This is a genomic window from Corynebacterium sp. 22-2729, from assembly GCF_053479475.1.
In genome coordinates, this window is record NZ_JBRBCA010000005.1 from 56,982 (window position 1) to 114,652 (window position 57,671).

General features: G+C 59.9%; 48 protein-coding genes and 1 tRNA gene (2 of these 49 cut by a window edge). 34 read left to right on the plus strand and 15 right to left on the minus strand.

The annotated features are described in order from the left end of the window. The 6 genes from ACUY2T_RS04870 to ACUY2T_RS04895 form a co-directional block, all read left to right on the plus strand. Window positions 1-271 carry the final stretch of a hypothetical protein gene (locus tag ACUY2T_RS04870; RefSeq protein ID WP_448307772.1) on the plus strand. Its footprint begins 896 nt before the window's first position, so only the last 271 of its 1,167 coding nucleotides appear in the window; the start codon falls outside the window, past its left edge; it ends in the stop codon at window positions 269-271. Between the two features lie 23 nt (window positions 272-294). Beyond that, on the plus strand, window positions 295-1,500 hold the full coding sequence (locus tag ACUY2T_RS04875; protein WP_448307773.1) for a TadA family conjugal transfer-associated ATPase: 1,206 nt from the start codon (window positions 295-297) through the stop codon (window positions 1,498-1,500). After that, window positions 1,487-2,626 carry a type II secretion system F family protein gene (locus ACUY2T_RS04880; RefSeq protein ID WP_448307774.1) on the plus strand — a complete coding sequence of 380 codons (1,140 nt, stop codon included), beginning with the start codon at window positions 1,487-1,489 and terminating at the stop codon, window positions 2,624-2,626. The genes ACUY2T_RS04875 and ACUY2T_RS04880 overlap by 14 nt, the downstream gene beginning before the upstream one ends. Window positions 2,627-2,722: 96 nt before the next feature. Further along, entirely contained in the window at window positions 2,723-3,088 is a 366-nt protein-coding gene (locus tag ACUY2T_RS04885) for a DUF4244 domain-containing protein (protein WP_448307775.1), read from the plus strand. Window positions 3,089-3,217: 129 nt separating this feature from the next. Further along, the gene (locus ACUY2T_RS04890; protein ID WP_293790862.1) at window positions 3,218-3,526 is read left to right on the plus strand and encodes a hypothetical protein; all 309 of its coding nucleotides are present in this window, start codon (window positions 3,218-3,220) and stop codon (window positions 3,524-3,526) included. 21 nt (window positions 3,527-3,547) lie between these two features. Next, window positions 3,548-3,871 (plus strand): Rv3654c family TadE-like protein, encoded by a 324-nt coding sequence (locus tag ACUY2T_RS04895; RefSeq protein WP_293790861.1) that lies wholly within the window; start codon window positions 3,548-3,550, stop codon window positions 3,869-3,871. Between the two features lie 8 nt (window positions 3,872-3,879). On the opposite strand, the gene ACUY2T_RS04900 is transcribed toward ACUY2T_RS04895, so the two are convergent. Both ACUY2T_RS04900 and ACUY2T_RS04905 read right to left on the minus strand, forming a co-directional pair. Continuing rightward, window positions 3,880-5,220: an alpha/beta hydrolase family protein gene (locus ACUY2T_RS04900; RefSeq protein WP_448307776.1), complete on the minus strand. Its 1,341-nt coding sequence runs from the start codon at window positions 5,218-5,220 to the stop codon at window positions 3,880-3,882. Between the two features lie 57 nt (window positions 5,221-5,277). Next, window positions 5,278-7,677 (minus strand): DEAD/DEAH box helicase, encoded by a 2,400-nt coding sequence (locus ACUY2T_RS04905; RefSeq protein ID WP_448307777.1) that lies wholly within the window; start codon window positions 7,675-7,677, stop codon window positions 5,278-5,280. 266 nt (window positions 7,678-7,943) lie between these two features. On the opposite strand from ACUY2T_RS04905, the gene cspE reads away from it, so the two are divergent. The 3 genes from cspE to ACUY2T_RS04920 all read left to right on the plus strand — a co-directional run bounded on the left by cspE (window position 7,944) and on the right by ACUY2T_RS04920 (window position 12,305). Continuing rightward, the gene (cspE, locus tag ACUY2T_RS04910) at window positions 7,944-8,147 is read left to right on the plus strand and encodes a transcription antiterminator/RNA stability regulator CspE (RefSeq protein WP_293790858.1); all 204 of its coding nucleotides are present in this window, start codon (window positions 7,944-7,946) and stop codon (window positions 8,145-8,147) included. Window positions 8,148-8,357: 210 nt separating this feature from the next. After that, window positions 8,358-11,363, plus strand: a complete 3,006-nt coding sequence (gene topA / locus ACUY2T_RS04915; protein ID WP_448307778.1) for a type I DNA topoisomerase — start codon at window positions 8,358-8,360, stop codon at window positions 11,361-11,363. 42 nt (window positions 11,364-11,405) lie between these two features. Further along, window positions 11,406-12,305, plus strand: coding sequence for a CoA transferase (locus ACUY2T_RS04920; protein WP_448307779.1), 900 nt, complete (start codon window positions 11,406-11,408; stop codon window positions 12,303-12,305). A gap of 39 nt (window positions 12,306-12,344) precedes the next feature. On the opposite strand, the gene ACUY2T_RS04925 is transcribed toward ACUY2T_RS04920, so the two are convergent. After that, window positions 12,345-13,877: an adenylate/guanylate cyclase domain-containing protein gene (locus ACUY2T_RS04925; RefSeq protein WP_434825179.1), complete on the minus strand. Its 1,533-nt coding sequence runs from the start codon at window positions 13,875-13,877 to the stop codon at window positions 12,345-12,347. Window positions 13,878-13,989: 112 nt separating this feature from the next. On the opposite strand from ACUY2T_RS04925, the gene ACUY2T_RS04930 reads away from it, so the two are divergent. From ACUY2T_RS04930 to ACUY2T_RS04940, 3 genes are all read left to right on the plus strand, one after another. Next, window positions 13,990-15,213, plus strand: a complete 1,224-nt coding sequence (locus tag ACUY2T_RS04930) for a DNA polymerase III subunit delta' (RefSeq protein ID WP_434825203.1) — start codon at window positions 13,990-13,992, stop codon at window positions 15,211-15,213. An 84-nt stretch (window positions 15,214-15,297) separates the two neighbouring features. After that, window positions 15,298-15,373 (plus strand) — tRNA-Thr (locus tag ACUY2T_RS04935). A 209-nt stretch (window positions 15,374-15,582) separates the two neighbouring features. Further along, window positions 15,583-15,867, plus strand: coding sequence for a hypothetical protein (locus ACUY2T_RS04940; protein ID WP_434825177.1), 285 nt, complete (start codon window positions 15,583-15,585; stop codon window positions 15,865-15,867). A 118-nt stretch (window positions 15,868-15,985) separates the two neighbouring features. Here the strand turns inward: ACUY2T_RS04940 and ACUY2T_RS04945 are convergent, their stop codons facing one another. Both ACUY2T_RS04945 and ACUY2T_RS04950 read right to left on the minus strand, forming a co-directional pair. Beyond that, complete coding sequence (locus tag ACUY2T_RS04945) at window positions 15,986-17,332, minus strand: amino acid permease (RefSeq protein ID WP_434825202.1); 1,347 nt, start codon at window positions 17,330-17,332, stop codon at window positions 15,986-15,988. 162 nt (window positions 17,333-17,494) lie between these two features. Next, window positions 17,495-19,669, minus strand: a complete 2,175-nt coding sequence (locus ACUY2T_RS04950) for an acyl-CoA dehydrogenase family protein (RefSeq protein WP_448307780.1) — start codon at window positions 19,667-19,669, stop codon at window positions 17,495-17,497. Window positions 19,670-19,806: 137 nt separating this feature from the next. On the opposite strand from ACUY2T_RS04950, the gene ACUY2T_RS04955 reads away from it, so the two are divergent. Further along, window positions 19,807-21,144 (plus strand): MFS transporter, encoded by a 1,338-nt coding sequence (locus ACUY2T_RS04955; protein ID WP_448307781.1) that lies wholly within the window; start codon window positions 19,807-19,809, stop codon window positions 21,142-21,144. Here ACUY2T_RS04955 and ACUY2T_RS04960 read toward each other — a convergent pair. The 3 genes from ACUY2T_RS04960 to ACUY2T_RS04970 form a co-directional block, all read right to left on the minus strand. Then, on the minus strand, window positions 21,141-22,358 hold the full coding sequence (locus tag ACUY2T_RS04960; RefSeq protein ID WP_434825174.1) for a hypothetical protein: 1,218 nt from the start codon (window positions 22,356-22,358) through the stop codon (window positions 21,141-21,143). The genes ACUY2T_RS04955 and ACUY2T_RS04960 overlap by 4 nt on opposite strands. A 26-nt stretch (window positions 22,359-22,384) precedes the next feature. Beyond that, window positions 22,385-23,965: a M1 family aminopeptidase gene (locus ACUY2T_RS04965; protein WP_434825173.1), complete on the minus strand. Its 1,581-nt coding sequence runs from the start codon at window positions 23,963-23,965 to the stop codon at window positions 22,385-22,387. A gap of 100 nt (window positions 23,966-24,065) precedes the next feature. Further along, window positions 24,066-25,295, minus strand: coding sequence for an alpha/beta hydrolase-fold protein (locus tag ACUY2T_RS04970; protein WP_434825172.1), 1,230 nt, complete (start codon window positions 25,293-25,295; stop codon window positions 24,066-24,068). A 311-nt stretch (window positions 25,296-25,606) separates the two neighbouring features. Here ACUY2T_RS04970 and lpdA point away from each other — a divergent pair, with 311 nt between their 5' ends. Further along, window positions 25,607-27,037 (plus strand): dihydrolipoyl dehydrogenase, encoded by a 1,431-nt coding sequence (gene lpdA, locus ACUY2T_RS04975; RefSeq protein ID WP_434825171.1) that lies wholly within the window; start codon window positions 25,607-25,609, stop codon window positions 27,035-27,037. Window positions 27,038-27,128: 91 nt separating this feature from the next. After that, window positions 27,129-28,232, plus strand: a complete 1,104-nt coding sequence (locus tag ACUY2T_RS04980; protein ID WP_434825170.1) for a hypothetical protein — start codon at window positions 27,129-27,131, stop codon at window positions 28,230-28,232. 17 nt (window positions 28,233-28,249) lie between these two features. On the opposite strand, the gene ramB is transcribed toward ACUY2T_RS04980, so the two are convergent. Both ramB and aceA read right to left on the minus strand, forming a co-directional pair. Continuing rightward, window positions 28,250-29,779, minus strand: coding sequence for an acetate metabolism transcriptional regulator RamB (ramB, locus tag ACUY2T_RS04985; RefSeq protein WP_293790844.1), 1,530 nt, complete (start codon window positions 29,777-29,779; stop codon window positions 28,250-28,252). 180 nt (window positions 29,780-29,959) lie between these two features. After that, window positions 29,960-31,255, minus strand: coding sequence for an isocitrate lyase (gene aceA, locus ACUY2T_RS04990; RefSeq protein ID WP_434825169.1), 1,296 nt, complete (start codon window positions 31,253-31,255; stop codon window positions 29,960-29,962). 497 nt (window positions 31,256-31,752) lie between these two features. Between aceA and ACUY2T_RS04995 the strand changes: the two genes are divergently transcribed. The 10 genes from ACUY2T_RS04995 to deoC all read left to right on the plus strand — a co-directional run bounded on the left by ACUY2T_RS04995 (window position 31,753) and on the right by deoC (window position 44,690). Then, complete coding sequence (locus tag ACUY2T_RS04995) at window positions 31,753-33,948, plus strand: malate synthase G (protein ID WP_448307782.1); 2,196 nt, start codon at window positions 31,753-31,755, stop codon at window positions 33,946-33,948. 154 nt (window positions 33,949-34,102) lie between these two features. After that, the gene (locus tag ACUY2T_RS05000; protein WP_448307783.1) at window positions 34,103-34,861 is read left to right on the plus strand and encodes an HAD family hydrolase; all 759 of its coding nucleotides are present in this window, start codon (window positions 34,103-34,105) and stop codon (window positions 34,859-34,861) included. 66 nt (window positions 34,862-34,927) lie between these two features. Further along, the gene (locus ACUY2T_RS05005; protein ID WP_448307784.1) at window positions 34,928-37,570 is read left to right on the plus strand and encodes a glycoside hydrolase family 65 protein; all 2,643 of its coding nucleotides are present in this window, start codon (window positions 34,928-34,930) and stop codon (window positions 37,568-37,570) included. 332 nt (window positions 37,571-37,902) lie between these two features. Further along, window positions 37,903-38,688 (plus strand): succinate dehydrogenase cytochrome b subunit, encoded by a 786-nt coding sequence (locus ACUY2T_RS05010; RefSeq protein ID WP_293790840.1) that lies wholly within the window; start codon window positions 37,903-37,905, stop codon window positions 38,686-38,688. Between the two features lie 33 nt (window positions 38,689-38,721). Continuing rightward, window positions 38,722-40,755, plus strand: coding sequence for a fumarate reductase/succinate dehydrogenase flavoprotein subunit (locus ACUY2T_RS05015; RefSeq protein WP_448307785.1), 2,034 nt, complete (start codon window positions 38,722-38,724; stop codon window positions 40,753-40,755). Beyond that, window positions 40,755-41,504, plus strand: a complete 750-nt coding sequence (locus ACUY2T_RS05020) for a succinate dehydrogenase/fumarate reductase iron-sulfur subunit (protein ID WP_293790838.1) — start codon at window positions 40,755-40,757, stop codon at window positions 41,502-41,504. The genes ACUY2T_RS05015 and ACUY2T_RS05020 overlap by 1 nt, the downstream gene beginning before the upstream one ends. 41 nt (window positions 41,505-41,545) lie before the next feature. Then, the gene (locus ACUY2T_RS05025; protein WP_448307786.1) at window positions 41,546-41,866 is read left to right on the plus strand and encodes a hypothetical protein; all 321 of its coding nucleotides are present in this window, start codon (window positions 41,546-41,548) and stop codon (window positions 41,864-41,866) included. A gap of 348 nt (window positions 41,867-42,214) precedes the next feature. Continuing rightward, complete coding sequence (locus tag ACUY2T_RS05030) at window positions 42,215-43,642, plus strand: DUF445 domain-containing protein (RefSeq protein WP_448307787.1); 1,428 nt, start codon at window positions 42,215-42,217, stop codon at window positions 43,640-43,642. A gap of 5 nt (window positions 43,643-43,647) precedes the next feature. Next, window positions 43,648-43,962 carry a DUF2516 family protein gene (locus ACUY2T_RS05035; protein ID WP_448307788.1) on the plus strand — a complete coding sequence of 105 codons (315 nt, stop codon included), beginning with the start codon at window positions 43,648-43,650 and terminating at the stop codon, window positions 43,960-43,962. After that, entirely contained in the window at window positions 43,959-44,690 is a 732-nt protein-coding gene (gene deoC / locus ACUY2T_RS05040; RefSeq protein WP_448307789.1) for a deoxyribose-phosphate aldolase, read from the plus strand. Before ACUY2T_RS05035 ends, deoC begins: the two co-directional genes overlap by 4 nt. Before the next feature lie 20 nt (window positions 44,691-44,710). Here deoC and ACUY2T_RS05045 read toward each other — a convergent pair whose 3' ends face one another. The 3 genes from ACUY2T_RS05045 to ACUY2T_RS05055 form a co-directional block, all read right to left on the minus strand. After that, on the minus strand, window positions 44,711-45,916 hold the full coding sequence (locus ACUY2T_RS05045) for an LmeA family phospholipid-binding protein (protein WP_448307790.1): 1,206 nt from the start codon (window positions 45,914-45,916) through the stop codon (window positions 44,711-44,713). Window positions 45,917-45,995: 79 nt separating this feature from the next. After that, window positions 45,996-46,847, minus strand: coding sequence for a class I SAM-dependent methyltransferase (locus tag ACUY2T_RS05050; protein WP_448307791.1), 852 nt, complete (start codon window positions 46,845-46,847; stop codon window positions 45,996-45,998). An 88-nt stretch (window positions 46,848-46,935) separates the two neighbouring features. After that, window positions 46,936-47,433 (minus strand): DUF2505 domain-containing protein, encoded by a 498-nt coding sequence (locus ACUY2T_RS05055; RefSeq protein WP_448307792.1) that lies wholly within the window; start codon window positions 47,431-47,433, stop codon window positions 46,936-46,938. A 23-nt stretch (window positions 47,434-47,456) separates the two neighbouring features. Between ACUY2T_RS05055 and ACUY2T_RS05060 the strand changes: the two genes are divergently transcribed. Both ACUY2T_RS05060 and ACUY2T_RS05065 read left to right on the plus strand, forming a co-directional pair. Further along, window positions 47,457-48,746, plus strand: coding sequence for a UDP-N-acetylmuramate dehydrogenase (locus ACUY2T_RS05060; protein WP_448307793.1), 1,290 nt, complete (start codon window positions 47,457-47,459; stop codon window positions 48,744-48,746). A gap of 234 nt (window positions 48,747-48,980) precedes the next feature. Continuing rightward, window positions 48,981-49,268 (plus strand): YdeI/OmpD-associated family protein, encoded by a 288-nt coding sequence (locus ACUY2T_RS05065; protein WP_448307794.1) that lies wholly within the window; start codon window positions 48,981-48,983, stop codon window positions 49,266-49,268. A gap of 29 nt (window positions 49,269-49,297) precedes the next feature. Here the strand turns inward: ACUY2T_RS05065 and ACUY2T_RS05070 are convergent, their stop codons facing one another. After that, a complete protein-coding gene (locus ACUY2T_RS05070; RefSeq protein ID WP_293790825.1) occupies window positions 49,298-51,031 on the minus strand; it encodes a long-chain-fatty-acid--CoA ligase in 1,734 nt (577 codons plus the stop codon). A 157-nt stretch (window positions 51,032-51,188) separates the two neighbouring features. Between ACUY2T_RS05070 and mshA the strand changes: the two genes are divergently transcribed. From mshA to ACUY2T_RS05105, 7 genes are all read left to right on the plus strand, one after another. Further along, complete coding sequence (gene mshA, locus ACUY2T_RS05075; RefSeq protein WP_448307795.1) at window positions 51,189-52,448, plus strand: D-inositol-3-phosphate glycosyltransferase; 1,260 nt, start codon at window positions 51,189-51,191, stop codon at window positions 52,446-52,448. Window positions 52,449-52,559: 111 nt separating this feature from the next. Then, window positions 52,560-53,024: a hypothetical protein gene (locus tag ACUY2T_RS05080; RefSeq protein ID WP_448307796.1), complete on the plus strand. Its 465-nt coding sequence runs from the start codon at window positions 52,560-52,562 to the stop codon at window positions 53,022-53,024. Window positions 53,025-53,097: 73 nt separating this feature from the next. After that, window positions 53,098-53,277, plus strand: coding sequence for a hypothetical protein (locus ACUY2T_RS05085; protein WP_296215380.1), 180 nt, complete (start codon window positions 53,098-53,100; stop codon window positions 53,275-53,277). A 62-nt stretch (window positions 53,278-53,339) separates the two neighbouring features. Continuing rightward, entirely contained in the window at window positions 53,340-53,954 is a 615-nt protein-coding gene (locus tag ACUY2T_RS05090) for a YbjN domain-containing protein (protein ID WP_448307797.1), read from the plus strand. 56 nt (window positions 53,955-54,010) lie between these two features. Next, window positions 54,011-54,775: a phosphoglyceromutase gene (locus ACUY2T_RS05095; protein WP_448307798.1), complete on the plus strand. Its 765-nt coding sequence runs from the start codon at window positions 54,011-54,013 to the stop codon at window positions 54,773-54,775. A gap of 5 nt (window positions 54,776-54,780) precedes the next feature. Continuing rightward, the gene (locus ACUY2T_RS05100) at window positions 54,781-56,085 is read left to right on the plus strand and encodes a sensor histidine kinase (protein ID WP_448307799.1); all 1,305 of its coding nucleotides are present in this window, start codon (window positions 54,781-54,783) and stop codon (window positions 56,083-56,085) included. Window positions 56,086-56,216: 131 nt separating this feature from the next. Beyond that, window positions 56,217-56,909, plus strand: a complete 693-nt coding sequence (locus ACUY2T_RS05105) for a response regulator transcription factor (protein WP_293790818.1) — start codon at window positions 56,217-56,219, stop codon at window positions 56,907-56,909. Here the strand turns inward: ACUY2T_RS05105 and ACUY2T_RS05110 are convergent. Then, window positions 56,906-57,671, minus strand: the 3' portion of a protein-coding gene (locus ACUY2T_RS05110; RefSeq protein ID WP_448307856.1) for a hypothetical protein. It continues 107 nt past the right edge of the window; 766 of the gene's 873 nt are visible here — the last part of the coding sequence; the start codon falls outside the window, past its right edge — the gene reads right to left on this strand; the stop codon is at window positions 56,906-56,908. The two genes, ACUY2T_RS05105 and ACUY2T_RS05110, sit on opposite strands and share 4 nt — an antisense overlap.

Genomic DNA, 57,671 nt, shown 5'->3' on the forward strand with positions numbered 1-57,671 from the left:
GCTCGAAAACGACCGGGCGCAACCACTGATAGTCCTCCGTGAGATCCCTGGTGCATCGACCTCTGTGGCCGTCGCCGCGATGATGCTGGATGAGGTTCCCGTGGCTGTTATTCGGCACGATACTCACTGCACGCCGGCGTTGGATAGGGGAGAGGCTGAGTACTGGATCGAAAGCTCTTTGAAGAACGACCGGGTTCGTGGGCCGGTGCGTGAGGTATGGGAGAAGATCCTGCGCATCGTTGGCGAATGTGCACTGCCGCTAGCCAGTTAGTGGTCTCAAAGAAAGGGGGAGACGTGGGGGCGTCACGAAGAAAGAACACTGAGCTGAAGAAGCTTAAGAAACAGCAACAGCGAGAATCCGCGCGTAGTCTCCTCGCGATTGTGCGAGATGACCTGGCAGAACAAGGAATTAGCAGGCCGGACGAGCGAGACCTTTCGCAGAGTTTGCACTTGATCGGCAAAGCGAGCGTGGAGAATGTACGCACACTCCAGCGCGAGTTCAGTGGGCTGGGACCCCTGGCAGAGCCGCTGCAAGATCCGTTGGTGACGGACGTGGTGCTAAACGGTGATGGCAGCGTGTGGGCAGATCGTGGCGAGGGAATGCAGCGAGTTGACGGGGTGAACATCGGAGTAGAAGCAGCACGTGAACTGGCTGTTCGAATGGCAACAATGTGCGGGGAGAGACTGGATGAGGCAAGACCATTTGCAGACGGGGTGCTGCGCGAGCTGCCGCCGGACGTGGCTGCTCAGACGATCCGTATACATACCTTGCTGGCTCCTCCGGCAGCGGGAGGGAGCTGCATTAGCTTGCGTGCGATCACCGGGCAGAAGAACAAGTTGGATGCGCTGGTTGCAAATGGACTGACGAGTCCGGATATGGCAGATGTGCTGCGGCGAATTGTGCGGGCGCGACGCAACATCCTGATTAGCGGCGGGACGGGTGCGGGAAAGACCACCCTGTTGGCGGCGTTGTTGGCGGAGGTGGCGCGCGATCAGCGGTTGATCGTGGTGGAGGATACCCCGGAGCTGCTGATCGACCATCCACATGTGGTGGCGCTAACCACCCGTGAGGGCAATGCGGAGGGTGCGGGTGCGATCTCCATGACTGCATTGGTGAAGCAGAGTCTGCGGATGCGGCCGGATCGCATCGTGGTGGGGGAGATTCGTGGCCCGGAGGTGGCAGATTTGCTGGTGGCGCTCAATACCGGGCATGCGGGCAGTGCAGGAACCATCCATGCTAACGATCCGGCGAGCGTTCCCGGACGGTTGGAAGCGTTGGGTGCGATGGCTGGCCTGGATCGGATGGCTCTTTCGCGCCAGGCGATCGACGGGATTGATGTGGTGCTGCACGTTTCCCGCACGGAGAAGGGCCGGCGACTAACGCACATCGCGCGATTGGTCGGGGATGAACGGGCACGCATCGAAGTGCTGTGGCAGCGGCGGGGTGGGCAAGAATGTGTGCCGGAGGGTTTTAAGGAGTTCTGCGATGAACTGGGCTGAGGGAACGCTCATGATCTCCGTTTTGGCGGTCGTTGCGGCAGCGCTGATGGTCGCTTTTACGTTGAAGATCGTGATCGGGCGTGTGCTGAAAACCCGCCGACACATGAAGACTTTGGCCGAGGTACGTGACGCCGTGGATGCCATTGCTCGCGAGGTGATGGCCGGCGGGCGACCATTGGATGCGGTTGAGCACGCCACGTCGGGGCTGAAGTCTGAGACTCTGCGTCGCGAGTTGGATGTTGCCTGTGTGAAGGTGCGCTTGGGAGCCGTGCCGGGCCCGGACATTGCGGGAGCAGAGGTGAAGGAGAGCGACGCCTCCAGTTTCTTCGCCCACCTTTTCAATATTTGGGGAATTTCCCACCGTCACGGTGTGGGGCTGGCTGGACTGGCACAGTCGCATGTTACCGACATAGATGCACAACTAGCCCACATTTCTAAGTCCACGTCCGCGACAGCGGGAGCACGACTGACGGTAACGGTGCTATTGGCATTACCGATCGGCGCGGTGGGATTGGGGCAAAGTAGCGGGCTCGGCACTCTGAGCTTCCTGCTGACCAATGTGCTGGGGGTGCTGCTCTTTCTCACTGGGATTGGTCTGGTGTGCGCGGGCACTTTGTGGACGGAGCATCTCAGCGAATCACTGACTACATCACCGCTGGGAGGAGTGGGTGTGCGGGCTGGACCGTCTAGCTCGACACCCATGGGGCCACTGGATGCTGCTCGCGCCCTCGATGTCACAGCCGCAGCACTACACGCCGGAAAGGCGCTGCTACCTGCGTGGACGTTAGGGGTGGGGCCGCTTGCCCAACAGGACGAAGGAACGCTCAGGCACGCTATGGCTCTCCTGCATCTCGGTGGAGGAGCCCAGGCGTGGCTCACTCTGGCTGACCATCCCCTGCTTGGGGCCATTGCCCGCCAAGCTGCACAGCAGACTCGCGCCGGAACATCACTGGCCGATGGAATGCACCAGCAGGCCGAACATCTCCGGCGCATTGCCGCAGACAAGGCAACTGCCGGAGCTGAAAAGGTCTTGATAGCTTTGGCGGCCCCGTTGACCCTCTGCTTCCTCCCAGCCTTCGTTTTTGTCGGCCTCATACCACTGGCCATTGGCATGGCTTCGTTATGAGGCTTTGGGAGGGGAGATAGAGGTGTTCCTTAAATGACTACACCGACAACCGAAAAAGGGTGCGCGGACACTGCGACCCGGGAAGGAAAACTGACCATGACTACTTCGACTCTGACCACACCGACTCTGACCACATCAAACATTGAACACACCGCTTTCGAGCCGTGTGCCCATGTGCTCGCCAACGATCAGCTCAAGGCCGCGCCCGTAAAGACGGACCCCGCTTCGGGCGTAAACTGCGAATTCTCTGAACAAGTCAACCCACTCAGCAGTTGGTGGAACCAGATTATTGGTGCAATCTACTCTCGCTACACAGATGAAAAAGGAATGTCCACTATTGAGTACGCCCTTGGATGCGTTGCGGCGGCCGCTCTTGGCGCTCTCCTCTACACGGTCGTCACCTCGGACACCGTAGAGCAGGCACTCAGTGGAATCTTCGAGAAGGCGCTGAACACGAAGTAACCGAAGGGCTTAGGAACTGCCCACTTTCCGTCGTGCCCCCTTCGCGCGAGTCTGATCCGAATGGATCGGGCACGCAAGAGGGGTGACACCAAAACATAAATCAACATCCAAGAATATCCAGGAACACTGATGAACACAGTTGAAGGCGCCATCGTCTTGTCTGCCATGACTCTTGTCGCCGGAGGAGCCGCTGCGGGCTTGACCACCATGTCACAGGCGGCTACGGCACAATCACTCGCGCGGACAGTCGCCCGGGTCGAAGCGCGCGGCGGAGATGGGGTTGCTCTGGCTCGGCAGCTCGACGCCAACGCGAGCGTCTCTACTACTCGCGAAGGTAGTGCGGACTCGTCGCTTGTGAGGGTAAAGGTCTCCAAAGACGGGGCATTGTTCGACGTCCATGGTGAAGCCGTCACGATGGTGGAGCCTGACGAGGGATAAGGGGAGGCAGGGAACCAGTCCATGAGTACCGTGTACGGGGCGCTGATTACCCTCGGCATTCTTTCGATCGTTTCGCTTCTTGCCCTCGGTGCGGCGATGCTGGGGCATAAGGAACAGGCGAGCACCGCTGCCGATATGGCTGCACTATCGGCGGCCATGGCTATTCAAGCTGGTGAGAATTCGCCGTGCGATACTGCCCGGAGCATTGCCGATGCAAATGGGGCGAACATGGAGAACTGCGAGGTCAAAGGAGAGTTTGTGACGGTGGAAGTTGTCACCCGCCCAGGCTCGAACTCCCGTATCCTTCCACAGAAAGCGCAGGCCATGGCCGGGCCAGTGGAATAGGGAGTGGCCTAGGCCTTGCGGAAAAGATCGGCTAGGAACGGGGTGGAGTGCTGCTGCGATACGGGCACTGTCCCGCCATGGTCGGTGGGGTACCAGTGAACCTCGACACGCTTATTCCGGCTGCGCATGTCGCCGATAAATTGGTGGATCCACATGTCCGAGTTCAGCATGATGCCGATGGGAGTGGGAACGTCCTTATCCATGAGGCCATGGCCTAAGAAAACAGGTTTGTCGTAGCCAGTGGCGGGAGTCTGCATGAACGCTCGTAACGCAGGCTCCAAACCCGGCACCTCGCGCAGTGGCTTCGAGAATGCGCGAGCCACATTTGTGCCCTTTAAGGCGGACGATAGCTCGTGGTAACAGGATCCCTCGGCGGCCTTTACCATCCGCTTGCCCTCCGGGGTGAGCGCCGAATCGACATCGATGTTTGGGTTTGCCTCGCGGAAAGCGGCGAGAATGTACATCGCATAAGTGTTCAAGCCAGCTGGTAGAGGAACAGGTGGGAAGGTTGGACTACCTGCCAACACAATCTCCTCGACATAGGCCGGGGCGCCTGTCGCGACTGTGCCTACAAAGTTCAGATTCGCCTCCTTGCTACGGCCCGTCGCGCGCAACGCAACATGGAGAGCCGCGCCGCCGCCCTGAGACTGGCCAATAACTGCCCAATTGCGCGAAAGCTTCTGCTTTCGCTGCTTCACCACAGGTAGCCCCTGGGCGGCGATGACGGAATCCACAACGTTAGCTGCAGTGGACTTACCGTTGAGGTAGCTCATGAGACCATCGGTGCTCATCCCGGCATAGTCGCTGGCTACGATGGCATAGCCCTGGTTCAGCCAGTGATTCAGATAATCCGTATCCCGCGCAGACCGCGGATTTATGGATGGGGTGCACTGATCTGCCAACCCCACGGTCCCGTGAGCCCAGGCCAGCACGGGCCAGCCGCCAGCCGGAGGCTTGCCCTTAGGGAAGAACATCGCACCTGTGGAAGGGGCGACCGTGCCGTGCTGATTGGTTGTGGAATAGCTAAACCGGAATTGCTGCCCCGCCGCCGACAGCCCAACATTCGGGTCGAGGCGAACAGTGTTCATAAGCATTCCCGGTTTGGCGGGTACCTTGCCGATTTTCAGACCACTGTCGAAAGTAGCGCCTGCATAGGGGGCGGGAGTTCGCATGGCTTCCCCACGGTTGACCAACGAAGCGGCGCTGGAATGCACCCCAGACGGTGCTAATGGCTGCGCTGCAGCAAGGTTAGTTGAACCGAAAGATACCGCTAGAGCTGTAACTCCGGCGATGGTTGCTGCGGCTCCTTTGCGCAAGCCAGAATGATTTTTCCCGACAAATAACTTCATGGGGGAAAGTATATGGTTAAAGCAACCTCCCCGTGTGGCGTCATAAAAATCAGCGAACTAACCCGCGGCATTGGCCAGTGCCCGCAGCAACGACACCGCACCTGCCTTAAACAGTGGATCGTTACCATTACCGCACTTCGGCGATTGCACGCAGGAAGGGCAGCCGGACTCGCACTCGCAAGTCTCCACGGTCTCGGCGGTGGCGGCCATCCACTCGGCAAAGCGAGCGAAGCCTTGCTCCGCAAAACCTGCGCCACCGGCATAACCGTCATAGACGAACACCGTTGGCAGCCCCGTATCTGCATGCAGGGCAGTGGACACCCCACCGATATCCCAACGGTCGCACGTCGCGATCAAAGGTAACAGGCCAATCGCCGCATGCTCTGCGGCGTGCAAAGTGCCCGGCCAGGTCGGCTCCGGCAGGCCCAGATCCAGTAGTAGATCTGGTTCCACTGTGTAAGCCACCGCGCGGGTACGCAAGGATTCCGGCGGCACATCCAGCGGCACGGTTTCTAGGATTTCGCCACCCGGCAAACGCTTCCGGTAGCCACTGACGGTGTGGGAAACCTCCACATCCACATCTGCCAGCCACACCCCATCGCAGATCTTGTGCGTGCCTCGAGTACGCCGCACCGTGATGTCCGTATCGCGGATCACCTGCGTGGTGTACTCAGGAAACTCGGGGCGCACCCATGCTACGGATTCCTCTAAATTCAACAGCTGCACCACGAATGTCTCGCCCTGGTGCATATACACCGCCCCGGTGTGCACATCCGACGTTGCCCGCGGCTCATCGACAGTGCCCAGCAGGCGCCCGGAATCGGCCTCCACGATCGCCACCTGCTTCGCCGCGCCCCCGCGGATAGAGACCTGCGCATGCACCTGCTCGGCAGCCTGCAAGTCCGCAAAAATGCCCCGTGGTCTGCGCTTCAATACACCCCGGCGCAAAAGGTGCTCCACCACGCGCTCGGCACCCCAGCGGGTAACCTCCGCCTCCGACAGCGGCTTTTCCGCGGCTGCGCACACTACGTGGTCAGCCAGCACATAGGGGTTGCCCGGGTCGAAGACCGTGTTTTCCACGGGGCGATCCAGTAGAGCCTCTGGATGGTGCAGTAAATACGTATCCATCGGATCATCCGCGCCCACCAGCACCACCAGCGCGCCCTGGCCGCGCCTACCCGCACGCCCTGCCTGCTGCCGGAAACTCGCAATCGTGCCAGGGAAGCCGCTGGTCACCACAACATCCAACCCGCCAACATCGATGCCCAGCTCGAGTGCATTCGTCGAGGCGATTCCCAACAGCTCACCATTATCAAAACGCCGCTCTAGTTCACGGCGATCCTCCGGGGTGTAGCCCGCCCGGTATGCTGCCACCCGCACCGCATCCGCACTGCGGCCCATCGCCCCCAGTTTCTCTGCAGCGGCGACGGACACCACCTCCGCACCGCGCCGGGAACGTACGAATGTCAGCGTCCGCGCACCCTGGGCGATCGCCAGCGCCATTACATCTGCGGCCTCGGAGTTCGCGGCTCGTCGCACCGGCGCACCATTTTCTCCCTCAACTTCCGGCAGAAAACCCGGTTCCCATAGTGCGATGGTCCGCTCGCCAGTGGGTGCGCCGTCTTGCGTCACCGCCACTATGTCCTCGCGACCCGTCAGTCGGCGGGCATGTGCTGCCGGATCCACGCTGGTCGCGGAAGCTAGCACAATCGTCGGCGCCGTTCCGCATAGTCGCAGCAGGCGCCGTAGAACCATCGCTACATGTGCACCGAACACACCGCGGTAGACGTGGCACTCGTCGATCACCACATAACGCAAGGTGCGCTGCAGTCGGCTCCACGACTGCGGATTCCCCAACATCGAGGCGTGCAGCATGTCCGGGTTCGTCACGATCACCCGTGCCTGGTCGCGGATCACCCTACGTGTCTCCGGCGGGGTATCGCCGTCGTACGTGGCTACCATGATGTCGTTTAAGTTCGCTGTGCCCGCACACATCTTGGCCAGCGCCGCCCGCTGATCCTGCGCCAGCGCCTTCGTTGGTGCGAGGTATAGAGCCGTCGCGGTGCTCGCTGTTGCCAGGTCGCTCAAAACGGCCAGCTGGTAGCCAAGGCTTTTTCCTGACGCCGTGCCGGTCGAAACCACCACATCCTGGCCCGCATGGGCGTGGGTAGCGGTCTCTACCTGGTGCGACCAGGGCGCGAAAATTCCCTGCTCGTGCAGGTATTCCACTAATGATTCGTCGGCCCATTCCGGCCACTTGGCTGTCTGCGATGGACGGGCGGGGATGGTGCGTGTGTGGGTGACCGTGGAGCGTGGAAACTCCGGCGTCAGGTCGGCCAGTAATTCCTCACCGAACGACGGCGCAGAGCTGGTGGCGTTGCTAGACCCAGAGCTGGGCGCAGTGCCGGACGAGGAATCGACGGCGGAACCAGAGGTAGGGGGCGTGAGCTCGGACATTAACGATAGTTCTAGACCCCATTAGGGGGTGGATACAAGTCAATTGTCTCCCGGATTCCGCACTCGTCTGATCGTTTGCTCCGTGGACATGGCAAACTGGCCAATGGTTTTTAAAATCCTCGGTACTTTTCCGCTCGCCTCGGCGTGAGGTGGGGTCTCGTTGGGTTTTAGCCGATTGGGTTGGAAACGAAGTATCTTCCGACCTCGGCGTTTGGTGGTCTCAGCAGACTTGCGCCGGACAGATTCAACAAGATAGGTAGAAATTCATGGCACAGGGAACCGTCAAGTGGTTCAACGCGGAGAAGGGCTTTGGCTTCATCGCCCCGGACGACGGATCTTCCGACGTCTTCGTCCACTACTCTGAGATCCAGGGCAGCGGCTTCCGCACCCTCGAGGAGAACCAGAAGGTTGAGTTCGAGGTTGGCGAGGGCGCTAAGGGGCCGCAGGCTCAGAACGTCACGGCTCTATAAGACCCACAGGGTTGAGCAAGCCCTCGCCTCGGCGCCTCGCGCGCCTGGCGGGGGCTTTGCCTTATCCATGCTCCCACCCCGGTTGCAATGGAATTGCGGAAACCGCGTAGTGTCACTTAGAAATGCGTAAGTGGCACCATTGAAATAAATCTGTAGAACAATGGCACCCGGCAAACCCATAGATTCTTGAAGGATGTGTGAATTCAACCGATGGGAAACGATGGCGTCAAACGTCTAGTGATCGTTGAGTCGGCGACGAAGGCGAAGAAGATCGCACCGATCCTGGGAGCGAATTACATCGTCGAGGCTTCCGTCGGGCACATTCGCGACCTTCCTCGGGGCGCCGCAGACGTTCCGGCGAAGTATAAGAAGGAACCATGGGCACGGCTGGGCGTCAACGTCGATAAGGACTTCGAGGCGCTCTACGTTGTTAGCCCGGACAAGAAAAAGAAGGTCGCTGACCTCAAGGCAAAGCTCAAGCAGGTAGACGAGCTCTACCTCGCGACAGACCCCGACCGCGAGGGTGAGGCAATTGCCTGGCACCTGCTGGAGGTTCTGAAGCCAAAGGTGCCGGTGCGCCGCATGGTCTTCCACGAGATCACGAAGAATGCCATCCTGGAGGCAGCGCAGAACACCCGCGAACTCGACTACGACCTGGTGGATGCTCAGGAATCCCGCCGTGTACTGGATCGCCTCTATGGATATGAGGTCTCGCCGGTGCTGTGGAAGAAGGTCATGCCGCGCCTGTCGGCGGGTCGCGTACAGTCCGTCGCCACTCGCGTGATCGTCGAGCGCGAGCGCGAGCGTATGAAGTTTGTCCCCGCCGAGTACTGGGACTTGAGCGCTACGTTCGGCCTGGTCGATGCGCTTTCTTCGTCTCTTGATGACGCCGCCCCGGATTCCTTCGAAGCACGGCTGACTGCGGTCGCGGGCAAGCGCGTGGCGCAAGGGCGTGACTTTAGCGATGACGGCACGCTCAAAGCCAGCGCAAAGGATACTTTTGTGCTGGATGGGGCGAAAGCAAAGTCCCTGGCTGAGGGGTTGCAGGGGCAGGAGTTCGCTGTGACTGCGGTGGAGGAAAAGCCCTACACTCGCCGCCCGTACCCGCCGTTTATGACGTCTACCTTGCAGCAGGAGGCGGGTCGTAAGCTCCGTTTTACCTCGGAGCGCACGATGCGCATTGCGCAGCGTCTGTACGAAAACGGTCATATCACCTATATGCGTACCGACTCGACGACCTTGTCGACTGCCGGTATTGAGGCCGCACGTAAGCAGGCGAAGGAGCTATACGGTGCGAAGTTCGTTGCCGATGGCCCGCGCCAGTACACCCGCAAGGTGAAGAACTCGCAGGAGGCTCACGAGGCGATTCGCCCGGCAGGCGAGACTTTCCAGACCCCTGGCCAGTTGAGCGGTCAGCTGGATGCCGAGGAGTTCAAGCTCTACGAGCTGATTTGGCAGCGCACTGTCGCCTCCCAGATGGCCGATGCAAAGGGCCAGTCGATGAAGGTCACCGTCGCAGGTGATGCGAAATCGGGTGAGAGCTGCGAATTCAGCGCTACGGGCCGTACCCTGACCTTCCCAGGCTTCCTCAAGGCCTACGTGGAGGTCAGCCGCACCGCCGATGGTCGTGATGTGGCCGACAATGCGGAAAAGCGCCTGCCGCAGTTGACCGAGGGGGACGAGCTGAACGCCCGGGACGTGGAAGCCGACGGGCACTCGACGAACCCGCCAGCCCGCTACACCGAGGCTTCACTGGTCAAGAAGATGGAAGAGATGGGCATTGGTCGCCCGTCGACTTACGCTTCCATCATCCGCACCATCCAGGATCGTGGCTACGTGCTGCCGCGCGGTAATGCGCTGGTGCCTTCATGGGTGGCGTTTGCCGTGGTGGGTCTTTTGGAACAGAGCTTCGGCGCGCTGGTGGACTATGATTTCACTTCCGCCATGGAAGACGAACTGGATGCCATCGCAGCGGGCGACGAGGATCGTGTGAACTGGCTTAAGGGCTTCTACTTTGGGGATAGCTCTCGCCCGGAGGCTCCGGGCGCCGTTGTCCCACGCCTGGGCGGCTTGAAGCACATTGTGGGCGACAATCTGGAGCAGATCGACGCCCGCCGGGTGAACTCCCTGCACATTTTCGACGACGAAAACGGTGTGCCGATTGTCGTTCGCGTTGGCCGCTATGGCCCCTACCTGGAGCGCATCAAGCCGCTGCCGGAGGACGCCCCTGAGGGCACGGAACCCGAGGTACAGCGCGCGAACCTGCCGGAATCCATGACCCCGGATGGTCTGACGCTGGAGGTCGCCGAGAAGCTCTTCGCCACCCCGCAGGGCGGTAGGGAACTGGGCATCAACCCCGACAATGGGCGCACCATCGTTGCCCGAGAGGGACGCTATGGCCCTTATGTCACCGAGGTGCTGGGCGAGGACGAGGAAGCCCGCGTGGCCGAGGAGGCCGTGAAGACGTGGGAGGCTGAACGCGACGAACAGGATCGCGCTCGCGAAGCCGAGGGCAAGAAGCCTCTGAGCCGCGAGACAAAGACTGCCCAGTCGCAGAAGGAAAAGCGCGTCAAGCAGATCGTCGAGGAGACGCTGAAGCCTAAGACCGCCAGCTTGTTCAGCGACATGGAGCCCTCCAGCGTGACACTGGAGGAAGCCCTGAAGCTTATGAGCCTGCCGCGCGAGGTGGGCGTGGATCCCAGCGATAACGAGCTGATCACCGCCCAAAACGGTCGCTATGGCCCGTACCTGAAGAAGGGCAACGATTCCCGCTCGCTGGCCAATGAGGAACAGATCTTTAACATCACCCTCGACGAAGCTCGCCGCATCTACGCCGAGCCGAAGCGCCGGGGTCGCGCTGCCGCCCAGCCGCCACTGAAGCAGCTGGGTGATAACGATGTTTCTGGCAAGCCCATGTCCGTCAAGGACGGCCGTTTCGGCGCCTATGTCACCGACGGAGTCACCAATGCATCGTTGCGCAAGGGTGATACCCCGGAGACTATTACTGACGCCCGCGCGAATGAGTTGCTCTCCGAACGCCGCGCCAAGCAGGCTGCAGAGGGCACGGCACCTGCAAAGTCGAGCCGGAAGGCCACCAAGAAGTCGAGCAAGAAGTCCACTAAGAAGGCCGCCAAGAAGTCGACCAAGAAAACCACCAAGAAGACGGCTAAGAAGCCGCCGACGCTAACGAAGCGCACGGTGAAGAAGTCCCACTAAAAACGGCCATACTTTTGGGTGGGAACTGATAAGTTCGGGAGCATGAATCAGCTCCCGAGCTTTAGCGTCGTTACCCTTGCCCCGAACCTTCCCGGACCCGTCGCTGCAAAGCGTCTGCAGGAATTGGGTGGCACCGTCATCAAGGTCGAAGGCCCCGGCAAAGCCGCTGACCCCATGCGCCTGTACTGCGAGCCGTACTACCAACACTTGGTAGACGGGCAGGATGTGCGCCATATCGACCTCAAGGCGGAGCCTGGCCTCCAGGAGCTGCATGAGTTCCTGGAGGGGGCAGACCTACTGCTTACGAGTTCCCGACCGGCCTCGCTGGAACGCCTCGGATTGGGGTGGGAGGATCTGCACGCTCGTTTCCCCGTACTGTCGCAGGTGGCGATTGTCGGCCACTCCGGTGAGCACGTTGACGTAGCCGGGCACGACCTCACATACGAGGCGCACGCCGGCACGCTCTCCTTCCACGGAGATACCCCCGCCATGCCGGTAGTTCCCATCGCTGATCTGGCGGGTGCAGAGCGTGCAGTCTCCCAGGCTCTGGCCGCTCTGTGGCAGACTGCGGCCACCGGGCAGGGAAGCTACCACGAGGTGGCGCTGGCGGACATGGCCACTGAATTTGCCACTCCGGCCCGCTTCCGGCTCACCGGTCCCGACACACTGCTCGGTGGTCTGTTGCCGGGGTATGGACTCTACCAAGCTCAATGCGGTGGTTGGGTGGCGATCGCAGCGCTGGAACCGCACTTCTTTGCAGGCCTGATCGAAGCCTTGCATGTGGAAGGGCTGCTACCTACGCAGGCCACTGTCGCCCAGCTGCAGTCGGAGGGGATCACCGCAGAGCAGCTGGCGGCAGCGGTGGGGCAGAAGACGGCAGCGTGGTGGGACGGGATGGCGTCGGAAAGGAACCTCCCTATCGCATCCGTGCGGCGAGGTTAGCAGTGTCGCCTTGTGGCAGTGTCGCCATAGGGCAAGCGCTTAGGACGTGGATCGATCGGCGAGAGTGGCGCGAATAGGACGGGCGATCTGGGTCATCTCACGGCGACCGCGCAGTTCCACGGACTTCATCATGGTCCAACGAGCCTGCTCAGCTTCATTGGCTGCGCGCAGGGTCGCTGCGCTGGTGAGAACCTGACCGGGGGTCTTCTTCGCCAGATCCGTCAGGCGGGCGGCCTGGTTCACAGCATCGCCGATGACGGTGTATTCAAAGCGATCCTTCGCGCCGATGTGACCCGCAACAACGGAGCCAGCGGCAACTCCAATCCCGGCGACGAACTCCAGCCCTTGCAGCTTGGCCTTCAATTCGCGGGCGGCAGCCAGAGCGTGTCCGGCCACATCGTCCAAAGGCAGAGGGGCGCCGAACACGGCCAGGGCCGCATCGCCTTCAAACTTGTTGATGATGCCCTTGTTCGCGTGCACAACCTCCACCACTCGGTCGAAGAACTCGTTGAGGGCTTTCACCACGTGCTCTGGTTCCTTCTCAGTAGCGAAGCCGGTGGAGCCAATCACATCGACGAAGAGCACTGCCACGTGCCGAGCCTCGCCACCCAGCTCCGGTTTTTCCTCCAGCGCCCGGCGTGCGACCTCAGTGCCGACGTAACGCCCAAAAAGATCCGATACGCGCTGGCGCTCTTGCAACCCGCGCATCATCTCGTTAAAGCCAGCTTGCAGCACTCCGATCTCGGAGGAATCGTAGATCCGCACGGTCGTATTCACCTCACCGCGGCGGACGCGGTTGATGGCGTACTGCAACTCACGGATCGGGTCGGCCACGGCCATGGAGAACAAGGTGGTGCCCATGAAACCGGTCAGCAGGGTGGTCAGCGCCAGCGCCAGCATCGCTGGGATGATGCCGCGGGAGTTCTCGGGGTAGAAGTCGGTAGCTGCCGCGAATAGCAGCAGCACCATGCCCAGCACCGGCACGGCGGAGGTCAGCGCCCAGGTCGTCATCAGCCGGTGAGAAAGCGGGGACAGGCGCGAATGATCCGGGGCACCCTTGGCTAGAGCCTTTGCGGCGACGGGACGCACCAGGCGTTCGGCCTCCATATAAGTCATTAGGCTCACCATCATGCCGCCCAACGTGGCCGTCACAGCGACGGTGATGCCCCATTCCGTACTGTGCCGACAGGCCACGACAGTAAACAGCACCACACCTATTGCCCACAGCACGATGCCCGTGATGGTCTGCAACAGGGGGATGCGCAGCACCAGGTCGCGCACCATATTCGGATCATAGGCTTTTGGTGTGCGCTGCCACCTCAGCACGGGCGCGAAGAAGTACAAGGTCATTGCAATGCCAGCCAAGACGGCCACACCGAAATAGATGATGTACAGCGTGGCAATAGTGGTGTCCGGACTTGTTAGTTCGCGCGCGGCAGGCAGAGGGATGAGGAAACGCAGGAACGTGGCCACTGCAGTGGCGCCGATGACATTGGTGGCTAACACGGTTGCTGCGTACAGGGGCCAGGAGGTTCCCCAGGCCCAGGACAGGTAGCGCAGCAGTTGTTTCATGCCATTCAGACTATCGCACCGGCACCCCCGCCGGGTGCGTCTACCTATGCCCTACCTATGCCGAGGACACGCGGAGGGTGGTCGGGGCGAATAGCTAGACTAAGTAACCATGATGGAAACCACGGCGCCAGCCACACCGGGGCACGCAGCGGGAGTCTTTGGGCGGATCACTGCGGAATCTGTCCGCCGTCCCCTGCAGCGGGCCGTGGAGGATCCGCAGGCGATGACTCACTCGTGGTTGTTCACCGGCCCTCCCGGCTCCGGGCGTTCTATCGCGGCGAAGGTTTTCGCCACGGCTCTGGTGTGCCCGCACGGCGGTTGTGGGCAATGCGATCAGTGCCGTAGCGCTGCTGCGGGAACCCACCCGGACATCCTGTGGGTGTCCACTACTGGTGTGGTTCTTTCGGTCGACGAGATCCGCGGGGCCATCCACGAAGCCGCGAACATGCCCACTGTTGCGCGCTGGCGTGTGGTGGTTGTGGAGGATGCTGACCGGCTCAATGACGCTGCCGCCAACGCTTTGCTCAAGTCGGTCGAGGAGCCCCCAGCCCGCACCGTCTTTCTGCTGTGCGCGCCGTCAACAGATCCATCGGATATTGCAATCACGCTGCGGTCGCGCTGCCGTCATGTTTATGTGCCTACTCCTTCTCCGGCGGCGGTGAAAGGGGTCTTGCTTAGTGACGCCACCCTCGGACTCAGCGAAAGCCAAGCCCAATGGGCCGCCGATGTGTCAGCCGGCCATATTGGTAGAGCGAGACACTTGGCCAGCGACGAGGCCGCCCGAAACAAACGCGCCACTGCCCTTAAACTGCCGAAGCTGGTGTACGAGCCCAATGCGCTGTACCGTTTCACGTCCGAGCTGGTAGCCAAGGCAGCTGAAGAGGCCGCCAGCGAGTTGGAGAAATTGGATCAGCGGGAACGCGAAGATTTGGAGAGCAGCCTTGGCGTAGGCGCGAAAGGTAAGGGTGCTGCAAAGGCCCAGCGGGGGGCGTCGGGAAGAATGAAAGAGCTAGAAAAAGAGCAGAAGAACAGGCGCACAAGAAGGACCCGTGACTCGTTAGACCTGGCGCTGATCGACATCGCCGGGCTGTACCGCGACGCGATGCTTCAGGCCGCGGGTGCAGTGGACGACGAAGGTGTGCCGGTAGGTGGACACCAGCATCCAGACATGGCAGCGACGTCGAAGGAACTGGCGCGGCGCAACAGTGCGTCTGCGTTGGTGAGCTGCATCGATGCGGTGATGGAGTGCCGCGAGGTGCTGGGCTATAACGTGCGGCCAGAGGTGGCGCTGGATGCGATGGCGGGGCGCCTACAGCAGTGCTGCGGGGTGGCTTAACGAAGGTTCCGGGCTGGGTACTAAGTGTGTTTTGGTGCTCAGGGTTTGCGTCGGCTAGGATAACGCTTCGTACTTAATGTACGCGCCGCTTTAGCTCAGTCGGCAGAGCGTTTCACTCGTAATGAAAAGGTCGCGAGTTCGATTCTCGCAAGCGGCTCCATGTGATGTCCCACAGCATTCTTGACAGTTTGCTGTGGGACATTTTGATTGCTAGCGACTGCTAACGTTTCGCCACCCATAAGCGTTTGGCTAAACAAAGCACTTCCAAGCTCGCGAGTTTGCGTCCAATCATTCATGGAACCGCACCCGGGGGCAAAGAAGGTTTTTGCACATCTCTACCCGAACTCCTTCAGAAAGGATTTTTCCCCAATGAAGATTCGCAAGTCGCTCATCGCTGGCGTTACCGCCGCAACCGTCACCGCGTGTCTCGCCGCACCTGCCCAGGCCGAAACCCACACCCCCACCACTCAAGTACAGGCTGCAGAAACTCCGAACACTAAGTCCCCGCTCGGCTCAGTGAACACCATCTGGGAAAACACCCCGGCTTGGCTGCGCCTCCCCCTCTTTGCACCGCTGGCACTCATCTGGGCCGTTATTTACAACCTAGTTGGCCTTCAGAACTCCACAGGGCCATCCGGCAGTCTTTCTCTCTAAGGCGACAGCGCCAGCCCTAGTAGCTAAATGGATACAGCACGGCTAACCGGCACCTCAGTTGTTCTTTGTTCTGGGGTGCCGGTTAGCCGTGCTGTTGGTGCATTCGCGGCGAGCTTTATTAGAGGGAGGAAGGCAGGGGCAGCTTCTCGAAGGGGCTCAACCCACGGATGGCGGAATTGGCGAAGCTGGCCACCACCAGGATCGTAAACATTACGGTCGCCGACAATAGCTGCACTCGGGAACCCGGATCCGTCAACATGAGGACGGCCAGGCTGGCGAGCACTGCGAGCGTGATGATGGTCAGAACAGGGAAAGCCCACATGCGGATTGGCAGCGTTCCACCGGCATGCCGCTCTAGTCGACGGCGCAGACGCAGTTCGGAGACGGCGATGAACGTCCACACGATCAACAATGAGGCACCTGCAGAGTTCAACATGAAGGTCAGCAGCCAGCCCGTGTCCAGGTAATTCAGCACCACCATCACGATGGAAAGCGCGACGGAAAGGATAATCGCGTTGACTGGTACGCCTCGGCGGTCAACGCGGGTGAAGATCTTTGGTGCCTCGTGGCGCTTAGCCAGGGAGAACATCATGCGGCTGGAGGCGTAAATCTGCGCATTGAAGGCTGACAAGAGCGCCAGAACGATGATGGCTTCCATAAAACCGACGACGCCCGGAATACCCGCCAGGTTCAGTACTCGGGTGAAGGGACTATCGGCCGCGCTTTCTGCCTGCCCCAGTGAAGAGTGGGGGAGCAGGAAGGTAATCACCAGTACCGAGCCCAGGTAGAACAGCGAGATGCGGGTGATGGTGGAACGCACAGCATTGATCAGCGACTGCTGCGGGTTTTCGGACTCCGCAGCGGCGATAGCAACCACCTCGATACCGCCGAAGGCGAAGGCTACGGCCAGGATCGCCGTAGCTACACCGCCTACGCCGTTGGGCATGAATCCATCGGCGGTGAAGACCTCCGTACCGATGAATGTGTGTCCCGGTAGCAGGCCGAATATCAATAGGAAACCGATAACCAGGAATGCCACCAGTACGGCCACCTTGATGAACGCAAACCAGAACTCGAACTCGCCGAAGGCTCGGATCTGCAGCAGATTCACCACACCGAAGAAAAGCACGCAGATAGCGGCGGGGATCCAGGCGTCAATACCGAACCACGCACCCATAAAGCTCGCCGCACCAGTAATTTCGGCGCCGAGTACCGCGACGGTGGCAAGCCAGTAAATCCATCCTTGCGTGAAACCAGCCCAGCGTCCAATGCCGTGCTCGGCGTACTCGGAAAAGGAACCCGAGGCAGGGATGACGGTGCCCATCTCCCCCAGCATCTGCATGACAAGAATGGCGATGAGTCCCGCGACGATATAAGCCAGCAGCACGGCCGGCCCAGCCGCTTCGATCCCCACGCCGGTGCCCAGGAACAGCCCGGCGCCGATGGTGGACCCCAGACCCATCATCGTGAGGTGACGGACTTTCAGACCATTGCCGAGCTTCGCATCGCCGGAACGGGAGTCCGGGTGCGAGCTGGCGCTATTTGGGGAGGTGGAGGGGGTGGAGGTCATTCTCTAAGAATACGATGTGGGGTTCGCGCTAGAGAATGCAGGTGTTGGAAAGCCCGCCTACCCCTCCTGTCCGGCGGCGGGGTCGGACTCGTACTTCGGCACCATCGCGTCGTAGTCCTCCATCAGCTTCAGCTCTGTGATGTGGTCCGGGATGCCGAAAGCATCTACCAGCGTCTGCGACCACGGCCCCAGGGAATCCACCAGGTCGTTCAGAGCGGCACGTGCAGCCTTGGTGCGGGTACCTGTAAGCAGGTTCTGCTCGAGGTACCAGCTTGCGTTGTCCACGATGCAGCTGAGGAAGTACACGTCGCGAACCTGCTCCAGCACGCGCTGGGCGTCCTCCGACTCCAGCTTGGACTCGGCCTCCACGAAGGCCTCGAAAACAATGCGATCCACGTGGGCCCAGCCGACGGCCAACAGGTGATCTTGTGAGCGATCCACGAGCTGGGCTGCTTCAACCACTTCCATCTTGCGGGCCGGGCGAAGGCGCCGGGCGAGCGAGCGCATTAGACGATCCTCCCGCTCGGTGAGCAGGTTGATTTGGTAGGCCGGGTCGAATAGCGAGGTCTCCTCGGAATCGCTGAACGTATCCACCAGGTTCTGGATCAGCGCATCTGCGGCGGTTCGGCGGCGCAGCAACGTGCCGAAGCTATCCAGCCCGAAGCGCACCATTTCCATCGGGTTCAGTCCGCCGAGTTCCTTGGCGAAGCCGGTCATCAGTTCCTTGGCGGCAAGTTGCATCATCACGACGTTGTCGCCCTCGAAGGTGGTGAACACATCCGAGTCGGCCTTCAACGTAGTTAGCAGGTTTTCCGCCATGTACCCGGCGCCTCCGCAAGCTTCGCGGACTTCCTGGATCGTGTCGGTGGCGTGGGCGGTGTTGGCGGCCTTCAGCGCTGCAGCGTGCGCCTCAACCTCGCGTTGGTCGGCCTGCTGTTCCTTGGTGTGCTGTGTGGGATCCAACCCGAGCTGATCCAGCTCGTGCACGCGCGCGATCAGCTTGTTCGTAGCGAACTGCAGGCCGTAGGCGCGCGCTACACGTGGGATGAGGCGCAGGCGGTGCCATCGGTGTTCGATCAAGCGGTTTTCTGGTAGCGAATCGTCGGGAGCGAATTGACGCCGCAGGTTCGCGTACGTCACACCGATGTCTAGCGCGGTGCGGGCGGCCGCGCCGGCGGCAGCTCCCACAGTCACGCGGCCGCGCACCAGGGCTCCAAGCATTGTGAAGAAGCGTCGGTTTGGGTTTTCGATAGGGGAGCTGTAGTTACCTTCTTCATCAACGTCGGCAAAGCGGTTCAGCAGCGCTTCGCGTGGCACGCGGTAGTTATCGAAGCTGATAGTGCCATTGTCTACGCCTTTCAGCCCGCCCTTGTAGCCGTGGTCGCCGATGCGTACTCCGGCGATGGCAGAACCATCGTCCTCGCGGATGCGCACCAGGAGGCAGTGCACACCCTGGGAATCGGACGGGGATTCTTCCTGTCCTTCGGCATTGTCGTTGTTGGGAACGATGAGCTGCGCAAACACAGCAGCCCAGCGACCATCGCGTGCGGCGTTACCGATGTACCACTTTTCGGCAGAGGCGGTGGGGGAGTTGATGATGAACTCCTGCGTCGCCGGGTCATAGGTTGCCGTGGTCTCCAACTGCTGCACATCGGAGCCGTGGCCGCGCTCTGTCATGGCAAAGCAGCCAAGCGCGTCGAGATTCATTAGCTGCGTCACCATCTCCTGGTGGCGTTCAGTGCCCAGGTTGCCCACGGCACCGCCAAATAGACCCCATTGCACGCCGGACTTCACCATCAGGGAAAGGTCTGCATGGCCCAGCATCTCAATTGAGGTCAGGCAGTGGCCCGTGTTTCCCGTGCCGCCTTGGTCTTTGCGGAAGGCATCCTTTGGCGTTCCGGATTCGCGAACTTGCTGAAGTTGTTCGGTAGTGCGGGCGCGAGACTGTTCGAGGTCAAGATCCGCACGCGGGAGAATGTCGGGATTCGCCAACACCTGGCGGGTCGCTGCGCGCGCGGTGGGGAAGTCACCGTCGAGAACAAGCTTTAGCTCTTTTGCTATCGACGCCTGCTCTTCAGCGTTGGGAGCGCTGGCCAAAGTCTTGGGCGCCGACGTCGATCGGCGGAGTGCAAAGCCCGAATTGTCGGAAATTCCATCAACTTTCTTTGATGTGACCGAGTTATCAGTCGGGGTGGTGCTTTCGGTAGCGTTTTTGGACTGGTTTGGTGACATAGCCTCAAGGGTACGTAAAAATGTGATCTGCGACTCAAAAAATTAGCAATAAAATTATGTCTAAATTGGCTAGCTTGGAGACTTCGACTTCGATAGTGCGTTGGTAGTCCCCAATGAGGGGGGCTAGGCTCTTCCCTATGACCGAGGACACATTCGACGAAGCACAGCAGGAAGTGAAGCAACCCGCGCAAGGCCAATCCATGCAGCGTGAAGCTATGCGTAGCCACAAAGTCAACCCCTCCACTCGCGGAGCGGCAAGCCGTGCCCAGAAACGGTATTGGCTGCTCGTGGCCTGTGGCGTGCTGGCGGTGGCCTACGCCGGTAATGAGTTCACTCCAATGATGGTTTTCTACCGTGGGGAAAACGTATTCGGCTCGGTCTTCGTCGATGCTCTGTTGGCCTGCTACGCCGCAGGAATCGCAGCTGGTCTGCTGCTGTGCGGTCCACTATCCGACCGCTACGGTCGTCGCATCGTCATGTTGCCCGCACCGGTCATTAGCCTGGTCGGCAGCGTCCTTATTGCAATGGGCGAAATGAATGAACCCCTGATCTTCACCGGTCGCGTGCTGAGTGGTTTTGCAGTCGGCATGGTGATGACCGCAGGCGGTGCCTGGATCAAGGAACTATCCACACCTTCGTTCGACCCGAGTGCCGGGGAGGGGGCAGGTGCTCGCCGAGCAACGATGTCCCTCACCTTCGGTTTCGCAGTGGGCGCCGCTGTGGCGGGCCTGCTTGCCGAGTGGGGTCCTGCGCCGGGACAAACGCCCTACATCATCAGCATCGTGCTGTGCGCCTTGTCCATGGTCGGCCTCTTGGGCGTTCCGGAAACCCGACAAAATGCCCACCTCAAGGTCAAGGGATCCTTCTGGTCGGATCTTAACGTGCCCTCCCTTCGCCACCCCCGCTTCCTCACCGCCGTTATTCCCATCGCCCCGTGGGTTTTCGGCTGTGCGGGCGTGGCCTACGCCATCATGCCGAGCTTGGCGCAGGATGAGGTCTCTTATCCCATCGCCTTTTCGGCAGGCATCACCGCAGTTGCATTGTTGTTCGGCTTTGGCATTCAGCAGGTGTCCAATAAGTACATCAACCCGAACAACTCGCAAGCTCAACAGCTCGGCCTGGTGCTGGTGATCATCGGCATGATTGTGGCAGCCTGGACCGCCCACGTGGGCTCGCTCATCGGCACTATTGTCGTCGGGCTTATCCTGGGTACCGGATACGGCGTGTGCCTGATTTCCGGACTGACGGAAGTCCAACGAATCGCCAGCGCTGATGATCTCGGTGGACTGACCGCTTTCTTCTACACAATCACCTATATCGGCTTCTTCTTCCCGATGATCCTGTCCCGTTTGAAGGATTGGTTCACTTACACCGAGATGCTGGGCTTTGGTGCGGTGGTTGCCCTTATCGGCCTTGTCGTGGTGACGCTGACCTCCAAGAAGTTCATTCCTGAACCACAGCAATCGGAAGCCTAGCTTTCGGTCCTCTTTTCCCCGCCCGCCAGCGCAAGCACACCCAGTTGCACCGCTGCACCGATGGCCGGGCCGGTCGCCAGCGCCCAAATGGCGCGCGTATCGGGGGAGTAGTCCATCAAAAGAACCACCGTTGACAAAGCAATAGCGATTAACCAGCCAGCGGTGTAGAGATTGTGACGATCCGCTGCCAGCGCAGCCGAGCCACTGATCATCAGGATGGCTGTCGCTCCGGAAACGAGGGTTAGCCATCCGAGGGTGGCAGGGGAGGAGATCACGGCGGCGTCAAAAAACAACCCCATTAGTGGCGCGGCTAGGAAGTAGGCCGCGATGCCACCAATAGCAGCGACGCCCCCCACCGCTGCAATGGGCAAAGTGGCGGCACGCAGCACCTGTTCGCGGTGTTTAGTGAAATGCACAATCAGCGCCGGCTGGAAGCGCTGGAGGGGGACCAGAATCGGCGCGCGGGTAAGGGTAATCGCGGTGATAGTTGCGGCGAGCGCGCCGGGGCCGACATCTGCCCCCGAGGTATAACGCAGCAACACGCTAAAGCCCGTAATCATCACGGCATTAGCTCCGGAGGCGATCGTGGCCTTCACCGTGCGTGCGAGGAAAGGGCGAGCGGCGACATCCGCGCGGTCGCTCAGTGTGGCACGTGCTGAACGAGAACAGAACAGGATAAGCAGCCACGTGGCTGCGCCGATCACCGTGACAAACAAATAGGCCAGCAGCTGCCATCCCAGTAGCCAGGCAACCACGGCCAACGCTAGACGCACTCCGGAATCAATGGCCATCAACCAGGCGAAACTAGGCCAGGAATGGTTCGCAGACAGTAGGCCACACACTGTCGCTTGGAACGTATAACAGGCTAGGCCCACAGCCAATAAGACAAGACCCCATCCAGTTAATCCGGGGACGAGCTCGCCGATCCACAGCGGGCCGGTAATCAGTGCCAGCGCTCCAATTACGAGTGCGATGTAGCCTGTCAACGCGAACGGGCGGGGCGCTGGGCGGGGGTTTGTCTGCGCACGTCGGGTGGAGACCGCCCGTGCGGTCTCCTGCATAAGCCCATCCAGCACGCCCGTCATTGCAAAGAAGAGCGACCAATAGACCATGAAATCTTCGTATCCGGCGGTGGGAAGCCCCTTATTGGCAACCCAAATAACCAGATACCCGGCGATGGCCACGAAGACGGTGGCAAGCGAAATGGCGCGCATCGTTAACCCCGCGAAAGGTCGCTCTGCTAGTCCTGCAGCCTGTCGCTGAGCTCGCCGAGTTTCTGGCCTACCCGCTTCAGCGCATCTACTGCGCGCGCCGGGCCAGACGCATCGACCATCTCCGCAGCTGGCCCTGCGGGTAGTTCGCGCAACTGCGCATCGCTGAGCTCAAGACCCTCGCCGCCAGGGAACTCGGGCAGGTCTTGGTGACGCAACCAGCGATCGAAAAGCCCTTGTACCTCACTGCGGGCAATACCGTTTTCCTCCGCGATGGAGTGTGCCAGGTTTTCCAGGTCGCGAGTTTCCACCAGTCCCATGCGGTGTTGGGTCGTCCAACGTTGAACCATGTCGAAGAAGGCAGCGTCGCCCAGCAGCACCCGCAGGGCGTGGACGGTGAGTGCGCCGCGCTTGTAGACCCGGTCGTCGAACATATCGTCCGCACCGGGGTCGATCAGCAGAATGTCCTGCGGTTTTTCGGCCAGCGCCCGGTGATGAGCCCATGCGTGGTGAGCAGCGGGAATGCCCTGCGATTTTTCAAACCACAGCCATTCGGAGTAGCACGCGAACCCCTCGTTGAGCCAGATATCCCGCCATTCGACTAGTCCGACGGAGTTGCCAAACCACTGGTGGGATAGCTCGTGGGCGATCAATCGTTCCCAGGTGTGCTTGCCGTCGGCGTGGTTGCAGCCGAACATGCTCATGCCCTGAGCCTCGAGTGGAATTTCCATTTCCTCGTCAGTTACCACCACCGAGTATTCCGGGAAGGGATAGGGGCCGAAGAGATCCGAGTACACCTCGACCATCTCCGTCTGCTGGCCGAAGTCTTCCTGTACTAGCTCACGAACTCGCTTAGCGTGTTCGGTGCCCTGCGGAAGCCAGCCGAAAACCGGGACGTTCCTGCGGCCGAGTTTCGCGCTACGGAAATCCACACGTTGGTACGTGCCTACGTATACCGCGGCCAGATAGGTGGCCATGGGATAGCGTGTTTCGAACACCCGGGTTGTGTTGTTTCCCTTGTTGAATTCCTCTACCAGGGTGCCATGGGCAATGGCGGTGACATCCCGGTGTGCGGTGATTGCCACGCGGAACATTGCCTTCTCGTCCGGGGTGTCATCGCAGGGGAACCAGCTAGGAGCGCCATTGGGTTGGCCGGCCACGAGGGCACCGTTGTCGGTCTCCTCCCAGCCGACCTCACCCCATTTGGAGCGCAGAGGGCGCGGGTAACCACCGTATTTAATGGTTAGATCAAAGGATTGATCCTCTGCCAATTCCTCCACAAACGTGATCGTTAACTTGTTGCCGGTGTGGCGGAAACGGCGGATCTTCATCGTTCCATTCGCGGCGGCAGCGCCGTGGCCGGACACCTCAACTCGGTTGACAGCCAGATTATTAGCCAAATCCAACGTCATCGACTTCAGCGGCCGGTAGTTTTCAACCGATAGGCGAGCGACACCGTTGAGGTGGTTGGGCTCGACGTTGTAATTCAGTTGCAAGTCGTAGCTCAGCACGTGGAAACCGAGGTTGAAGTCCACACCCGAGTACGCATCCCGAGCTCCAGCGATAGGGGAACTGCGGAAAGGGCGGGGCTGCTGTTGCGTTTGAGTCATGTAAGGCACACTACTCTCTGCATAGGACAACCCCCGCCACGGAGGTAGTCTGTGGCGGGGGATGTGGTGTTCTAGCTGTTCAAGGGTTTGTGCTAGGCGTTTAGGAACCGGAGGTGGAACCTGCCCAGTAATCCTGCGGGGAAATCGGCTCGGTCGGCTTCAGCGGCGGACGCTTGACACCAGTGCCCAGGCCAGCAACCAGGTGGTCCCAGTAGCCGCGCAGGTCGTCCTGCCAGTAGCCCCACTGGTGCGTGCCCGCCGGACGGAAGTTGTAGGTCACCGGGATGTTCAGCGAATTGGTCTTGCGAGCCAGATCGCGGGTGCAGGCGTTGGTGGCGCCCTCGATGACGGAGCCTTCGAAGATCACCTGTGCAGCGGCGGAAGGTTGGCCGTTAACGCGCTTCGACCAGGGCATATCGTGCTCGCCCGGGAAGCCGGAGCTAGTGGAGACGTAGATGTTCTTTTGACCGCGCAGCTTCTCAGCGTTGATCAGAGCATCGTTGTTGCGAGCAACCTCACCGTTGATCGGGCCCCACATCTTCGTGAAGTCCGTACCGCCGCGGTTCAGCACCAGGTCGATAAACTTCGGAGTCAGACCCGTGGTGGTTGCAGCGCAACCGGAGAAGGATCCGACGGAGTCGTAGAAGCCCGGGTGGTGCTCGGCGAATAGCAGGGAGGTGGTGCCGGTCATGGACATACCAGCGATAGCGCGCTTGTCGTTAGCCTTCAGAGCCGGCTCGATAGCCTGCGGTAGCTCGCGGGTCAGGAAGGTCTCCCACTTCTGCGGGCCCTTGATGTAGGGAGTGTTCGGCTCGGTAATCCAGTCGGTGTAGTAGGAGTAAGCGCCGGACATGGGGATCACGATGTTTGCGCCAATGCCCGGGCTGACAGTGCCCTTAGCCGGATCGTCGTTTCCGCCGTAGTAGGTCACGATGTCGGTCTGGCGGATCCAGTTAGCGATACCCTCGCCACCGTCAGCGCCGTTCAGCATGTACAGGGTCGGCGCATTGTCGCGCTTCTTTACATCACGGGGCTGGATAACAACCAGCGGGACGTGGCGCTTCATGGAGGGAGAGTAAGCGGAGACTTCCTGCACATTGTCAAAGCCCTTGGCTCGCAGGGACGAGATGATTCCGCGCCATGCAGTAGCCTCTGAAGGCTGGTCTGGAGTGCTGGTGTTCATCTTCAGCTCTGCTGGGGCGATACCTGCCGCCTTCTGTGCTGCAGTAACGGTAGCGGCCTGGGTGGCCGGAGCAGTGACTGCAACCGTGGCGAAAGGTGCGATTGCGGCCGTGACGGCAGCAAGGGTGCGGGCGATGCTTCGCTTCATTTAGTTGATCCTTCTGTGGAGCCACGCCCGGGGAAACGTCAGAAACTCAAGATCCGATGCGTGGATGATCAGTTGAAAGATTGAGAGATTCGTAGGCAGTTGCTAGAAACCTCTCAGGTCATAGGGGACTTTACCTAACCTTAGTGAGCAATGGGAACCCGAGGAGCTAATTAGTTTTTATGGGGAGCCCGAAAACGGGGGTGTTACTCATATGGCTAGCGAGGCGGGAGTTAAGTCTTGAGTCGAGGTGTGTGCTATGGGAGGTGTGTGGGCGTCACATAAATAAAGAAGATTAAGTACCCTTGGATCTTGTGGCTAAAGAACATTTTGACGTAGTAGTACTCGGAGCAGGCCCTGGCGGATACGTGGCGGCGATTCGCGCCGCTCAGTTGGGTCTGAAGACCGCCGTTATCGAAAAGCAGTACTGGGGTGGCGTATGCCTCAACGTGGGCTGCATCCCCTCAAAGGCGCTGATCCGCAACGCTGAACTCGCGCACACCATCACCAAGGAAGCCAAGACCTACGGCATCACTGGCGATAACATCTCGATGGACTTCAAGGTGGCGCACCAGCGCTCCCGCAAGGTCTCGGGCAACATCGTCAAGGGTGTGCACTACCTGATGAAGAAGAACAAGATTCAGGAGATCCACGGCCGCGGCAACTTCGTCGACGATAAGACCATCGAAGTTTCCGATGGAGACGACGCCGGAAAGACCATTACTTTCGACAACTGCATCATCGCTACCGGCTCCGTTGTGAAGTCCCTGCCGGGCGTAGAGCTGGGCGGCAACATCGTCTCCTTCGAAGAGCAGATCCTGGACGAGAACAAGCCGGACTCCATGGTTGTCATCGGTGCCGGAGCTATCGGCATGGAGTTCGCCTACGTGCTGTCCAACTTCGGTGTGGACATCACCGTGGTCGAGTTCATGGACCGCGTCCTGCCGAACGAGGATAAGGACGTCTCCAAGGAGATCACCAAGCAGTACAAGAAGCTGGGCGTAACTCTGAAGACCGGGCACAAGACCACCGCCGTTCGCGACCTGGGCGAAGGCAAGGGTGTTGAGGTGGACATCGAATCCGCTGATGGCTCCAAGTCCGAGACCCTGAAGGCCGACCGCGTGATGGTTTCTATCGGCTTTGCACCGCGCGTGGAGGGTTACGGCCTGGAGAACACTGGCGTGAAGCTGACCGAGCGCGGTGCTATCGACATCGACGACGAAATGCGCACCAGCGTTCCGCACATCTACGCCATCGGTGACGTCACCGCCAAGCTGCAGCTGGCTCACGTCGCAGAGGCGCAGGGTGTGGTTGCGGCTGAGGTTATCGCCGGCGAAGAGACCGAGCTACTGGGCGACTACATGATGATGCCGCGCGCCACCTTCTGCTTCCCGCAGGTTGCTTCCTTCGGTTACACCGAGGAAGCTGCCAAGAAGCAGGCAGAGGAGGAAGGCCGTGAGGTGAAGGTCGCTACCTTCCCTTACACCGCAAACGGCAAGGCACAGGGCCTGGGCCACGGCGTGGGCTTCGTGAAGCTGGTGGCAGACGCTGAGTACGGCGAACTGCTAGGTGCTCACATGGTCGGCCCGGATGTCTCCGAGCTGCTGCCGGAGCTGACTCTGGCACAGCGCTTCGACCTGACGGCTGAGGAGATTTCCCGCAACGTTCACACGCACCCGACCCTGTCGGAGGCAATGAAGGAAGCCGCCCACGGCATCGCCGGCGGGCACATGATCAACCTCTAAGAAGGTTCGATCGGCCAGTATTTCCCTGGTTAGGTGCAGGTGGAGTAGGATTTCGGGCAAATCCTTCCCCTGCCACGATTGGTGCCCAGACTTGCCAGAGAAGATTGGCTTGCTGGCAGACCGAGGACTGCCAGCGGTGCGCGTGCGCGCCATGCTCCAACAGCTCGCTAAGGCCTCGGAGAATCACGTCTCCGGGACCAAACCCATCCTCGAATTCCGCACCGGAACGCTGCCGATGGACGAGTTCGGCAACGTCCGCCTCGCCGACACTGCCCCCGGAATCCTACGCGACTACGGCTGGGATCGGCTGGTGTACGTCACCGACCTGCCGCTGACCACCCGCAGGCCGGTAATCAGCCAGACCGTCGAGCAGGGCAAGGCCACCATGTTGTGCCTGCCTGCCTTTGGCCTGCTGCGAGCCAAAGAAGGACTGTGGCAGGAGCTGTCGCGCCTGGTCTGCGGCAAGCACGCCGGAGCTGGCCAGCGCGAAAAGGGCGTAGACGAGATCGAGGGCGGCGACGCAGAGGCCGATACCACCCGCGTACTCGAAGGCCGTGGGCGCACCCTGCGCCTGCTGTTGGGAATGATCCGCGGCAACCGTCCCGGCCAGTTGCTCAAGGTGCTCTCCAGCTGCCTGGCCACGGGCGTGGCCACAGGCGGCTTCGGCATCTTCTATGGTTCTGTGTGGGAGATGTCCTACTTGATCAGCCCGTGGCGGCAGATCATGATCACCATCCTTTCCATTACCCTCCTGACCTTCTGGTTGATCTACAAAAACGGCCTGTGGAATGGGGGATATAGCCGTAAGGCGGAACCGTCCGTGTTGAGCGTCGGCGCCGATGCAACCTCCACACAGGCTTCCTCCGACAGTGTCGAGTGGTGGCGCGCCCGGATGGATAACCTGGCCACCATCGGCACGGTGCTGATCTCCGCTACCGGCGTCTATGCCCTGATCTACCTGACGATGCTGCTGGTCAGCGCCGCGGTTGTGCCGGTGCCCTTCTTTCAAAACAAGGTGAACTCCACTATCACGCCGCTGGATTATTTGACGCTGGCATGGTTTGCGGCGTCACTAGGCACCCTCGGCGGAGCACTCGGCTCGAGCTTTGATACTGACGAATCGGTGCGCGAGGCCACATATAACCGCCGCGAACTGCAGCGCAGGCAGATCGTCGGGCTTTTCGACGGCGACTAGCGCTGTAGGGGCACGAGCTAGTACGGCGACACGCTCGAACGGTGCGGGTCGATCTCCAACGAGCGGTGGATCGGTGGAAACGCGCGCTGCGGGCAGTTATCGCGCGGACACAGTCGGCAGCCGGAGCCGATCGGCACTGCCGCGGACGTATCTTTCAGATCCAACCCATCCGAATACACCGTGCGGTCGGCGTGCCGCAGCTCGCAGCCCAAACCGATGGCGAACATCTTTCCCGGTTGCCCCCAGGCCGCGCGGTGGTGGTTCACGGTGCGGGCGATCCACAGGTACGTCCGCCCGTCGGGCATCTGCGCGATCTGCCGCATGATCTTGCCGGGGTAGCTAAACGTCTCGTACACATTCCACAGCGGGCACGTGCCACCCGAGTTCGACAGGTGCAGGCCTGTCGCTGACTGTCGCTTGGACATGTTGCCCGCACGGTCCACGCGCACAAAAGTCCAGGGCACACCGCGCAGGCTGGGGCGCTGCAGGCTGGAAAGGCGGTGGCAGACGGTCTCGTAGCCCACGCCGTATTCACGCATGAGGAATTCGAGGTCGTAGCGCGATTCTTCGGCCGAGCTGTGGAACTGCCGGTAGGGCAGCAGAAGTGCGGCGGCATAATAGCTAGCTAAGCCACGGCGCGCCAGCGCGCGGGATTCTTCGGATTGGAAGTGCCCCAGCTCCACCAGCGAGTCGATCGTTGTGCCCGCTTCCAGGTAGGCCAACTCTGTAGCCAGTCGGAACGCAATCTGCCCGGGGCGCATCTTCGACGACACGTGGAGTGTCTTTTTCTGCGGGTCGAACTTGTGCTGCGTGTCGCCCAGGTCTCGCGAGTAAATCACCTGTACTTGGTGTACCTGTTGTAGGCGCTCGGCGATGATCTGTTCGGTGTGGTGTATCTGGTTCGCCCCGATGTTTATTTTGGACGCCAACTTTTCCGCTGCCACATCGAGAACATCGATGTAGTTCTGCCTGGCGTAGAAGAAGTCGCGGACTTCATCGTGTGGCATAGAGAACGCTTCCGGCCCGGAGGCCCGCCCGAAGAGTTCACCCTTGGGAGTGATGGAAAGGATAGCGGATCCCTGCACACGCTCCTCTGTGAGCAGCGAGAGGGTATCCGAGACATTGCGGTAGCGGGAGTGTAGATCCACGAAGGCACGCGCGAGATCTGGGTGGTTCTTTACAAGCGCGGCTAGTTCGGTGACATCCGCCGGGGTGGGGCTGATTTCCGGATCGAGGGTGACATCTTGGATTTCCGCAAGGAGGCGGGTGGAATCTTGATCTGCGAAGAAGGTTGGGTCGATGCCGAATGCAGCGGTGATGCGCTCCAACACGGCGGTGGTTAGCGGGCGTCCGTCGTGCTCGATCTGGTTTACGTAGCTGGCGGAGAGGTCCAGGATCTCGGCTAGGCGTGCCTGGGAGATTCCGCGTTCCTTGCGCAGTTGGCGGAGGCGGGAACCAACAAAGGGGCGCTCTGCGCCTGTCTCGGCGGTGGAGTTTCCGCCGCCTCTGTTTTGTGATCCTCGTGTTGGTTCAGTCCGTTTGGCCATGGTGTTCACCAGTATATTCCCCGCGGCCTGGTCTGGGTCTCAAGTAAGACGCCCAGGTGAGTATGCGAGTTAGATTGGAAAAGAAACCCCGGCCAGCACTTGCGTGCTGACCGGGGTTTGAGCATGTCACGGGCCTAGAAGCCCGCGCAGCTAGTTCCTAGCGCTTGGAGAGCAAGCGGCTTAGTGGAACTGGCCCTCCTCGGTGGAGCCCTTCAGAGCGGTGGTGGAGGAGTTCGGGTCGACGGTGGTGGCGATCTTGTCGAAGTAGCCTGCACCGACCTCGCGCTGGTGCTTCACAGCGGTGAAGCCGCGCTCCTTGGCGGAAGCGAACTCGCGGTTCTGCAGCTCCACGAATGCGGACATCTGGTTGCGGGCGTAGCCGTAAGCCAGGTCGAACATGGAGTGGTTCAGAGCGTGGAAGCCAGCCAGGGTGATGAACTGGAACTTGAAGCCCATTGCGCCCAGCTCGTTCTGGAACTTGGCGATGGTGTCGTCGTCCAGGTGTGCAGACCAGTTGAAGGACGGGGAGCAGTTGTAAGCCAGCAGCTGATCCGGGAACTCGGAGCGAACAGACTCAGCGAACTTCTTAGCCAGCTCCAGATCCGGGGTGCCGGTCTCCATCCAGATCAGGTCGGCGTACGGAGCGTATGCCTTCGCACGAGCGATGCAAGGCTCGATGCCGTTCTGGACGTTGTAGAAGCCCTCAGCGGTGCGGCCGCCGGTCAGGAACGGCTTGTCGCGATCGTCAACGTCGGAGGTCAGCAGGGTAGCGGCCTCGGCGTCGGTACGAGCAACAACCAGGGTCGGGGTGTTGGCAACGTCAGCTGCCAGACGTGCGGAGTTCAGGGTACGGATGTGCTGCTGGGTCGGGATCAGAACCTTGCCGCCCAGGTGGCCACACTTCTTCTCGGAGGCCAGCTGGTCCTCCCAGTGGGTACCTGCAGCGCCGGCCTTGATCATGGCCTTCTGCAGCTCGTAAACGTTCAGTGCGCCACCGAAGCCAGCCTCGCCGTCGGCAACGATCGGAACCAGCCAGTTCTCAACGGAGTCGTCGCCCTCAACGCGAGCGATCTCGTCAGCGCGGGACAGCGCGTTGTTGATGCGCTGAACAACAGACGGAACGGAGTTAGCCGGGTACAGGGACTGGTCGGGGTAGGTGTGGCCGGACAGGTTGGCGTCACCAGCGACCTGCCAACCGGACAGGTAAACAGCCTTCAGGCCTGCGCGGACCTGCTGAACAGCCTGGTTACCGGTCAGTGCGCCCAGAGCGTTGATGTAGGAATCGTCATCCTTGTTGACTGCTTCCCACAGGATCTCAGCGCCGCGGCGTGCCAGGGTGTGCTCTTCAACAACGGTGCCCTGCAGCTCAGCGACCTGCTCTGCGGTGTAATCGCGCTCGACGTTAGCCCAACGGGGGTTCTCGTCCCAGTCCTTCTGGATTTCTTCAGCGGTACGTGCCTTGCCGACGTTCGACATGTAGGGGTCACTTCCTTACTAATTAAGGGGAGAGTTATGTCTTGGTCCCTGCCCGGGGGTTCCTGGCGGGGGGACAGCGATTCGCACACTCGGAGGCCTAACGTCACCGTTAGGTGAAGTCTGCGTTTCGTGTCTCTGCCTATGAGAGTACCAACCCAAATAACCGCGTCAATGCCGGTCAGGCGGATATTTATGTGTGGGGGTGGTCACTCTTTTTGTTAATTTTGTGAAGTTTTTCTCCCTACTGTTTCTTAATGACGCCCCAGGGTTAGAACGTGATCTGGCTCTCTTGCTGGACTTATAGGTGTGGTGCGCCACGGGATGAGACGCGGCGTCAAAAAGAAAAAGAGAAATAGTCATGCCCGAAAGTCCCCGTCTGTGGGGGTGAGAAAAGTGCGATCTATAACCAACTTCGTGCCCATGGTGAGGGAAGTCACCTAGTCTTTGTGAGTAGAGACCTTTGAATAGGTAGATCGACCAATAAGTGAGGAGTCACCATGACCCAGACCGAGCGTGTAACCGCCGGCGGCCTTCAGGTTGCCAAGACCCTTTACGACTTCGTGAACACCGAGGTACTTCCTGTCATTGGCAAGGATTCCGCCGAGGAGCAGGAGAAGTTCTGGGATGGCTTCGGCAAGATCGTCGAGGAGTACACCCCGCGCAACCGCGAGCTGCTCAACACTCGCGACGAGTTACAGGAAAAGATGGATGCCTGGTACGCCGACCACAAGGGTGCTCAGGATCCGGAGGAGTACACCGCGTTCCTGAAGGAAATCGGCTACCTGGTTGACGAGCCGGGCGATTTCGAGATTAAGACCCAGAACATTGACCCGGAGGTTGGAACCACCGGCGGTCCGCAACTAGTTGTGCCGATCCTGAACGCCCGCTTCGCCCTGAATGCGGCGAACGCCCGCTGGGGTTCTCTGTACGACGCCCTCTACGGCACCGACGCTATCTCCGAGGACAACGGCCAGGAAAAGGGCACCGGCTACAACAAGGTTCGCGGCGACAAGGTCATCGAGTGGGGCCGCGAGTTCCTGGACCGCGTAGTACCCCTGGAGTCCGGCTCCCACAAGGACGTCACCAAGTACGCGGTTGAGTCCGGCCAGTTCACCGCCACCATCGACGGCAATGACGTTCACCTGCGCAACCCGGAGGTCTACGCAGGCTTCGGCGGCGACAAGGCCAACCCGACCGACATTCTGCTGTACAACAACGGTCTGTACATTGACATTCAGATCGACCCGGAATCCCCGATCGGCAAGACCGACAAGGCCGGCGTCAAGGATCTGAACCTTGAGTCCGCAATCTCCACCATCATGGACTTCGAGGACTCCGTCGCCGCTGTCGACGCAACCGACAAGACCCTGGGCTACCGCAACTGGCTGGGTCTGAACACCGGCAACCTCACCGAGGAAGTGGAGAAGGGCGGCAAGACCTTCACTCGTAAGCTGAACGATGACCGCGTGTTTACCTCCCGCGATGGTGAGGAGCTGCGTCTGCACGGCCGTTCCCTGCTGTTCGTGCGTAATGTTGGTCACCTGATGCAGAATCCGGCGATCTTGGATCAGAACGGTGAGGAGATCTTCGAGGGCATCATGGATGCCGTTATTACTTCGGCTGCTGCGATCCCGGGTCTGGATGAGAACAACCCGCGTCGTAACTCCCGCAATGGTTCGATCTACATCGTGAAGCCGAAGCAGCACGGCCCGGAGGAGGTTGCGTTCACCAACGACCTGTTCGGTGCGGTGGAGGACCTGCTGGGTCTGGAGCGGTTCACCTTGAAGGTTGGTGTGATGGATGAGGAGCGTCGTACCACTGCCAACCTGGATGCCTGCATTGCGCAGGTTAAGGAGCGCCTGGCGTTTATTAACACCGGCTTCCTGGATCGCACTGGTGATGAGATCCACACCTCTATGCTGGCTGGTCCGATGGTGCGTAAGGCGGATCTGCAGACCGCGCCGTGGAAGCTGGCTTACGAGGACAACAATGTGGATGCTGGCCTGGCACACGGTCTGCCGGGTAAGTCGCAGATCGGTAAGGGCATGTGGGCCAAGACTGAGCTGATGGCGGACATGCTGGCGCAGAAGATCGGCCAGCCGAAGGAAGGCGCGTCTACCGCGTGGGTTCCGTCCCCGACGGGTGCAACACTGCACGCAACCCACTACCACGAGGTAGATGTCTTCGAAGTGCAGGACAAGCTGCGTACCGAGGGTCGTCGTGAGACGCTGGGTGACATCCTGACCATTCCGGTGGCGGAGTCCGCTGACTGGTCTGACGAGGAGATCGCCGAGGAAATTGATAACAACTCCCAGTCCATCCTGGGTTATGTGGTTCGCTGGGTGGAGCAGGGTGTGGGTTGCTCTAAGATTCCGGATATCCACGACATCGATCTGATGGAGGATCGCGCTACTTGCCGTATTAACTCGCAGCACTTGGCTAACTGGCTGAAGCACGGTGTGGTGAACGAGGAGCAGGTTCTGGAATCTTTGCAGCGTATGGCTGTAAAGGTAGATGAGCAGAACGCTGGTGACGCGAACTACCGCAACATGGCTCCGAACTTTGACGAGTCGGTGGCTTTCCAGGCTGCGAAGGATTTGGTGTTTAAGGGTCTGGAGCAGCCGGCCGGTTACACTGAGCCGATCTTGCATGCCCGTCGTTTGGAGTTCAAGGAAAAGAACGGCATCGCCTAAAGCGATACGGATCTAACCGCCGGTGTGAGCCCGCCTCACCCGGCGGTTTTCCTTGCCCGGACAGGTGTCCGATCCCCTGGCTAGACTGGTGGACGCACGAAAAATAGACATCAACAAGCACGCACAACAAGGCGCCCCGGAAGGAGCCTCCGACTTGTCTGTCACCACCTTTGGGAGTTCACCCGACCGCTCTCTTTTTGATTTTGACGCCGTACTTTTCGACCTCGACGGCGTGATCACCCCCACCGCCGAGCTCCACCGCCAGGCGTGGGCACGGATGTTCACCGCGTTCTTGGAATCCAAAGGCACGTGGCCATATACCGAACAGGATTACTTCGACTACCTGGATGGACGCCGCCGCGACGAGGGGGTAGCCGCACTTCTGGCCAGCCGAGACATCGAGCTTCCGGCGGGTACCCCGGAAGACAATGCGGACGAGGATACGATCCACGGCTTGGGTGCGCGGAAGAACGAGGACTTTCTGAAGCTGGTGGAAGAAGGCGTACAGCCCTACCAGGGCTCCGTGCAGCTGCTCGATGCGATCCGGGAACGCGCTACAGCAGGGGAGAAGACCCCAAAGATCGCTATTGTTTCCTCCTCCAAGAACGCGCGTCCGGTGCTGCAAGCAGCGGGGCTGCTCGATCGGTTTGAAGTGATAGTGGATGGCGTGGTGGCGTCAGAAAAAGAGCTACCGGGTAAGCCCGCACCAGACACGTACCTGTACGGTGCGCAGCAGCTCGGCGCGAGCGCTTCGAATGCAGTGGTGGTAGAGGATGCCACCAGTGGTGTGGCCAGCGGAAAAGCGGGACAGTTCGGGCTGGTCATTGGCGTGGATCGCGGAGCTGGTGCAGAGGCGCTGCGTGACCACGGTGCGGATATCGTGGTTGACGATCTAGCGGATCTGCTGGGATAGATCGCGTCAAAGAGACGCTTTAACCAAAGAATTTTTAATTAACGACTCGGAGAATCGCAGAACAACATGGGAATCAACGCCCAAAGAAAGACCAAGCGCACCCCTGCTGACCAGCGTCTAAAGGATTACCTTGCTACTCGGCGCGAAGGCGCAGAGACCGGCTTTAAGCGCCCTATCGACGGCGGCGACCTGCGTGCGGAGGGATTCCGCGCAGACATGAAGCACAGCGCTGTGAACCCGCTGGAGGCAGTGGATCGGGATAACAACCCGGTCGACGAGTGGGCGCTGATCGAGACGCGCCCCAACTTCATGGATTTAGGCGTTGCCGAGACCCTCTTTGCGCTATCCAATGGCTACCTGGGATTGCGCGGAAACCCGGAGGAAGGGCGCGATTCCAAGACCCATGGCACCTTCATCAACGGTGTGCATGAGACCTGGGATATCGAGCATGCCGAGGATGCCTACGGTCTGGCGCGCACAGGCCAGAGCATCGTTTCTGTGCCGGATGCCAAAGCCATGCGCCTGTATATCGATGACGAGCCGCTGCGCCTGGGCAACGCGGAGGTTATGGAATACAACCGCAGCCTGGACTTCCGCGAAGGTGTGTTGCGCCGCAGCTTGGTCTGGCGCACTCCAGGTGGCAAGCATGTGCGCGTGACCTCCGAGCGCATGGTGAGCTTCCAAGAGCGCCACCTGGCTTTGCAGTCCTTGGAAGTCGAGCTGCTGGATGCACCGGCCGCAGTGGTGATTTCCTCTCAGCTGCTGAACCGTGAGGATGGGCAGGGGGAGTTCCCGGATAATAATGCCCGCGTAGCGGGCGAAGAAGGCTTTGATCCGCGCAAGGGCGAGCAGTTCCAGGATCGCGTCTTCATCCCCAAGTACCAGTCCAGTACAGAGCCGGAACGCGCGACGCTGGGTTACCAGATCAACCACTCGGGAATGACCGTCACCGTGTCCATGGACCACATTCTGGAAGTCGATAACCCTGTAGATGATGCGGACGTGGGCATGGATACCGGCGTGGAGGTTTCCACGGAGGTGGAAGAGGACGTTGCGCGCGTAACGTACCACCTCAACGGCAGGAAAGGCATGAAGATGCGCCTGGAGAAGTACACGGCGTATCACTCTTCCCGCCACGTCGCCCCGCAGGAGCTCGCGTTCCGCTGCGCGCGTACGATCAACCGTGCGAAATCGGTGGGCTTTAGCAACTTGATGGATAACCAAGCCGAATGGCTTGCTCGCTTCTGGGAACGCTCTGATGTGCGCATTGAGGGGCAGCCTGCTCTGCAGCAGGCAGTGCGTTGGAATATCTTCCAACTGATCCAGGCCTCTGCGCGCGCGGAAACCAACGGAATCCCGGCGAAGGGCATGACCGGCTCCGGCTACGGCGGACACTACTTTTGGGATACGGAAATCTACGTCATGCCGTTCCTGTGCTACACCAACCCCAACCTGGCTCGAAATGCCCTGCGCTTCCGCTATGACATGCTGCCTGCGGCCAAACAGCGTGCGCTGGAGCTCTCGCACGATGGCGCGCTTTTCCCCTGGCGAACCATCAATGGCCAGGAGTCCTCGGCCTACTACGCTGCGGGAACCGCGCAGTATCACATCGATGCCGACATTGCGTTTTCCCTGATGAAATACGTCTACGCCACCGGCGATACAGAATTTTTGTTGCAGCAGGGGATCAGCCTGCTGGTGGAAACCGCTCGCTTCTGGATGTCCATTGGCTTCTTCAACAGCCAACAGGACAAGTTCGAGATCCATTCCGTGACCGGACCGGACGAGTACACCACCGTGGTGAACAACAACTTGTTCACAAACGTGATGGCTCAGTACAACCTGGAAGTTGCGGCGGCAGTGGTGCGCCAGATGAGGGAAGAGCGACCGGAGGAATATCGCAACCTACAGCACCTGAAGAACATCACGGTTGCCGAGGTGGATTTGTGGCGCAAGGCCGCTGATTGCATGTACATCCCTTATAACGAGGAGCTGCAGGTTAACCCCCAGGACGATCAGTTCCTGCATCGCCGCATTTGGGATCTCGATGATCCGGAGGTGGGGCCAAAGCGGCCGCTGTTGCTGCACTATCACCCGTTGACGATCTACCGCTATCAGATTCTGAAGCAGGCCGACGTGGTGCTGGCGCTATTCCTACAGGGGCAGCGTTTCTCCACAGAGGTTAAGCGTGCGGACTACGACTACTACGACATTCTGACCACGGGTGATTCCACCCTTTCTGCGGTCGTGCAATCCATCATCGCTGCAGAGCTGGGTTACAAAGAAAAAGCAGAGGAGTTTTTCTACCGCGGTCTATTCGTCGATATGGGCGACTTGCACCACAATGCCTCGGACGGTGTACATATCGCCTCGTGTGGTGGTGCGTGGACGGCGCTGACCCATGGTTTCGGCGGCTTCCGTGATTTCTATGGGCAGTACACGATTGATCCGCGCCTGCCGGATGAGTGGGAATCTTTGACTTACCACATCACCCTGCATGGCGAGCGTCTGCGTGTAGAAGTCCGCCCCGGTGAAGTGGAGCTGGTAGTTGAGGAAGGCGACCACAAGGTTGGTCCGATTTGGGTCATGGGTGAGGAAGTTGTTGTCGGTCATGAGCCCGTCATTGTTAAGGGGCAGACGTTGCTCAGTGAACATCGCGCCGATAGTGACTTCCCGACCGGCACTCCGGACCACCGGGTAAAATTATAAAAATATATATTTATTGACGCCTACCGTCCCCGTGGGTCCGTATTCTAAGTTACGTGTTTAGTGGGGTGGGGGCCTAAGGGGTGGGAGTGTGGCGTCATTAATAAAAATAGTCAAGAGTGGCACGAAAGTCGTGTGACCAGTGTGACGCGACGCTATGACCACCTCTCATAACGAACTTAACAGTACGGATGTACCGTTAGTCGTATTTTTGCAAGGCTTATATTGCGAAAATGTCATACCCCATAACGGGGTGTAAGTGGGTGAATCTGCAGGTACACAAGTAGTCCGAGGGGGGTCGCAAGATTTACAGTGTCTATGACACTGGAGGTGCCATGACTGTTAAATATGACGACCGTGAGGCAATCGCTCACGGAAAACTGAGAACTTCGAGCCTGCGCGAGAAGCCAGGCTTCCCTTCGTGGGCGATGAAGCTGACGATGGCCATCACGGGCATCATCTTCGCGCTGTTCGTCCTGGTTCACATGGTTGGAAACCTGAAGGTTTACATGGGGGCCGAATCCTTCAATACCTACGCCGACTTCCTGCGTGAATTTGGTTACCCGCTGCTGCCGCACGAGTCCTTCCTGTGGGTTGCTCGTATCGTGCTGCTGGTTTCCCTGATCCTGCACGTTTGGTGTGCTTTCGCACTGACCAGCCGTGGACACCAGTCCCGTGGCCGCTACCGCCGCAAGGGAATGGTCAGCAGCTGGAATACGTTCACCGCACGCAGCATGATCGTTACCGGTATCGTGCTGCTGCTGTTCATTATCTTCCACATCCTGGATCTGACGATGGGCGTGAAGCCGGTCGCTTCTGAGGACTTCCAGGGTCCGGTTGACGGTGCACACGCCGCGTTCCAGAACCTGGTTGCATCCTTCGATCGCCCGGCTGTGGCTATCTTCTACATCCTGGCGATGCTGATCCTGTTTATGCACCTGTCCCACGGCATCTGGACTGCTACCTCGGACCTGGGCATCACTGGCCACCGCACCCGCAAGGTCATGCTGTGGATCGCTTACCTGCTGCCCGCGATCGTGATGATCGGCAACATCTCCATCCCGCTGGCTGTGATGTTTGGGTTGGTTGATCAGGCCTCGTTCGTCCCGGTTGGACAATAACGGCGAGTCTGATTTCAAGGAGAAGAGAGTTAAATGAGCGAAGTAACTAACCACCCGCACAATCAGACCGCGGACTTCGACTACGACAAGGCCGTAGCGGCTTTCACCGCACCGGAATCTGTCGTGGAGGGTGTGACCGTCGGCAAGGTGCTGAAGGATAACGCACCGCACGCGGTCAGCCAGGATAAGCAGTGGCAGTACGCCAAGGAACACTTCGGCATGGTGTCCCCGCTGAACCGCAACAAGTTCCGCATTCTCATCGTCGGCACTGGCCTGGCCGGTGGCGCTGCAGCTGCCGCACTGGGCGAGCTGGGCTACGACGTGAAGGTGTTTACCTACCACGACTCCCCGCGTCGCGCGCACTCCATCGCCGCGCAGGGCGGTGTGAACTCCTCCCGCGGTAAGAAGCTGGATAACGACTCCACCTACCTGCACGCGAAGGACACCGTCAAGGGCGGCGACTACCGTTGCCGCGAGAACGATTGCTGGCGTCTGGCCATGGAGTCCCCGAAGGTTATCGACCACATGAACGCCGTGGGCGCTCCGTTCTCCCGCGAGTACGGCGGCACCCTGGCCACCCGTTCCTTCGGTGGTGTGCAGGTTTCCCGCACCTACTACACCCGTGGTCAAACAGGTCAGCAGCTGCAGCTGGCTACCACCTCTGCGCTGTACCGCCAGATCGGTGCCGGTCACGTGGAGATCTTCACCCACAACGACCTCGTTGACCTGATCGTCAAGGATGGCCGCTGTGAGGGCGTTATCATGCGCAACCTGCTGACCGGCGAGCTGAAGGCTCACACCGGCCACGCAACCGTGCTGGCTACTGGCGGTTACGGCAACGTGTACCACATGTCCACTCTGGCCAAGAACTCCAACGCCTCGGCTATCATGCGCGCCTACGAGCTGGGTGCCTACATGGCGTCCCCGTCCTTCGTCCAGTTCCACCCGACGGGCCTGCCGGTGAACTCCACCTGGCAGTCCAAGACGATCCTGATGTCCGAGTCGCTGCGTAACGACGGCCGCATCTGGACCCCGAAGAAGAAGGGCGACGACCGCAAGCCGAACGATATTCCGGAAGACGAGCGCGATTACTTCCTGGAGCGTCGCTACCCGGCCTTCGGCAACCTGGTTCCGCGTGACATCGCTTCCCGTGCCAACGCCCAGCAGATCAACGCTGGCTACGGTGTGGGCCCGATGAAGAACTCCGTGTACCTGGATCTGGGTGACGCTATCCAGCGTCTGGGCAAGGACACGATCCGCGAGCGTTACTCCAACCTGATCCAGATGTACGAAGAGGCCATCGGCGAGTCCGCTTACGAGACCCCGATGCGCATTGCCCCGACCTGCCACTACACCATGGGTGGCCTGTGGACCGACTTCAACGAAATGACGTCTATCGACGGTCTGTTCTGCTCTGGTGAGTCCTCCTGGATGTACCACGGTGCGAACCGCCTGGGAGCTAACTCCCTGCTGTCCTCCTCCGTGGAGGGCTGGTTCACTCTGCCGTTCACCATCCCGAACTACCTGGCACCGCACCTCGGCGAGGAGATTCCGGCTGAGGATTCCCCTGCCGCACAGGAAGCTCTGCAGCGTGCAAAGGATCGCATCGAGCGTCTGACCAGCATCAAGGGTGACAACCCGCACGGTCCGGAGTACTACCACCGCCAGCTCGGCGAGATCCTGTACTTCTCCTGTGGTGTGTCCCGCAACGTGAAGGACATGAAGGACGGTATCGAGAAGATCCGCGCCCTGCGTAAGGACTTCTGGGCTAACCTGCACATCCCGGGCGGTACCGAGGAGATGAACCAGACCCTCGAGTACGCAACCCGCGTTGCCGACTACCTGGATCTGGGCGAGCTAATGTGTGTGGACGCACTGGATCGCGACGAGTCCTGTGGTGCCCACTACCGCGATGACCACCTGTCCGAAGACGGCGAGGCAGAGCGTGACGATGACAACTGGTGCTTCGTTTCCGCTTGGCAGCCGAATGGCGAGAACAAGTTCATCCGCCACTCCGAGCCCCTGTACTTCGACCGTATCCCGCTGATGACAAGGAATTACAAGTAATGAAACTGCATCTTGAAATCTGGCGTCAGGCGGGCCCGAATGCCGAAGGCCACTTCGAGTCTGTTGACGTTGATGACGCTGCCGAGCAGATGTCCATCCTGGAGCTGCTTGACCACGTAAACAACAACTACGTAGAGGCGGGCAAGGAGCCCTTCGCTTTCGCCTCGGATTGCCGCGAGGGCATCTGCGGTACCTGTGGCCTGATGGTCAACGACCGCCCCCACGGTCCGGACAAGAACAAGCCTGCTTGCCAGCAGCGCCTGCTCTCCTTCAACGATGGTGACACCATCAAGCTGGAGCCGCTGCGCTCTGCCGCATATCCGGTGATCAAGGACATGGTCGTCGACCGCTCCGCACTGGATCGCGTGATGGAAAAGGGTGGCTTCGTCTCCGTCATGGCCGGCACCGCCCCGGACGCTGACTCCCTGATGGTTAACCACTCCGACGCTGAGAAGGCACTGGATCACGCAGCCTGCATCGGCTGTGGTGCCTGTGTTGCAGCGTGCCCGAATGGTGCGGCTCACCTGTTTACCGGCGCGAAGCTGGTGCACCTGACGCTGTCTCCGCTGGGTCGCGAGGAGCGCGGTCTCCGCGCCCGCAAGATGGTTGATGAGGTCGAGGGAACCTTCGGTCCTTGCTCGCTGTACGGCGAGTGCGCTGACGTTTGCCCGGCGGGTATCCCGCTGACGGCTGTGGCAGCTATCACAAAGGAACGCACCCGTGCCGCTTTCCGCGGCAAGGATGACTAAGATCAACTCCAAGATAAGTATCAGGAAAGTAGGAGAGAACCATGGCACTCAGTGAGAACCTGCACATGGAGCGTTACTACGTTGATGGCTACCAGCCGTCCAGCTTTGATGCGCCGCACTCTTCCCTGCAGCGCTCCCTTACTTGGATCGGCATGGGCTTTTGGCTGCTGCTGATGCCGGGTCTGGGTACCATCGTGTTCGGTCTGGCTACCAACATGTCCGGCACTCAGGACGACGGCATGCTGTACCTCATCATCGGCATTGTCATGTCCGTGGTTGCTGTTGTTGCGGGTTCTGCGTGCATCCGCGCAGGTCGCAAGAACTACCGCGCGTACAAGAGTCGCTCTGGGCGCATCATCTAGCGTCGGCTAGTCGCCGCTAAGCACCGTCTGCCGGTGCTTGCATGCACCTCCATTTGCGCAGACCGCGTCGCTCCTCTTGGGCGGCGCGGTCTTGCTTCGCCCAGTGTGGTTGTGGGTTGGCAGGGGGCATGTCGTTAGAACGGGAATGTGTACGCCCAGCTACCCGACTTCCGAAAATAGTCAGCGCTCTGACCAGGAGTTTTGGATAAATGAGAAGGGTTGTCTTTAACACATTCCCGATCTAGCGACATCGCCGCAGTGTACCCGCACTGGCAACCAGCACATGCGGGGATCGCTGGAACCCAACGGGACCCATATTGACGCCCCAAGTGGTGCCATAATTGAACAATGACTGCTTCCGAAAACTCCACTGCATCAGGCCGACCCGAGCCTGTGCATCAGCAGCAACCAGCGGCCCAGCCAACATCGCCCCAGACCCCCAGGCCGTCATCACCACAGGCCGCCCAGGCATCACCACGCTTGGACTCACCACTGTCCCAAGTGCCCGGGCCAGATCCCGCCACCGAAGCTGCTCGCCGAGCCGAGTTGAGAAAGCACAAGACCATCGCCACTGGCCTCCTGGTCATCGCCACCCTCATCTACATCACCATGCGCTGGCTTGAATACCAGGGCAACCCCGGCGCCTGGATCGGCTACGTTCGTGCAGCTAGCGAAGCCGGTATGGTCGGCGCACTCGCCGACTGGTTCGCCGTCACCGCGCTATTCCGCCACCCGCTGCACATCCCCATCCCCCACACAGCCATTATCAAGCGCAAGAAGGATCAGGTCGGCCACGCGCTCAGTGAATTCGTCGGCGAGAACTTCCTCAATGCTGCCCTCATCAGCGACAAGCTTCGCAAGGCACGCATTCCACAACGCGCCAGCAACTGGGTCGTCGATGGGGGTGGGGCGCAGCGCGTCTCCCAGGAAGTCGGCAAGATCATCGACCTCACGGTCAATGGCATCAACCCTGCGGAAGCCGAACAGGTGCTTCGTGCACTGGTCATCGACAAGCTCAGCGAACCCACCTGGGGCCCGCCCCTGGGCCGCGGTCTCGAACAGCTCATCGAAGAGGGCCGCACGGAACCCGCCGTCGAAGCCATTGTGGTCTGGATGGACGATAAAGCCCGCACCTCCGAGGACTTCGTCGTGCGGCTCATCGACGAGCGCACACCCACCTGGGCACCGCGCTTCGTCCGCGAACTCGTCGGCTCCCGCGTGTACCGCGAGCTGGTGGAATTCACCGGAGATGTCCGCCGCGACCCGAACCACGATGCCCGCCGCCAACTGCGCTCGTTCATTTACCAACTCTCCCAAGACCTGCAACACGACGAAAAGATGATTGCGCGCGTTGAGGGGTTCAAGAACGATGTAATGACCTCCGGGCCTGTCACCGCAATGCCCGGCCGCCTGTGGGAGTCCGCCCGCGTGACACTTACCTCCTGGTCCCGCGACCCAGATTCCCTGCTGCGTCGCAGGATCGCGCAATGGGTGGAGGACTATGGGCGTCGAGTCCAAGAAGAACCGAAGCTCCGCGAAGAGCTAGAACGCCGCATCGTCGGAGCAGCCAGCTACCTTGCCGACAATTACGCAGGCGAGGTCACCGGCATCATTGGCGAGACGGTCGAGCGCTGGGACGCGCAGGAGGCCTCTGACAAGATCGAGCTGATGGTGGGCAAAGACCTGCAGTTTATTCGCGTCAACGGCACAATCGTGGGCGCATTAGCTGGCCTGGCGATTTACTCCCTGACTGAATTGATCTTTGCGTTAGGCTGAGGGGCATGAATACGGTTTTCACGGCGTTCTATTACGCCTACTCGGGCATTAATCTGGCGCTGGCTGTCGCGATTTTCGTGCTGGCGGCAACCGGGCTGGCGCAGCTGCTTAGCACCCGCGACGATGCCTTTACGGTGATCGATCGCGAGAAGCAGAACTGGTCGATGCTGATGGGCGCTGCGGTGGCGCTGTCCATCCTTAGCTTCTTCATTTCCATCGAGCTGCTGTGGATTATTGCAGCCGTCATCGTCGGTATTTACTGGCAGGACGTGCGCCCTGCAATCCGCGATGTGCTGGATAATGCGGGTGGTTCCTGGTGACTTCTTTCGATCGTTCTAAGGTCTCCCGCGCGTCCGTCGCCGCAATTCTGGATGCGACTCTGTTGAAGCCCGAAGCCTCGCGCGATGATGTCGCCACCTTGATCCGCGAAGCCAGCGATTTGGGATGTGGCGCGGTGTGCGTCTCGCCCTCGATGCTGCCTGTGGGTTCTTTGGTTGATGACGCCACGCTGCGCATCGCCACCGTGGCAGGGTTCCCCAGCGGCAAGCATGCCTCCTTGGTGAAGGCCACTGAGGCGCGTTATGCCGCGCAGTGCGGCGCCGACGAGATTGACGTGGTGATCGACGTAGCAGCGGCGCTGGCGAAGGATCAAAACGCGCTGCTCGGGGAACTGATCACTGTGCGGGAGGCCGTACCCCACCCGTTGGTGCTGAAGGTAATCCTGGAGTCCGCAGTGCTAGATGAGGAGCAGCTGCGCACGGCTGTGCGCGCGAGTGTGCAGGCCGGGGCGGATTATGTGAAAACCTCCACGGGTTTCCACCCTGCAGGTGGAGCGAGCGTGGAGGCTGTGAGCATTATGTCCGACGAGCTGCGCAAGCTGGGGAAGCTAGCGCCATTCGGCATGGGGGAGGAAGAACGCATCGCCGCGGGGCTGGTGGGCATTAAGGCCTCTGGCGGGATCCGCGACTGGGAGGCCGCCGTGGCGATGATTGAGGCCGGGGCTACGCGCCTGGGTGTTTCCGCTGCCGCGCAAGTGCTGGGCAGCTAGCCAGGCCTGTTGGAGAGCTGCTAGGCCGCCAGGGCGGAGGAACCTACCGGGCCGTCGTTCTTCCAAGGGCGGGTGACATCGGTGTTCTTGCTGGAATCACCAGAACCGCTGCCGGTGCCTCCGCCGTTGGTTGTGGTATCTGATTCCAGCTCGTTAAGGCTAACGTCCTGGCCGTACATGTGAATCTCCATACCTGCGTCCGTTACATTGATGGACTCGAACTTCATACCGCCCTGCAAATCAGTTGGGACGGAATCCTCCAACTGAGATTCCAGCTGGCTAGTGAAAGACTCCGGGAGTTCGAAGCCCAGCAAGGAGAAGCTGTCCATCTCCATTTTCATCTTGCCGTCCTGGACAGTTGGCTTGACCTCGAAAGTAGCCAAACCACCGGTGATTTCGAAGGTCAGGGTTTGTTTATCCGGGTTCGGCTTGACGTCAGTAAGCTGCATCATCCCGCTGATTGGATCACTGCTCTTGTCATCGTCGGCGCTCTCATTTGCTTGCGCCAGGAGCATTTCCTTGGGGATGGTCGTTTGACCCTTGAGCTCGCCTGCTGTGGACTTGTTCGCATCCTGACTGTCAAACTCGATGTCTCGCAGTTCCATGTGCACCGCAGGCTGTCCCTTGACAATCGGCTTGGATTTATCCTGCCCCTCGTAGGAAATATCCAGCGTAGAAGGAATGTCGACCGTCATCTGAGGGATCTTTTGCTGCACCAGTCCCAAAAGGAGGGGTGAGGCGCCGAAGGATACCTTGGGATCCTCAGAAGTAGAGATGCCGGATTCCTGCATCTGGTCCTTGAAACCGGCTTTAATTTGATCCTTCATGAACCACCGCACACCGAACTCGGCGAGCAGCAAGAGCAAGACGATGACGATGAGGAGGCTGATGAAGATCTTCAACCCTAGATGCCTCTTCTTCGGCTGCTGGATCATACCCTGACCCGGCTGGCCGAATTGCGGCTGCTGGTTCGGCTGCCAGGGCTGTGCGCCATACTGCTGGGCACCATACTGCTGATTCTGCTGCGCGCCGTATTGCTGGGGCTGCCGAGTCTGTTGCCCGCCGTACTGTGGTGCGTTTCCGGACATGCCGTTACCCGGATTGTTGTTCCAGACGGCCGTCTGATTTTCGTCATTGTGGGAACCGCCGAAACCGCCGCTGGGGATTGGATCCCCGTTGCCGGAGTTCGGATTCGGATTCTGTGAAGGGTTTTGTGGGTTAGTCACCCGTATCAGTGTTCCTTATCGTCGAAATTGTGCCAACCCGTATCTTAGCTTTCGTCTGTGTTTGTCAGGGGACGGACAATTAATCCACAGACTCGCACACCACTGACCATGGCAGAGTTATTGAGTTATCCGCCAGGCGGCGGCGTGGGTTGAGCCGCGCCGCGGGGAGGTAGGCGTCGCCAAGAGAGTCCAAGAACTCCCGCTTTGCCGAGCGCCACCGCACCCGCGGGCCAAAGACAGCCAAGGGGGCAGCGTGCTCCCAGCAACGGTCGAGCTCGGCCAGGACGTCGTAGATGCGATGCCCCGGAGTATTCCGGTGGATCAGGACTTTCGGCAGGCGTTCGGCAAGGTCGGACGGGGTTTCTATGTCCTGCGGATCCCAAGCAAGGGTCAGCGATTGTGGCCCCTGTTGGTCGAGCAGAACCCAGCATGAGCGACGACCGATCTCATCGCATGTGCCCTCGATAATCACCCCACCGGGGCGCAGATTCGCGCGCATTACGTCCCACGCAGCCTGGACTTGGTCTACGTCGTACTGCCGCAGCACATTGAAAGCCCGCACCACGTCGGCCTGTAACCCCGCCAGCTCGAAACCCCCGAGGGCAAAATGCACGCCCTCACGGTCCGGCAGCACGCGGGAAGGCTCAATCTCCAACCCCGTAACGTCCACAGTGGGCGCGATAGTGCGGAGCCAGCGAGCCCACTCGCAAGTAGTGGTGTGGGAGGCTCCGTATCCCACGTCTACAGCCACTGGAGTGCGGTGTTCGTGGAGTACCGCATTCCGCAGTTGGGCTTGCACCCGCGGCTGCGCTATCAGCCAACGGTCGGATTTGCGTAGTCGGTTGTAGCCGGTGGTGCCACGGGTAGGTACGCCAACAGGCCCGTCCGTGTTCCACGAACGGGCCTTGAGATTGTGGGCGTGGTCAGCCACGCGGGTTAGCCGAGCCTTTCGGTTTTGGTGGGTTAGCTAGAGTGAGTTGGTTTTGAGGCGAACGCCCCGAACCTTAGGCGTTCGGTCCTTAAGCGTTGTCGCTGATCCACTTCTGAATCAGAGAAGCTTCGCGGGTCAGGAACTCCTCGACCCACTCGGCGACCTTTGGCTCCAAAACGGCGCCCATCATAGGGATCTTCACGTCCACGGCGCAGTCGGCCTTCAGCTCGGAAGCGTCGCCATTGCCATTCAGGGTGACGTCTGCAGAGAAGGAAACCGGAGCGCCCTTGACCTCCGCGTTGACCTTGCCGGTGGTGGTGCCGTCAGCCAGCGGACCGAACTCGACGACGCGCTTGAGCTTCAGATCCTGGGACACCATGCCGCGCACGGCCTCCGGCAGTGCGGACTTCGGCAGCAGCTCGTAGAGGACGACCTCGATCGGATCCGGGGTGAAGGAGTTCACCTCGCCCGGCTCGTCGCCAATGTTCTCGGCTTCGTAGGCCCAGTAGTTCGCAGAGGAGAGTGCCTCGTAAACCTTTTCAATAGGGAAGTTAATCGTTGCAGTGTTCTCGCTGTGAGTAGTCATGCCAACAGACTACCTTTAGTGGTGTGACTGATTCGACAAACTTCGCACAAATCACGCCCGAAGAACGCGCGCAGCACCTTTTGGAGCGGTTGCGCGGCAATGTAAACGACTCCGCAGCCATCCCCGGTGTGCACGTCACCAGCCGTTCTTTCGCCGACATGACTACTTTGCGCATCGGCGCCGCGCCCGCTGGAGTTGTAGTGTGCTCGTCGGCTGAGGCTGTTGCTCAGGTTGTTTCTCTTCTTGACGCCCACAAGCAACCACTCTTGGTCGTCGGCGGAGGATCCAACCTCGTGGTCGGCGAGGGGGATGAGGTATCTCAGTTGATCGTGGTGCTGATGAGTGCCGGCGACGGGGGAGCGGGCGTCGAAAACCAGGGCGCCGGTGCCGAGGCCAATGCAGAGGCTAATTCCGAGGTCGAGGTTGTGATTGACCGCGAAACCGGTGTGGTGCGCGCGTTTGCGGGCATCGAGTGGGATCAGCTGGTAGCGGCGACCGTTGAAGCTGGGCTCGGCGGACTGGAATGCCTGAGCGGGATTCCTGGATCCGTTGGAGCCACGCCGGTGCAGAACGTGGGAGCTTATGGCGCAGAGGTGGCTCAGGTGCTGCGGCGTGTGCAGTTGTTCGACCGGGCAAGCGGGGAGCTGGAATGGGTTGAGCCAGCTGCGTTGGAGTTGGGATATAGGTACTCGAATCTGAAGTTCACGTCCCGGGCGGTGGTGACGGCGGTGGAATTCCAGCTGACCACCGATGGGTTGAGTGTGCCGTTGCGTTTCGGCGAGCTGGCTCGGCGCCTGGGGGTGGATGCAGATGAGGCTGCTGCCGGGGAGATCCGCCGGCCCGCCGCTGATGTGCGACAGGCTGTGCTGGAGTTGCGCGCCGGGAAGGGCATGGTTCTGGACGCGTCGGACCACGATACGTGGTCGGCCGGTTCGTTCTTTACGAACCCGATTGTCACTGGTGAAGAGGCTCGCGATGCGGTGGTGGCTGCAGTGCGTGAGCGATGTGGCGAGGCGGAGGCGGAGTCGATGCCACTGTATCCGGTGAAGGGTAGCGGTGCTGGCGGCGTGCAGCAGTTCAAGTTCTCGGCGGCGTGGCTGATTGAGCGTGCTGGCTTTGCCAAGGGCTGGCATGTTCCGGGTAATGACCGTGCATCTCTATCCACTAAGCACACCCTTGCCCTAACTAATCGCGGGTCTGCCACCAGCGAAGATGTAGTGGAATTGGCTCGGGCTGTGCGCGCCGGGGTACACGAGGCCTTCGGAGTAGTGCTGGAGCCGGAGCCAATCTGGGTGGGCGTGAGTATCGACTAGCTGGCTGCTCAAATCGGCTCCAAGCCACCCCCTGAATGTCGCTAGAACGGGAATGTGTCGCTGAGTTTGCAGCCGCCCAATTTTTTGCAACGCTCTGACCTGGGCTTTTGTTTAAGTGGTGATAATTCTCTTTAAGGCATTCCCGAAATAGCGACATTGCGGCGCTTGGTGCCCCGCTAGAAAAGCAGTAGCTTTCTTTTATAGTGCTCTAAAACGAAAGCGAAAGGGGCGACCATGGCCGCATCCGCCCAGCTCAACTGGGAAGGTATTACTGGCGGGGTAGTGCACGCGCTGCCTGAAGATCTCGGCACTGCCCTTCGCGCCGATGCTAGCGCCCTCGAGGTGTGGGAAAGTCTCACTCCGCTTGGTCGCAACGAGTTTATTTGTTGGGTCACGGACGCTAAGAAAGCCGAAACCCGAGCCCGGCGTATTCGCCGAACTCGGGAAGAGCTCGAAGAGGGGAAGCGTCGCCCGTGCTGCTGGCCCGGTTGCAAGCACCGCGAGCGCACCGGCCACGCCTAGGGCGATTTTTCGACGCCCTCACGCCCCCACTACAGCATCGTTTGAACTAGATCCTTCACTTCGCGGCGCCGGATCTTGCCGATCAGATCGGTCGGCATCTCATCGATCACAAAGAAGCGGCGCGGCACCTTGTAGCGGGTCAGTCCCTCGCGAGCCCACTCACGCACGGCTTCCTTGTCGAAGTCGGCCTCGCTGACACCATCCGCCAGGACAACCGCTGCGACGACTTCCTCGGAGCCGTCGTCCTGTGGCAGACCAACCACGCCGGCGTTCTGGATCTGCTCGTGCTCTTCGAGGAATTCTTCAACCTCGGCTGGGTAGACGTTGAACCCGCCGGTGATGATCATTTCCTTAATGCGCGAGACGATCTTGATGAATCCATCCGGCTCCATTACGGCCATGTCTCCGGTGCAGAACCAGTCCTCGTGGAAAGGCTGATCCTCGTCTGGGATGTTGATGTACCCGTTGAACACCTGGCGGCCGCGAGCCAGCAGCTCGCCGGCCTCGCCGTCGGGCATGGTCTTGCTGAAGTCCTCCGGGTCAGCCACGCGCAATTCAGTATCCGGGAAGGGAACGCCAATGTAACCTGCGCGACGCTCCGGAGTGACGGGGTTCGCCACAAGGATCGGTCCGGACTCGGTCAGACCGTAACCTTCGACGATCTTTCCGCCAGTCTGCTTCTCCCACTCCATGGTGGTGTGTACTGGCAGGGGAGCGGCCCCGGACAACGCGTTGGCGATGCCGCTCAGGTCGAGGTTGTGCTCCTTGGCGGCCGTCAGAATCTTGTCATACAGGGTCGGCACACCCGGCATGTAGGTGGGAACCTCGCGCTTCAGCTGGTCCACGATCAGTGGGATCTCCGGCTTCGGCAGCAGCAGAAGCTTTCCGCCGGTGGACACAGCCAGTGCAGCGGTGAGCGTCAGCCCGTAGATGTGGAACAGTGGCAGGGCGGCGAGGAACTTCTCCTGGCCGCGTTCGCCGATGCCACTGATCCAAGAACGCCCCTGGACAACATTGGACATGACGTTGCCGTGCGTTAGCTGTGCACCCTTTGGCTTACCGGTTGTGCCGGAGGTGAACAGGATGAACGCAGGGGAGTCCTGGTTCGTATCCGGGCAGTTCTGAATATCGGCACCGTCGCCGCCCATCTTGGGGCTCTGCAGCTCAGAGAAAGGAATGGTGCCAGGCGCCTCCGCGTGCAGCTGTTCACGCTTTTCCTTCAGCGACTTGATCGGCAGTTTCAGTGCCAGGCGCTTAACTAGCGGCATGGCATCGATCATGTTCACGCTGACGACCTTTTCGATCGGTGTGGTACGCGAAAGTTCCTGGAATAGCGGGGCGATCTTGTCCCAAACTACCGCGACCTTCGCGGCATGGTCCTTGCACGGACCTTCCAGCTCGCGTGCGGTGTACAACGGGTTGTGTTCTGCCACGACGGCACCGAGCTTGTGTGCGGCGAAAATTGTCAGCAGGTGCTGCGGGCAGTTCGGTAGCGCCACCGCTACACGGTCACCCGAACGAACTCCCAGCTCGCGCAAGCCGGCGGCAACGCTCTTTACCTGCTTCAGGAATTCGGCGTAGGTCATGGTTTGGCCGAAGAAATCCAAAATGTCGGCGCTCGAGTGTTCGGCGACGGTGCGGTCGAGAAGCTTAGCCATGGTGTCATCCGTGTACTCCAGGCTGTGCGGGGTCCACTCCGCGTAGTACTTCAGGTAGGGCTTGTCCTTCCAGGCCGTTCCCTCTGGGCGCTCGATGTCAGTCATGTAGATCCCTTTGGTCTTAAAGAAACAGTCTTTAACGTGATGCACGTTACTTTGGAAGACTAACTAACTTCTTCTCTTTCTTTGGCCGAATTAAGCAAATTTTATTGACGCCACCTCGCTCCCCAGCTCCGCCCTAATCTGTCTAAGCTGGGGCGGTATGCGCGTCGCAATGATCTCCATGCACACCTCACCCCTCGAGCAGCCTGGTACGGGGGATGCCGGCGGAATGAACGTATACGTCAAAAATACCGCTGAGCAGTTGGAACGTATGGGCGTCACCGTCGATGTTTTTACTCGTGCAACACGTCCACTGCAGGGCGAAGTGGTTAACGTTCGGCCGGGGTTGCGGGTGATTAACTGCGTGGCTGGTCCCTATGAGGGGTTGTCGAAGGAGGAGCTGCCTACGCAGCTGGCAGCGTTTACTGGGTCGATCCTGGCTTTTTGTCGCGAAGAGGGGGTCACCTACGACTTGATCCACTCGCATTATTGGCTGTCTGGTCAGGTCGGATGGCTGCTGCGCGATTTGTGGCAAATCCCTTGGGTGCATACCGCCCACACGCTAGCGGCCGTGAAGAACAACTCCTTGGCCGATGGTGATTCGCGCGAGCCGGAATCGCGCCGCATCTGCGAGCAGCAAATTGTGGACAATGCGGACTTGTTGATCGTCAACACGGACCAGGAGGTGCAGGATCTTATTGAGGGGTACGACGCCACAACGTGCGCTATTAAAGTCGTCCCACCTGGCGCAGATGTCGACCGGTTTACGCCTGGATCGGATCGCGCGACTGAGCGTTCGCGCCGCGATCTAGGTATTCCCTTCCGAGCGAAGGTGATTGGTTTTGTCGGTCGGCTGCAGCGATTGAAAGGCCCACAGGTGCTGCTGCGGGCGGTGGCGGAGCTGCGCCGCCGGCATCCGGAACAGCAGTTGGCGGTGGTAATTTGTGGTGGTTCTTCTGGGGCAGGCGGCAACGAACTGGAAAGACTGCAGCTGCTGGCCCAAGAGCTGGGGATTAGTCGGTTCGTGCGTTTCTTGGCGCCGCGCCCGCCCGAGGAACTGGTGGGCGTTTACCAGGCAGCCGACATTGTGGCGGTGCCCAGCTACAACGAATCCTTCGGTCTTGTGGCGCTGGAGGCGCAGGCGTGCGGCACACCGGTCGTGGCCACTCGGACGGGCGGTTTGCCGATCGCAGTGGACGATGAGAAATCGGGCCTTTTGGTGGAAGGGCACGATACGGAGGCCTGGGCGGATGCTTTGGGCAGACTCGTGATGGATGATGACTTGCGCATCGCTATGGGGGAGTATGCCCCCAGTCATGCTGCGAAATTCTCCTGGCAGGCAACTGCGGAAGCTTTGTACGACTTGTACGAAGAGCTGCCGCCGGCGGGGCACCGTGGGGAGCGCCAGCCTGCCGGGTAGAAGCCAAGCATCCAGACAAACCTCATCTCTGGATAACTGCTAATCTCCATAAAAGGATTGGAAGAATAGTTTCATTACACTTTCTCAAAGCTATCTAGGAGATAAATAAGAATGCCTGGAAATGTTTACGGGGAAAATGAGGAATCGCTCGACTTGGCGCGCATTGGATTGTGGTTCGTATCGATCCTATTATCACTGTCGACTATTGCGTTGTTATGTAGTTGGCTATTCTTTCACCGCTATGCAGATGCTTTTGTTGCGTCTCACTCCTCTTCATTTGAAGGGGTGGATGATCCAGGGGTTCGAAGCGGTGTGATCCTTGGAGCACTAATCCTCCGTACTGTGGTTGCTCTTACCTGGGGTTTCTCTGCCGTTTACCTGTATAGGGAGTTGCGGAATCGGCGCGAGCAGGCCGGGGTGATTTTGATGTTCTACGCGGGCGTGTGTCTTGTGAGTTTTTCGTATCTTGCGTTCCATGCAGATCTACCCGCAATTACTGTGGTGCGTATCGTTCAGGTAGTAGTTTCAATAACATTATTGCTTTACCTTTTCTTAAGGAAAATTCGCAGTTTTTAGTCTTGCTGAGATAATGGTTTTGTTGTTACCGTGGAGAGGTAGTTGGAAACCTTGAATCAGGAGTTTTTCGGTAATGGATCGCCTGAAAATTGAACAACTCAAAGCGGTGGTCATGTCGATCATCGCATTGCTTACATTGGTCGTTGCTGCCATGACACATGACTATGCAATGACCTGGGTACCCGTTCTGCTAAGTGCTTTTGCTGCTTGGTTCTGGTGGAAGTGGAGCGCGCTTTCCCAGCGCGGGGAGTAACTTCCTTGGATAAAGACTGAAGCTACCTGCGCCGGGGCAAGGGGAAATGTAGTTTGGGGCGTATGGATCGCTCAAGGATTTGTGAACTTCTGGACGAGGCGGAAGTTGAATACACCGTCCCCGAAGGACCGGCCGGTAACGATGGCAATGTTGTAGTTGTGCTGCCGGGGGAAAAGCGCCTGAAGACGAATTGCATCTTCATCCCGCAGGACGGCATGTTCCGCGTGGAGGCTTTCGTCTGCCGTGCCGTTGAAGAAGGCCAGGAAGAGGTCTACAAGCTTCTGCTGCACGCCAACCGTCGCTGCTATGGAGTGCACTACACGCTGGATCGAAACAACGACATTTATCTGGTCGGCCAGTTTTCGGACAATACAAGTAGTGAGGAAATTCAACAGATCCTCGGCCAAGTGCTGGAGAGGGCGGATGCGGACTTCAACCGCATTTTGGAACGCGGTTTTGCGTCCTCCATCCGCCACGAGTGGGCATGGCGCCTGTCGCGCGGCGAACCCACGATGAACCTCGCTGCATTTGCACACCTCAAGCCCTCCGAACAAGAGGTTCAGTTGTTGGCTCCGCCACCGGGCTCCAAGTTGGCGTCCGAAGCAAAGAGCCCGAGCGTCCCGGATCTAGCCGGTGACGGCGAAGGCGAAGAAACAGACACAGAATCGGGAGAATAGCCACGGTACCGCCGTATCCGGGGCGCGCAGGCGCGCAGCATGGCAGAATTGAGAGTATGAGCGAGCAAAATAATTCCCACGGAAATCTGATTCTGCTGCGTCACGGCCAGAGTGAATGGAACGCCTCCAACCAGTTCACCGGCTGGGTGGATGTAGCGCTGACCGAAAAGGGGCGCGAAGAGGCGGTTCGCGGCGGCAAGTTGATCAAGGAAGCCGGCCTGGCTCCGTCCATCCTGTACACCTCCCTGCTGCGTCGCGCTATCACCACCGCAAACATCGCCCTCGACGCGGCGGATCGTCACTGGATCCCCGTTGTTCGCGACTGGCGCCTGAACGAGCGCCACTACGGTGCACTGCAGGGCCTGAACAAGGCTGAGACTAAAGACAAGTACGGCGAAGATCAGTTCATGGCATGGCGCCGTTCTTACGACACCCCGCCACCAGCTATCGACGCTGACAACGAGTACGCACAGACCAACGATCCGCGTTACGCCGACCTGCCAGAGGTTCCGGCCACGGAGTGCCTGCTGGATGTCGTCAAGCGCTTCATCCCCTACTACCAGGAAGAGATTGAGCCACGGGTGAAGAACGGCGAGACCGTACTGGTGGCCGCACACGGTAACTCTCTGCGCGCGCTGGTTAAGCACCTGGACAACATCTCCGATGAGGACATTGCGGCCCTGAATATCCCGACCGGCATTCCGCTGGTGTACCGCATTGACGCGAATGGTCAGGTTCTCAACAAGGGTGGCGACTACCTGGATCCGGAGGCAGCAGCAGCTGGCGCTGCCGCCGTCGCCGCACAGGGTCAGGCTAAGTAATAGTCTTGGATTTCCTTACCTCTGGGCTTGCCCTCGGGGTTCTTTTGGGGCTGGTTTTTGGCGTATGCCTCGGCGCATTCGGCATGTGGGTATACCGCAAACGAGTGCAGGCTCAACGCAATACCCGCACCCAAAAGGAACTCGAGGGCAACCGTGTTTCTACCGTCGCCCAGGTCCTCCACTTCACCATTCAATCCGCGCCCGATGCAGTGGCGGTGGTGGACCGTAAGCGCAATGTGGTGCTGTCGAATCCCCGAGCCCACGAGCTCGGGCTGGTGCATGAGCGAAACCTCAATGCCGAGGCGTGGAAGATGGTGGAGCGAGTCTTTGCCGACCAGGAGCCGCGGCAGTTGAACTTTTTGCCACCACCACGCCGCAGCAATCGTCCCGTTATTGCGGTAGCCGGTCAGGTACAGCTGCTCTCGTTAGCGGATGATCGTTTTGCGGTGGTGTACGCCGCCGATGACTCTGAAACAGTGCGCATGGAATCCGCGCGCCGCGATTTCGTGGCCAATGTCTCCCATGAGTTGAAAACCCCGGTGGGCGCTATCTCTTTGCTGGTGGAGACTCTTATGTCGGTGCGTGACGATGAGGAAGCGGTTGAGTACTTCGGCTCGAAATTGATCGTTGAGGTACGCCGCATGAATCAGATGATCACCGAGCTGATCAGCTTGTCTAAGTTGCAGGGTGCCGAATCGCTGCCGGATCTGGAGGTCTTGAGCATCGATAAGGTCATTGAAGATGCGATCGATCGCTGCCGACTCGCAGCGGAGGCGCGAAACATCGAGATCGTGAAGGATTCGCGGTCCGGCGTGATGGTGAAGGGTGATAAGGGACTCTTGGTTACCAGTGTCTCCAACTTGCTGACCAACGCAATCAACTACTCGCCCGAAGGATCACCCGTTTCCATCTCCCGCGACGTGCAAAACGACATGGTAATTATCCGAGTCACCGATCGGGGTATTGGCATTTCGCAGGATGATCAAAAGCGCGTCTTTGAGCGGTTCTTCCGAGTGGATAAGGCACGGTCCCGCAACACGGGAGGCACAGGCCTGGGGCTTGCAATCGTAAAGCACGTCATGGCCAACCACGGGGGCAGCGTGTCTTTGTGGTCCCGCCTCGGAACTGGCTCAACCTTCACGCTGGAGCTACCGCGATTCGAGGAGGGCAACGCGAAGAACTTGCCCAGTGGTGAGATTCCGGTGATTCCCGATAAGCGGCGGCTGGACGATGCAAAGGCTGCAGGGAATACAGAAGTTACAAATAACGAGGAGGCCACGGGGGATGAAGAACGCGGCCGTGAAGGGTAGCCGCCCGGTTATCGTCAGGTAATCCCCCAATGAATTACGTGTATTCGGGGTTGCTACAGCCTAAATCTTGCGCGGACGTTAGCATAGGGGCGGTAGCTTGAAAATATTCTTTTGAAAGGTATTCGGCAGCTGTGACGAGCGTTTTGATTGTCGAAGACGAAGAGTCTTTGGCGGAACCCCTAGCGTTCCTTCTGAAGAAAGAAGGTTTCGAAGTCTTCATGGCCCCGGATGGCCCGACTGCGTTAGACACCTTCGCAGCTGAGGACATCGACATCATCCTTTTGGATTTAATGCTGCCCGGCATGTCCGGCACGGAAGTCTGCCGACAGCTGCGCCAGACCTCCAGTGTTCCGGTAATTATGGTCACCGCTCGCGACAGCGAAATCGACAAGGTCGTTGGCTTGGAACTCGGCGCCGATGACTATGTGACCAAACCTTATTTCGCCCGCGAGCTGATCGCCCGCATCCGCGCGGTGCTGCGCCGCGGTGGCGAAATCGAGGTTGAGACTCCAGCTGAGGATGGTCTAGTACTGCAGGAAGATCGCGTGATGATGGACGTTGAGCGCCACATCGTCACCGTTGACGGCCAGAAGGTTCCGATGCCGCTCAAGGAATTCGACCTGCTCGAATACCTCATGCGCAACAGCGGGCGCGTGCTCACCCGTGGCCAGCTGATCGATCGTGTCTGGGGCGCCGATTATGTCGGCGACACCAAGACCTTGGATGTCCACATCAAGCGGTTGCGCTCCAAGATCGAGCGCAACCCCTCGCGCCCAGAGATTCTGGTGACCGTCCGCGGCTTGGGCTACAAGTTCGAGGCCTAGAGCCCGCGCCGCCGTGCCTCCGCCGTCGCCGGGTGGATCGATAGCAGCGGGAATCCGCTCGGTGAGATCCGCGCCAGCTTCTCACGTTCCGCGCAGTGAGCCGCGACGACTTCATAGGCTTCTGCACCGATGAGCTCTGTCAGCTCCTCGCGCCCGGTGCGCCATAGCGCCTCGCTACCTGCGTGGCAGTTCGGATCCGAGGAGCAGTACCAATCGAAGTCCTCGCCGCCGTCGCCCCACCCGCGCCGGTTGTATTCAGTGACGGTCGTACGCAGCATCTCCACCCCGTCGGGCCGCGTTTCCCAGTCCTCGAGTCGCCGCAGTGGCACCTGCCAGCACACCTCGGGCTTTGCTGCAGTCAGTTCCACGTCGTTGCGCAGCGCCCAGGCATGCAATGCACACCCCTGACCTGCCGGGAAGCCCTCGCGGTTAGCGAAAATGCACGCACCGTTCGTGGTTACCGTCTTGAGGGAGGGTTCCATCTCGCCCTCGTCGTTTTCAAGCTCGTCCCATTCGAGCCATGGCTCGAGTTCGTCTGTGTTCTCGTTGTCGTTGCTGTAGTCGCTGTGTTTTTTATGACGCCCAGTCGCCTCCCATTCTTCCATTTCAGCGGGACGGTTCTGCCAATCTTCCGCGGTGAGCTTTTCCGCGACATTTCGCAGGGTCGCACGGTCGTCTTCATCCGTGAGAAATGCTCCGTGAGTGCAGCAGCCGACGTCCGGATTCTCGGCGTCAATACCTAAACACGCTTCGGTGCCAAAC

Excerpts from the sequence above, each read along its gene's own strand:
- ACUY2T_RS05035 (WP_448307788.1), top strand. The coding sequence starts at position 43,648 with ATGAATACGGTTTTCACGGCGTTCTATTACGCCTACTCGGGCATTAAT.
- ACUY2T_RS04965 (WP_434825173.1), bottom strand. The coding sequence starts at position 23,965 with ATGACTCAAACGCAACAGCAGCCCCGCCCTTTCCGCAGTTCCCCTATC.
- ACUY2T_RS04960 (WP_434825174.1), bottom strand. The coding sequence starts at position 22,358 with ATGCGCGCCATTTCGCTTGCCACCGTCTTCGTGGCCATCGCCGGGTAT.
- aceA (WP_434825169.1), bottom strand. The coding sequence starts at position 31,255 with ATGTCGAACGTCGGCAAGGCACGTACCGCTGAAGAAATCCAGAAGGAC.
- cspE (WP_293790858.1), top strand. The coding sequence starts at position 7,944 with ATGGCACAGGGAACCGTCAAGTGGTTCAACGCGGAGAAGGGCTTTGGC.
- ACUY2T_RS05005 (WP_448307784.1), top strand. The coding sequence starts at position 34,928 with ATGGGAATCAACGCCCAAAGAAAGACCAAGCGCACCCCTGCTGACCAG.
- ACUY2T_RS04970 (WP_434825172.1), bottom strand. The coding sequence starts at position 25,295 with ATGAAGCGAAGCATCGCCCGCACCCTTGCTGCCGTCACGGCCGCAATC.
- ramB (WP_293790844.1), bottom strand. The coding sequence starts at position 29,779 with ATGGCCAAACGGACTGAACCAACACGAGGATCACAAAACAGAGGCGGC.
- ACUY2T_RS04950 (WP_448307780.1), bottom strand. The coding sequence starts at position 19,669 with ATGTCACCAAACCAGTCCAAAAACGCTACCGAAAGCACCACCCCGACT.
- ACUY2T_RS04885 (WP_448307775.1), top strand. The coding sequence starts at position 2,723 with ATGACTACTTCGACTCTGACCACACCGACTCTGACCACATCAAACATT.
- ACUY2T_RS05095 (WP_448307798.1), top strand. The coding sequence starts at position 54,011 with ATGAGCGAGCAAAATAATTCCCACGGAAATCTGATTCTGCTGCGTCAC.
- ACUY2T_RS04880 (WP_448307774.1), top strand. The coding sequence starts at position 1,487 with ATGAACTGGGCTGAGGGAACGCTCATGATCTCCGTTTTGGCGGTCGTT.
- ACUY2T_RS04930 (WP_434825203.1), top strand. The coding sequence starts at position 13,990 with ATGGAAACCACGGCGCCAGCCACACCGGGGCACGCAGCGGGAGTCTTT.
- ACUY2T_RS04925 (WP_434825179.1), bottom strand. The coding sequence starts at position 13,877 with ATGAAACAACTGCTGCGCTACCTGTCCTGGGCCTGGGGAACCTCCTGG.
- ACUY2T_RS05065 (WP_448307794.1), top strand. The coding sequence starts at position 48,981 with ATGGCCGCATCCGCCCAGCTCAACTGGGAAGGTATTACTGGCGGGGTA.
- ACUY2T_RS05090 (WP_448307797.1), top strand. The coding sequence starts at position 53,340 with ATGGATCGCTCAAGGATTTGTGAACTTCTGGACGAGGCGGAAGTTGAA.
- ACUY2T_RS04995 (WP_448307782.1), top strand. The coding sequence starts at position 31,753 with ATGACCCAGACCGAGCGTGTAACCGCCGGCGGCCTTCAGGTTGCCAAG.
- ACUY2T_RS05025 (WP_448307786.1), top strand. The coding sequence starts at position 41,546 with ATGGCACTCAGTGAGAACCTGCACATGGAGCGTTACTACGTTGATGGC.
- ACUY2T_RS05055 (WP_448307792.1), bottom strand. The coding sequence starts at position 47,433 with ATGACTACTCACAGCGAGAACACTGCAACGATTAACTTCCCTATTGAA.
- ACUY2T_RS04920 (WP_448307779.1), top strand. The coding sequence starts at position 11,406 with ATGAATCAGCTCCCGAGCTTTAGCGTCGTTACCCTTGCCCCGAACCTT.
- ACUY2T_RS05015 (WP_448307785.1), top strand. The coding sequence starts at position 38,722 with ATGAGCGAAGTAACTAACCACCCGCACAATCAGACCGCGGACTTCGAC.
- ACUY2T_RS05030 (WP_448307787.1), top strand. The coding sequence starts at position 42,215 with ATGACTGCTTCCGAAAACTCCACTGCATCAGGCCGACCCGAGCCTGTG.
- ACUY2T_RS05080 (WP_448307796.1), top strand. The coding sequence starts at position 52,560 with ATGCCTGGAAATGTTTACGGGGAAAATGAGGAATCGCTCGACTTGGCG.
- ACUY2T_RS04900 (WP_448307776.1), bottom strand. The coding sequence starts at position 5,220 with ATGAAGTTATTTGTCGGGAAAAATCATTCTGGCTTGCGCAAAGGAGCC.
- ACUY2T_RS05070 (WP_293790825.1), bottom strand. The coding sequence starts at position 51,031 with ATGACTGACATCGAGCGCCCAGAGGGAACGGCCTGGAAGGACAAGCCC.
- ACUY2T_RS04890 (WP_293790862.1), top strand. The coding sequence starts at position 3,218 with ATGAACACAGTTGAAGGCGCCATCGTCTTGTCTGCCATGACTCTTGTC.
- ACUY2T_RS04895 (WP_293790861.1), top strand. The coding sequence starts at position 3,548 with ATGAGTACCGTGTACGGGGCGCTGATTACCCTCGGCATTCTTTCGATC.
- ACUY2T_RS04905 (WP_448307777.1), bottom strand. The coding sequence starts at position 7,677 with ATGTCCGAGCTCACGCCCCCTACCTCTGGTTCCGCCGTCGATTCCTCG.
- ACUY2T_RS04955 (WP_448307781.1), top strand. The coding sequence starts at position 19,807 with ATGACCGAGGACACATTCGACGAAGCACAGCAGGAAGTGAAGCAACCC.
- ACUY2T_RS05085 (WP_296215380.1), top strand. The coding sequence starts at position 53,098 with ATGGATCGCCTGAAAATTGAACAACTCAAAGCGGTGGTCATGTCGATC.
- ACUY2T_RS05020 (WP_293790838.1), top strand. The coding sequence starts at position 40,755 with ATGAAACTGCATCTTGAAATCTGGCGTCAGGCGGGCCCGAATGCCGAA.
- topA (WP_448307778.1), top strand. The coding sequence starts at position 8,358 with ATGGGAAACGATGGCGTCAAACGTCTAGTGATCGTTGAGTCGGCGACG.
- mshA (WP_448307795.1), top strand. The coding sequence starts at position 51,189 with ATGCGCGTCGCAATGATCTCCATGCACACCTCACCCCTCGAGCAGCCT.
- ACUY2T_RS04940 (WP_434825177.1), top strand. The coding sequence starts at position 15,583 with ATGAAGATTCGCAAGTCGCTCATCGCTGGCGTTACCGCCGCAACCGTC.
- ACUY2T_RS04945 (WP_434825202.1), bottom strand. The coding sequence starts at position 17,332 with ATGATGGGTCTGGGGTCCACCATCGGCGCCGGGCTGTTCCTGGGCACC.
- ACUY2T_RS05010 (WP_293790840.1), top strand. The coding sequence starts at position 37,903 with ATGACTGTTAAATATGACGACCGTGAGGCAATCGCTCACGGAAAACTG.